Below are 57,671 nucleotides of genomic sequence, written 5' to 3'. Positions count from 1 at the left end.
GGTTTCTCTTAAATAGGGATCATCTCCATTAATGATTTGTGTTTGGGATTGATATAATAATTTAGCTTTAATATCATAATAACGTTCTAGGGTGTAATGACGACTTAAATGATCGGGGGTGAAGGTCGTCCAAATGGCAATTTTAGGGGTTAAAGTTGAGGAGGATTCGATTTGATAACTACTGACTTCTGCAATTACCCAATCTAGGGGTTTTTCTATTCCTTGATATTCTTGTAAGGCTAATTCACAGGCGGCATAACCAATATTTCCACAGGCGGGGGCGTTTAAACCTGCGGCTTGAAAAATTGCGGTGGTGAGGGCGGTGGTTGTGGTTTTTCCGTTAGTTCCAGTAATACAAACCCAGGGCAAATGTCGCAGATTTCGCCAGGCTAATTCTAGTTCTCCGATGGTTTCTATACCTAAATTTCTGGCGGCTTTTAACCCCGGACTATCCCAAGGAACCCCAGGACTAACAACTATTAAATCTAGGGAAGTATCGGGTTGAAAATTATGTCCTAACTCGACTTTAATTCCTTCGGTTTCTAATTGTTGTTTTTGGGTTTCTAGGGTTGAGGAAGAATTGCGATCGCTTAAAATCACATCCCATCTTTGCAATTTTAACAACCGGGCGGCAGCATTTCCCGATCTTCCTAAACCAATAATATGAACTTTCGGCATAGACAATGTAATAATTCCCAGTAGGTTGTTTTTGATTCTACTCGGATATGTTTCAGTCCCGCAAGTGGGATTATTTTAATTGAAAGAAAAGTTTTCGGCGAATATAATTCGCTACTACAGAAACAAAGTCCACCTGCGTGGACTAATAAAAATTAAGGTTTTTGAACCCACGCAGGTGGGTTTTGTCTGTGTAGCTGCGATTTCTAATCGCCAAGAAAAGAAAAGTTAAGAGATCCTTTTCCCCTAGAACAGAGTGATCTGTTTCAGTCCCGCAAGCAGGATTATTTTAATTGAAAGCCCCTTGTATTCGTGAGTGCCGATTTATCCGTAACGGTTTCAGTCCCGCAAGCAGGATTATTTTAATTGAAAGTATGATTTGTTAAAACCTGAGTGTGTAAGTTTTGAGTTTCAGTCCCGCAAGCAGGATTATTTTAATTGAAAGGACAGATGTACCGTTGGGGTTTGATTGGTCTTATCAGGTTTCAGTCCCGCAAGCAGGATTATTTTAATTGAAAGTTTGCTCTTGCTATTCCTGCTGGTGCTAGTAGTCTCCGTTTCAGTCCCGCAAGCAGGATTATTTTAATTGAAAGTTAAGAATAATGAGTTAGTAGACTTAGAAGATAATAGGTTTCAGTCCCGCAAGCAGGATTATTTTAATTGAAAGATCGAAAAAGCAGCGACCGCTAGAGTACCAAGAGCCGTGATTGGTTTCAGTCCCGCAAGCAGGATTATTTTAATTGAAAGAACTTTTAAACTCATCTAAGAGGACTCTCACTTGTTCCGTTTCAGTCCCGCAAGCAGGATTATTTTAATTGAAAGGGCTGGCGCGTGCTACAACTTCAGCCCCCTATAGTAAGTTTCAGTCCCGCAAGCAGGATTATTTTAATTGAAAGTGATAGCATTATTTTTGCCTCATTGTGTGCTTACTTGTTTCAGTCCCGCAAGCAGGATTATTTTAATTGAAAGCAAGGTGTCAACTTGGCAGTATTTCTTTCTCCTTCGTTTCAGTCCCGCAAGCAGGATTATTTTAATTGAAAGGGAACATTATAAAAAGTTAAGTGTAGATAAGGTATCTGCCAAGTTTCAGTCCCGCAAGCAGGATTATTTTAATTGAAAGGCAAGTTTTAATGTACTCAGATGATTTCAGTAGCTGTTTCAGTCCCGCAAGCAGGATTATTTTAATTGAAAGTTAGTGACTCTATAAAGCCTATATCTGGTAATGGTGTTTCAGTCCCGCAAGCAGGATTATTTTAATTGAAAGTCTGCCGTTTGAAACCCTTATGGGGCGGTCATTCTGGAGCCCATTTTCGTGAACCTCAAAAAATACCTCATTTCAGGCTTCGTTATTGCAACAGATTATCAATAACTAACCGGACTCACAAATATAAACTATTGATTTGTCAAGGTTCTAAGGTTTTTCGTGAACCCCCCCAGGTTTTCGCCCCCGCTTAGGTTCACGAAAATAATAATAAACCGAAACCCGCCTCTTGTCAAGGGGAATATTCTATGATATTGCGATCGCCCCTAACCCTTAACTTTTAACAATTGCCCCAAAATCCGCCAAAACCCGGGCATGATTTCTTAATAATCCCAATAAATTCAAACGATTACGTTGAATATTGGGATCATCATCCATCACTAAAACACTTTCTGGGCCATCAAAAAAACTGCTCACCGTTGGGGTAATTTCTGTTAAAGCTTCCACCAATTGACGATAATTTCTGGTGGCTTGAGAAGCTTTTGTTTTCGGAACTAACTGTACTAAAGCCTGATAGAATTGACGTTCTGAAGACTTTTGAAATAACTCAGGATTAACTGTCATTTCCGGTTGCAATTCCAGGGTGTTTAAATCCCCCTGTTTCGCCAAACGAGTCGAACGATTAACCGTTTCATAAATTTGGTTTAAACTGCCATCTTTACGAATAGTTTGTAGGAATAAAGCCCGATCTCGAACATCTAACAAATCCTGTAACGCCCGTTCTTGATATTCCAGATCATTCTCTCCTAAAACCGCATTCACCAAATCATAATCAATAGCTTTTTCATCCTGTAATAAAGTTCTAATCCGTTGCAGGAAAAAATCATATAATTCATGATTTAACCCTAAAATCGCATTCGGAAAACTATTAACAAAATCCACCGCAATTTGTTTCAGAAGTTGATATAAATTCAGGGGTAAATCCGCCGCCCAAATAATATTAACTACCGCATTCGCCGCCCGACGCAAAGCAAAGGGATCGGAGGAACCTGTGGGTAACATTCCCAAGCCAAAAATACTAACTAAAGTATCTAGTTTATCCGCCAAACCTACCACTTGACCGACTAAAGTTTGGGGTAAATTATCCGTAGCATTCCGTGGTAAATAATGTTCAAAAATTGCCGTTGCTACCTCTGCGGGTTCTCCTCCTTCTATTGCATATTTTTCTCCCATGATCCCTTGTAATTCGGGAAATTCATAGACCATTTGGGTAACTAAATCCGCTTTACATAATAATGCAGCCCGTTGAATTAAACTGCGGTCAGATTCAATTATATTAAGTTGTTCACTAATCCAATTAGCAATTTTACCAATCCGATTTACCTTATCCCGAACCGAACCTAAATCCTCTTGAAAAGTCACCGCTTCTAAGGCGGGTAAATAGCTTTCTAAAGGCGTTTTCAAATCGGATTTATAGAAAAATTGTCCATCGGCTAACCTCGCCCGAATTACCCTTTCATTTCCCGCCGCAATTAAATTGGATTTAGCCGGATCTCCATTAGAAATCGTGATAAAATAGGGCTTTAATGGCGATGAATTTTGGGTTTCTATTGTTAATATTGGAAAGTACCGTTGATGCGTCACCATGACGGTTTTAATTACCTCTGCGGGCAAATCCAAAAATTCCTGATCGAAGGTTCCGACAACGGCCGTCGGCCATTCCACTAAATTAACCACTTCTGCTAATAAATCTTCGGGAATTTCAGCCTCGCCTCCCACAATATTAGCCGCGATTTTAACTTCTTTTTGAATAGTCTGAATTCGTTCCTGGGGGTCAACTTGAACAAAGGCTTTTTTCAGAGATTCAGCGTAGGTTTTAGCATGGGAAATAGAGATATTTTCAGGATGTAAAACCCGATGTCCGTGGGAAATGCGATCGCTTTTAACAACTTCTGAACCACTAACTAAGGTAACAGGTAAAACCTGATCATCTAATAAGGTAATTAACCAGCGAATTGGCCGGGGAAATTTTAAATCTCCATCCCCCCAACGCATAAACCGTTTCCCTTCTAATTTTGTAATCCATTCTGATGTTAATTCGGCTAAAATTTCCGCCGTTAACCTCCCCGGAATTTTCTTTAAAACAAATACAAAATCCCCTTTAGAAGTAGGACGAATTTCTAAATCTTCTAAGGTCACGCCCTGTTTTTTAATAAATCCTTCCGCCGCCGGAGTCGGTTTTCCGTCTTTAAAAGCCGTAGACGCCGGAGGGCCTTTTATTTCTTCTTCGCGGTCGGGTTGTTGGCTAGGAAGTCCTTCAATTAATACAGCTAACCGTCGCGGTGTTCCCCAAACTTGAACCGACTCAACGCTTAAAAACTGTTCTTTGAGACTAGCAGGAATTTTCTGTTTCCACTGTTGAATGGCGGTTTCAACAAAGGTTGCTGGTAATTCTTCTGTTCCAACTTCGAGTAAAAAACTAACCATAGGAAATTTTATAAAGGATGTTACTAAGAAAATTAAGGTGACAAACAATTACCATAGCAGGTTAGGGGGTCATCACTCAAGGATTGATGTTTTTTAACCCCCGTAGAGACGTGCCATGGCACGTCTCTACAGGATTTTTGGCAATGTCTTTATTTGGGTTCAATGGCTAAAAATTGAACTGTTAGGCTAAACCTTTAGCCTGATTTTGTGCTGCTAATGCAGCTTCTTCAGGAGTGGGAATAAGATCACCTTCCGTGGTAAAATATCGCAGTTTCTCCTGATAAATTCCCAGGAATAATCCTAACACTTCACTTGCTAATAATCCTTGTTGATTAGGAATAATTCCTTGATATTCATTTCCGACTAATTTAAAACCCGTTAGTTCTAAATCATCGGGAGAAAACCAGAAATATTCCTGGGTTCTAAATTGATTTTGATATACATTCTTTTTAGTAGTTTTATCGATTTCTGCCGTTGATTTGGAAATAAGTTTAATAACTAAATCTGGATATTTCCCATTTTCTTCCCAAACTACCCAGGATTTTCTCGGATGTTTAGATGTGTTTTTTACCAAGAAAAAATCTGGCCCGCGAAAGTCTCGATTTCTCAGTTGTTGACGACTAAAATAGATGGTTAAATTTGCCCCAATAAAATAATCTGTTCTATCTTTCCATAACCAATCTAAACAAGAAACTAACAACGCCAACTGGAGATAGTGTAACGTACTTTCCATTTCTATATATTCACTTTCAACTTGAGTACCATCAGGCATTAATGCCTCTAATTGTTCTGCGGTTATTGACATTTTTTCTCCTCCTCATTTGAGGTTGGGTTAATTTATTATATCAAATTTTCAATGCTCAATCATCTGTTCTAAAGCGTCCTGTAAATCCTGAGTTAAATTAGCAACAGCTTGACGACGGTTTGTTTGATAATCTGACCATTTTTGAGTCACAGAAATGGGTTCACCAATGGTTAATTTAGCGCGTTTTTTCCCTAAATGGGGACGTTTTAATGGGTTTTCTCCCTTTAACCTAGTTACCATTGACCAAACAATTAAAGTGGTTTCGGCAAAACGATCAAAGGTAGGATTTTCTTTAATATAACTGCCCGTTACCCCCACAAAACTTTCCACTAATCTCATATTCCACATTCGCAAACTAGCTTCGGTTGCCACCCGATCTGCTAATCCTAATTCTACCGCAGACCAGGTATCATTAGCCTTGAGATCATAGCGATAAATACAATCCCATCCCGCTTGTTCTAAACGACGACAACGACTACTTAAATCTCCCATGGGTTTGAGATTAAAATATTCTTCAGCCACGGTTAAGGCAATATCTAATAATCGTTTAATTCGATCTGGAAAATCAATAGTTTCATCCCGGGGAATACTGCGATAATAGAATTGGCGATAAAAATTTTCCATGATATCTAATAAATGATTCCCCAATCGAATTAAACGGCTATAGAGGGAAGAAACAGTTAAGTCTTGGCTAGATTGAGGTAAGTTACAATCCCTTTCTAATTGGGCAATTAATTTTTCTAAATCTCCCCAATTATCTTGAATATAAAAATACTGTATACCAATGGGAACCAAATAAACTTCTTCCGATCGTTCAGCTTTTTTTAAGTCTTCAACACACCAAAATCCTAATTGAGAAACTCCAGGTTCTAAGGGACTAATATTTTGATTATGCCCATTAGTTGCCCCTTCCGGTGCGGCGGCTAAAGGAAATTGACCATTAATAAATAAATCCCTGGCTGATCGTAATCCTAAACGATCAACTTTCCCCCTTAAAATCGGTGTTCCTCCTAATTTTGGAAATAACCAAGAAACTATATTTCCTGCCCATAAAGGAATTCCTCGATCATACATAAAATGGGCATGAATTGGATTAGATAAGACAATTTTCTGTTGTTTTGCAGTTTCAGGAACAAATCGCCATAACAATTGACTAATACAATATGGATCATCCGTATTAGGATGACGAAAAGCCAATAAAAATCTGACTTTTCCACTTTGAAATTGTTGATAAAGATTAACTAATCGTTCAATTTGTTCTACCTTAATTTCAACTAAGGGCGTTTTCCATTTCATCCAAAAGGGCATTCCCCATCGGCAGACTTTTAGCACCAAAGGATTAAAGCGGGGCGGAATAAAATCTAGGGTGGGTTGTATATTTTTAATGAGATTGGCCATAAATTAGGGTTGAGTCAATTTAATAAGTATTAAAGCGGATTGAACTCAACCCATTATTATAGCAATTCGTCAGGATTTTGTTGTAATATTTGATTCTGGAGATTTCCGATAAAAGCTCTATTCTATTTTGGGTTAGCAGGGACATCAATCCTACATTTTTTGATAATTACCGACCAGTCCTTGTACAAATCCCTTACTTTTAATCCTTGTTATCCGTTCCCTATTCCCTATTCCATTTTACCCATAATTAGTTACGTTCTCTCTTAGAAGGCAGTTAAAAAGAATGAATCCCACCGACTTGAATCAGGCATTTCAAAATGGTTATTGTTTTCAAACTACCCTTGATCAACATAGCGATCAAGTTACCTATTCCGTCCATACCCTCGGTGAACTCGTTTTAACCTCTGGGAAAATTGCCGTTTGTGATCCTTTAATTGTCCCTAATTCTGATCTCTGTTTGACTCAAACTCTAGCTGCGGGTCGTTATTCGGTGAAACTAAGTATCGCCACATTTGATCACCAAAAAGAACAAAGAGTCGCCTATGCGATGTTAGTAATTCGGGATCAACCTGCGGTGAAATGGGAATTGGCGGTATCTTTTACCGGGGATCAAGAATCGGGTTATCCCGTCACTTCTGGGACAGGATGTTTTACCGATAGGGAAGTGATCAAACGCTTATCTTTCCTTTCCGATACTGAGTTTGAAAATTATTATAATCATTTGGATCAAGCTTTAGATCAGACCTATGTTGATACCTGGGATTGGACAAATTTCTGTTTAGATGAATCAACCGGATTGAATATTATTGCTTTTCATTCCGGTTGGGGGGAGGGTTATTATTCCTCCTATTGGGGTTATGATCTACAAGGAAATCCAGTCTGTTTAGTTACGGATTTTAGGCTTTGGGACTCGTGAGGGGATCGACCACTTCTAAGAGGGTTTTAACACTAGCATTGTAATCAAAAAAAGAAAACAAATGTTTATATTTCAAGATGCCTTTTTTATCTAAGACAAACTGCCCGGGTAAGGGCGCACCTAGGGCTTGTCCTACTTGATATATTTGGAAAATTCCACAGCTTGGATTACTCAGTAATGGCATTTTTAAGCCGAGGTCTTTGACTACAATTTTACTTTGGCGTTCATCGGTACTGGTAATCAGTAAAACTTCTATTCCCCTTTGCACAAATGCTTCATAATTTTCATTCAGCGCTCTAACATGGGGATAACACCAGGGACAATATTGTTTTTCGGTAAAAATGCGTGTAAAGGCTAAAATCACCGGGCGATCGCCTCGAAATTGAGATAACCGCACTAATTGACCATTAGTAATATCGGGTAATTGAAAATCGGGGGTTTTCAACCCTAACTGTAAATTGCTAGTGGCGGGGATCGGAAAAAAGTTATTCCAAAATCGACGATTAATTAAACCAGTAAAATCGTTAGAAGTCAGCATAATAGTTTGTTGTTTGTGATTATTCTTAGTGTAAAACAATCTTACAAAAATCAACGAAACCCGCCCTCACATTGTAAAGACGGGTTCTTAAATCTTGTCTAAAACTTAATCTTAGACCGCCGCAAAGAATTCTTTAGACTTGACGGGATCGGGGATCATGGTCTTGTCACCCGGTTGCCAACCCGCAGGACAAACTTCATCGGGGTGAGCTTGAACATATTGAAGCGCTTGCAGTGTCCGCAGAGTCTCATCTACGTTACGACCAAAGGCGAGGTTATTGATCGTGGCGTGTTGAATCACCCCTTCTTTGTCAATGATGAACAGACCGCGCAAGGCAATTCCGGCTTCAGGATCAAGCACGTTATAAGCGGTGCTGATTTCTTTTTTCAGGTCAGCCACCAGAGGATAGTTCAGGTCGCCCACACCACCGGATTTGCGATCGGATTGAATCCAAGCTAGGTGAGAAAAGGCGCTATCGACGGAAACCCCAAGAATTTGAGTATTGAGTTTGCTGAATTCTTCAGCGCGATCGCTAAAAGCCGTAATTTCAGTCGGGCAAACAAAGGTAAAGTCTAAGGGGTAGAAAAATAGAACCACATACTTACCCCGATAGTCGGATAGTGAGATGTCTTTGAATTCTTGGTCAACAACGGCCGTTGCTTTAAAATCCGGGGCGACTTGGCCAATACGCAGGCTCTCAGCCATGAATAATACTCCTTAAACTGACGATAGTATAGTTTCGTTGCAGAAAATTAGGATAACTTTGATCCCAATTGTTTTGCTATCTTACGATTTGTTACAAATACATCATAGTCGAATTGAGTACAGTTAAACAAGACTTAGAAAAAAACAAGTAATCCCAATCAAAAAGCCAGCCCTTTTCAGACTGACCTAAAACCCAAAAATTAAGAGTTATAGCAACCGCCAAGGCAGTTAGGATAGAGACGGATCTTGGAACCCAGACGGTGAGATGTTTTCCCCCCTGTTCCCTGTTCCCTGTTCCCTGTTCCCTGTTCCCTGGTATAACGGATTTATTTTCAATGGCTCAAGCGGGATTTGAACCTGCGACCTTGGGCTTATGAGTCCCCTGCTCTAACCACTGAGCTACTGAGCCTTAGTTTATTCACGATTAAACAATATAACACAAACCTTTCCCAGATATCAACCCCCTGTTTAATCTTTTTTTCAGGGGGTAGGGGAGGAGGGGAGGAGGAGAGCGGAGAGCAGGGGAGGGAATAAAAAGTACCCTCGCTCTTTCCTCGCTACTATCCAACCTTCAACACCTCAATACCTGATCAATACCCTAATAATTTTGGGATACGGTAGAACTTTCTGGAGGTAGGAGAGCGATCGGGTTAACGGCATCTTGGCCACTAGGATGGACTTCAAAGTGTAAATGAGGCCCGGTACTACGGCCGGTGGTTCCCATTTCCGAGATTTGATCTCCTTGATCCACTTTTTGGCCTTCGCTGACCAGGATGCGATCGTTATGGGCGTAAACCGTTAAACTGCCGTCGGGATGTTCAATTTCGACTAAGTTACCATAGCCACCATCATTCCATCCGGCATAGCTAACAACCCCAGGGGCGGCTGCCACAACCGGGGTTCCGATGGGCCCGGCAATATCAATTCCCCGGTGCATTCGTCCCCAGCGCCAACCGTAACCGGAGGTTAGAATACCCGATGATGGCCAAATATAGCCATTAAAGCGCATAGACCCACTGGGCAAATAAACATCTGGCCCAGAAAGAGGGGGTAACTGCGGGGAAACCATCTGACCCAAAGCCGGATTGCTTAAAGGATCATAAGCCCTAGAACCAACGGGGGCAGTAGCCACTACCGAACGTCTGGATGCGGGCTGGAGTTGGGCAGCCGGAGATGTCACGCCATTGGGAGACAATTGAGCTAACTGTTCCGAAGCCAAGTTCTGTTCGGCTTGACTAGCCTTTTCAGGAGCATAGGCTTGAGGATTAAACTCAGGATTAATCAGTTTTTGACGATGTAAGGAAGCCATTCCCTTAGAGGTCAAAACTTCAGCCTTGGGCTGTTCATTTGGTTCTAGGGATACGCTGGTCAACTGATAGCCACTCTGAACCTTATATTCCTCGCGCAGTCGTTCTACTTCAGATCTCAGGCGATCGCTGTACAATTTATTAACGGCTTCTGATTTGCTAACAGAAACCTCTTGAACCGCCAACTGTTCGGACAAGGAAGAAAATTTTGCATCAACCGGAATCGCTACGGCTGCGGTTGCTATGGGAGTAGAAGCATCGACCCCATCATTCATAGCACGGTTCGCCAGTTGGTTCAGCGAGATTTGATTTAAAGTGCTATGGGTCGGAATCGAACTCAGATCAGCTATATCTTCTCCTGGAAGATCGGCAACGGCTGAATCATCACTTCTATATTCCGAGGGAAGAACTGCCGGAAGCACAGCTTGAGGTAATCTCCCTCTTAAAAGGCGCAAGTCTGTTGCGGCAGAAGCTTGTTGTGGAGAGGGGTCAGCATCTGGACGAATCTGAGGGTCTTGCCATGAATTCGTGGCTAGAGAGGCCGGACTATTAGAAAAACTACTCGCCAGTTGCTTAGGGATTTTTAGACTCTGATTGAGACTCAGAACATTAGGATCAGTTAGCTGATTTGCCTTAATAATGGCATCAACAGAAACATTATGCAGTTTAGCAATTCGAGCTAACGTATCACCCGAACCTACCTGATAAACTTCCGAGATGGTTGGGTCGCGCTCATCATTCGGAATCACAAAAGCTCCAGATAGCCCTTGGGAGATGGTATCTAAAGAATTAAAATGAACCGAGTTAGAAACCCTATTGGTGGACTCCCACTGCTGATTGGAGTGAGCAGGAGATCCCGAATTCCCCACCGATGGACTTAGTATTTCCTGAGTAGCCGAGGTTTCACCCCCAGAAAGAGGAATTTGCTGATTGAATCCGGGGTTGGATTCCGACAACGTAGCTGATTCAGGTAACGATTCCGAGTTAACACTCGGCCGAGACTCTGGTGTAGAAAATGCTTCTACGCTAGTCTTATCTGGTTTGTTTAACCCTAAATCCGTAGATTGACTCCGGTTATTTGTCACTTTCTCATCTGTATTCAGACTGGAAAGGCTCCGCAATATAGATGGTTGCCAATCGGGTTGGGATGCTTGTCCGGTTGAATTTTCCACCGTCGGGGCGGATGCTGCCATCGGTGCAGGAGACTGCATCGCCGGATTGGACTCAGGATTGGATAACTCAGTTGCCATGACTCGATCGTTCGTTTTGGGCATAAGGATGCCCGAAGCGACGGCCAAACCGAGAAATGCGAAAGAGGTATAAACCTTACGACTGCCAGGGTGTGCGACCTGTTGTTTGGTCTGGCCTGTTGCAGTCTGATCTAAATTGAAATCTAAATTAGGCATAACAACAGGTTGATCATGATTTGGAACTGTTCCTTTCAAAGAACGACCTCCTATGGAGAAGCGTGCTGACTGTCCTCGAACCGCTCAAGAAATTCATATCAGTGAAATTAATCACATTAATTATTGACTGAAATCACTGAAGATAATCTTGATTAAGTCAGATTACCTTGATTTTTCAATTTCGGCAACAAAAGCCAAAGTTAGATTGAAATGCGAACCCTGAAAATTAAGGATAGATAAACAATAACCCTTGAGGGCCGAGGATGTTTAAATATGAGTGAATTCTGTCACCAGAGTTCAGATGAGAATTTACACCAGTTCCTACCAAAAATACAACACCTGATCTGGGGCTGTTAATTTCTGGGGATCAGATGACAAGATCGATCAAAATAGACAATTAAGAGCTTTAAATCAAAGCCAGTTAAGGGTTATGGCTTTTTTGTGATAGGAAAAAATACCCCGTTTAGATGAATAAAATCTATCACTGTCGGGGGACAATTGAATCCGGTCACTTATAAAAAAAAGTTATCAGATTGGGGTGGTTTTTGGGATTAACACAATATCAGGGTTTGAGGGATGGAATTCACCCCAAATAACCGAGTTGGCGGCGTACCTCAAATAAACTGATGGCAACACTCACGGAGAGATTCAAACTTCTCACTCCGGCTTCAGCCATGGGAATATATATTGTTGCGGTGCAAGTCTCCAATACATCGGCCGAAAGTCCGGTGGTTTCACTGCCATAGAGCAACCAGTCGGAATCTTGAAACTGGAACTGGATATAGTTAGAAGCCCCTTTGGTACTAAACCCCAGCAAACGGCCGCCCCGTTGTTGCTGATGGGTTTGAAAGCTGGAAAAATCTGGGTGATGGGTGAGTTTAACGTAGGGCCAATAATCTAAACCCGCTCGCTTTAGGTAGCGATCGCTAATTTCAAACCCCAATGGCCCGACTAAATGTAATTCGGTACAGGTTGCTGCACAGGTACGGGCGATATTTCCGGTATTGGGAGGGATTTGTGGCTGAACTAAGACAACGTGAGGCATGAGGTAATTAGACCAGGAAACAAGGGCTTTTGGGTCGGATCAACCCGGTTGACGAGTAATAAATCTATAGTTTTTCTTTATACTTTGTAAAGAAATTTATCTATAAGATATTCTGATCTAATAATCGGCTTTTTTTCAGGCTATCAGGGGTTGAAAAATTTGATCTTCAAACTCTTTTTCCTGGGTTGCCATCTCCTGAATCGCCTGTTGAATAATAAAGCGAGGATCGTGGCCCTGTTCCGACAGTCGTAACCATTGTTGGGCGGTAGACCCTTCTCGCAGTAGCTTTTTCACCGGAGACAGAAAGCAACTAAACCCGTGTTTTTTGGCAATTGGCCAAACTTCTGCATAAATTTGTTCAATCCAATCTCTAGCGGAAATTAGGCTGCCATCTTTCCAATGCCGCAGTTGGGCGTCTAAACTATGGTGCGCCGCGAGAATTTCATTTTGATCTGAAATTTCGACTAAATCCTCAGCCCGACTGGTTTCAGGCAGTTGACTGAGTTGCAATGGATCAAGGTCAGGATTTTCTAACATTTGCCAGATCCGAGCTTCTAATAAGGCTGTGATTGCTAATAAGGCGATGGGGTTGACCATCAAATCACAAATTCTGAGTTCCAGACGGTTTAAATTATAGGGACGGCGATCGCCATTGGGTCGTACCGATGACCACAGGTGACGAACATTCTGCATGGTTTTTTGTTCCAGTTGGGTTTCTGTCCAGTCAATAAAATGGCGATGACTTTCAAATAAGGGGACAAAGGCTGGAGTTTTGGGGAATAAATGCCAACGGGTGGAATGATACCCGGTGACTTTGCCACCCAAAAACGGAGAGGAAGCACTCATCGCTAAATATAAGGGAGCTTCCACCCGCACCAAACGAATTGCTCGCATTAACTGTTCGAGGTCAGCGATACCCACATTAATATGAATACTGGCAGTAACTACATCCGTACCATAGGTTTGTTCAATATAATCATGATAGGGATTTTGGGGATCGGAGCGATAAAATTTCTCCGTACCGCCCAGGGGTAGGGTGCTTCCTGGGATGATGGTATAGTCGCCCAACTGTTGTAAATATTTTCGCAGTTCCCGCCGCGGTCGAACTAGGGCACACAACAACCGCTCATAATTACATAGGGGGGCGGTTGTGTACTCGACATTGCGACTATCTGGTTCTCGGACAAATCCTTCTAAATGGGCTACAATTTTGTCGGATAATCCCACTACGTCACCTTGGGGAGTTCCGGTATACATTTCCACTTCAAAACCTTTGGATAAAAGCATAGTACAGTTATCAGTAATTATTTGTAAGGGCGGGTTCTGTGAGTTCTTTGTTAATCACCTAAATCTCAATGAACCCGCCCGTACAAGTTATCAGGGTAAGAGTTATTAGAAAAGAGTTGATCAACTGTTTGCTAATAATGGGATCTGGGTTATTAGAAAATAATTCCTATTCTCTATCCTATCATGGATTCTGAGCCCCAAGGAAAAATGCTATCGGGTTCATTGGAGTTAAAAATATAGTCATAATCAAAATCGAAGGCTCGACTATGACGGGTAAGGGAGAATCCACAAGCAATAACTTGGCTAGTGGTAAAGGTTGCCATCACTAACTCAATTAACTTTCTTGATCTAATGTCTGGTTTCTGTACATAATAATCCCGTTTAGCAAAAAATACCCGTTCATCTTTAGGAACAATAATTCCGTTCACTTTATGGGCGTGTTGAATCGGTTTGAGATAATTTTTAATAAAATAATCTTGATTAGTTTGTAGGCGAGAGAGTCGTTCATGTTGTACCCAACTCATTTGAAATAGGAGTTTAATCATTTCAAATCCGATAATATAATTAAAAACATTATCTTTGTCTTTTGGGCTTAATGCTAATTTTAAAGCAGATTCTAAATATTGACTAGGTTGACACCGAGCATCCTGGGCTGAATGAATATAAAACTGTCTAATATACCCGCGTAAAACTGATTCGTTTAGGGGGGCTTTTATTTGAAAAGCACTGAGATATTGTTTAACTCTTTGCAAGGTATCAATATCCTCCAACATCTTCGCCATTAAACCATCGGCGGTATATTCATCTAAAAATTCTGCTTGTTTTTCGGGGGAAGATGCACATAGAATATAGCACAGAGAGAGAACATAACGACGTTGATTCCAAGGTAAACTTTCAGCCCACTGTTTTACTTCTAGGGGAAGTTTATCAAACATTACGTTATGTTTCATTAACCCAAAAACATCTAGTTCTGCTTCATCGTTGAATTTAATATTCATGATCTCATCCCATTCGGCACAATGAATAAATTTTACCTAATTTTAAAGGATTTGAGATGTCTGTGACTGAATTTATTGAGATTCTCAAGAGCTTATGCTATTTGACTGTCCTAGCTTGAAGCGTATCTATAATCTTTAAAATATCTAAGATTTACCGTAGGAGTTTGGTCTTCAAGCCCAACCTTAAATACTGTGGGAAAACCTAAACCCTATAATTAAATAGCGTTCATTTGGTTTAATTCTGCTCTAATTTTATCTAAACTGTTATCATAATTAATGTTGTTCTGTTCTTCTTCGTTAGATATTATTTCATCAGGAGCAAATTCTGCTTCTATAATCAGTCTATTACTATAACCTCCCTGACTATATATATGATCTGCATCGGCTTGAAATCTGATTTTACCTGAAATCCACTGTCCAGACTTTAATTGGAGTAACTGACATTCTGTTCCGTTAAGAGGAAATACCAATCTAAATTCAGTTAAGTCTAGCGCTATTGATTTATCTGTTATTTTTAAACTTTGGCATAATGAATTAGGTAAATTTGGAGGGTTAGAGAAAAGTCTAGTCCTCATATTCTCAGTCATCAACTCTTTCAACCTCGATACTGTAAATGTATCCTTACCCAACATTACAATATCGTTATCCTGTTCCAGCTTAATAAACAATTCCGTCATTGATTTAATCCTTGAAATTATTATAGATATCCTACATTTTAATATAAGTTAGGTGTCTATAATCAAAAAAAAATCGTTGTTGGGCTTTAGCCCTTCTTGGTGCGCTGAAGCGCAACAACAGAATAAAAGGTTAGTTGTTGGGCTTTAGCCCTTCTTGATGCGCTGAAGCGCAACAACAGAATAAAAGGTTAGTTGTTGGGCTTTAGCCCTTCTTGATGCGCTGAAGCGCAACAACAGAATAAAAGGTTAGTTGTTGGGCTTTAGCCCTTCTTGGTGCGCTGAAGCGCAACAACGGTTAGTTTCCGCCTGATTGTAATAATTTTAATATTTCCGCTTGAATTTGTTGTCTAAAACGGGGATCATTTTGTTGATGACGGGTGATATCATTGAACTGAGCAATTGTTAATCCCTTAGATTCAATCATGCGTTTCGCTTGGTCACAATAACTAACTGCTAATTGAGGCGCATTTCCAGGTAAGCCATTAAAACTGGTAGGTTGGTCACAAATAATTCGGGGAACATCTCCAACAATTTTTTTAATTTCATTGGCTACTTCATGACGTCGAGATTCTAACGCTAAAGCCGCCTTAGCATAATTTCTAATCGTTTCTTCACTATAGTTAAAACTATCTTGAGCTTGGGCTGGCGAACCCCAACTCAAAACCGGAAATCCTTGGGAGGGGGTTTGACTCCATCCAATAAAACCACCACAACCGGATAGAATAGCAACGGTTAAGGATTTTGATAGAATTTGACCAAATGGTAATGTAGTTTTCATAACAGGTTCATATATAGAGTTAATTTTGAGACAATCTCAGATTAGTTTTGTAGACGCTGGAGTTCCCCTTGAATCTGTTTTTGTAAACTGGGGTCAGCTTGTTGACGTTGGGTAATTTCATTGAAACGAGTGATAGTTAACTCGTTGGTTTCAATAATTGATTTAGCTTGGGTGCAGTAATTCACCGCAATATCTCGAACACCTTTATCCAGGCCATTAATGGTTTTGGTTTCACTACAAACCACATCGGGAATAGATTTTCCCGCCCCGAATATTGCTTGAATTTCGTTATAAGCGGTCTGACGTCTGGGTTCAATTCCTAGGACAGCACGGGCATAATTCCGAATTTCAGCCTCACTAAATTCTGGGGACTGTTGAGCTAGAACAACAGCATTGAACCCAGAAGCATTTGATACGGAAACATCTGGGACAACTCCCAACAAAACCGCGCCCCAAGAGAACAGTCCCACTAGCAGAGCATGGTTAAGGTGGTGTTGACGCATGAATCGTAAGCTACGCAAAGAATCCATCATATTGAAAGGTTTTGATGCCACAGGATAAGGTGAAAGTGCTTAGTTATATTGAATTATTTTACGGGTAAGAAGTTCCTCATCCAAAACTTAAAAATGCTTTAGCTAAGAATTCTATGTCCAGTAACAAGTTTGACTTCCAAAAAACTGAGGGTTTGACTTCTACGCAGAGAAAAACTTGATATTCAAAAGGCGTAATCGCAGGAAGTGAAACTTTTTAGGTCGAAAATATATTGTATCCTGAAACGTTGACCTCGAAAATTTAAAAAAGTATGAAGAAAACCAACGGGGTGATTACCGCAGGACATCCCAAAACCGTTGCAGCCGGGTTGGTGATGTTTGATGCTTTTGATGCGGCGGTGGCTTGTATTTTAGCAGATTGTGTTACGGAACCGGGTTTAACTTCCCTCGCAGGCGGGGGATTTTTATTGGCACATACTCATACAAATCAGAATATTTTATTTGATTTTTTTACTAAAACTCCCCGATATAAATGTCCGATTATCGGAGTTAAATTTTTATAGTGGTGTCAGTTTAAAGAGTTAATCAATATTTTCCCGGTTTTCCTAGTAATTAATTAGTATTTATTTACTAAAATGTATTAAAAAATACAACAATTATCCAAGAAAACTATACTAGAATACCCATAGTGTTTTATTGTTTAATTATAAACTAACTTCTGGTTTGTTTGAATAGTTTATTGGAATCATCAGACGCATGAAACATATTCTCGTTATTATTCACCAACCCACTTCCGAGACGGGACGGTTGGGACAAATTCTAACATCCTATGGTTATCAACTCGATATTCGCCTTCCCAGTCATGGGGATAGTTTACCCGGCCATTTAGACAAACATGATGCGGTGATTGTTTTTGGGGGGTCAATGAGTGCCAATGATGAGAATATTTCACCCCATATTCGCACAGAATTAAACTGGATTCCCTTGGTTTTGGAGTCGAAAAAACCCTATTTAGGGATTTGTTTAGGGGCGCAACTATTAGCTAAAGTTTTAGGGGCAAAAGTATCTGTCCATCCCCAAGATATTCAAGAAATTGGCTATTTTCCCATTACTCCAACTATAGAAGGACAGGATTATTTTCACGATTTGGAATATGTTTATCAGTGGCATCGAGAAGGGTTTGAATTACCCTCTGGAGCCGTATTATTAGCCACGGGAAAAACCTTTACAAATCAAGCATTTTGTTATGAAAAAACTGCCTATGCTCTTCAGTTTCATCCTGAAATAACTGGGGCATTAATGCAGCGTTGGATTGAACGCGACATAGAACAATTAACTTTACCCGGAAGCCAATCTATTATAGAACAATTAAGAAGACATCGTTTGTATGGAATTCAAGGGGAAAAATGGTTGAAAACATTTCTCCCACTTTGGATTAATTCAATTCAATCGGAACAACGCTTACAGCTAGAAAAACGCTCGGCTTAAAATAAACAGGGAATATAGCAATCCGCGCCTTCGAGACGGAGGTTGTAACATTTCAATACTGATATGAAACAACCAGAAATATTACCTCTGTTCCCTATTCCCTATTCCCTGTTCCCTGTTCCCTTAATCTTAAACATAGTGTAAACACCATTGATTTTTGCCGTTATGTTTAGCTTGATAAAGGGCTTTATCAGATTCAGCAATCAATAATTCGGGGGAAGAATTTAACTTGGGAATCTGACTGGAAACTCCTAAACTGACGGTGACATAATCATTAACTAAAGAGTTTAAATGGGGAATCTGAAGCTCTTGCACTTCCTGATTAATTCGAGTCGCGACTTGTGAAGCATCAAATAAGGTGGTATGGGGTAAAATTACGGCAAATTCTTCTCCCCCATAACGAGCAACAATATCACAACTATTTCTAACGGCTTTCTTAATTGCTTGAGCGACCTGTTGTAAACAGTAATCCCCCATTTGATGACCGTAGGTATCATTATAATTTTTAAAATAATCAATATCACATAAAATTAAGGCTAAAGAGGTTTGACTGTGTAGATTTTTATGCCATAGAGATTTGAGACATTCATTAAACCAATATCGATTAGAGAGTTTAGTTAAACTATCGGTAATTGCCATATATTTTAATTCTTTATTGACCTCTTGTAAGGCAATTTCAATCCTTTGGCGTTGTTCAATTTCAAGTTGTAATTTTTGCATTGTTAGTTCTAAATTAAGGCTATTTTGCTCTAATAAACAACTATATTGAATCCCTTGGGATACCTCAGCTAACATATCAATAACTAAATCGGCTTGAGGGAAATTTTTTAATTCTTCTACTCCTAACCAGGGCAAAGGTTTAATTAAATTAGGACTTTTCCAAATAATTTCAAATTGTTTAATTTCGTTGACACGGCCGATATAACAGTGTTTCCATAAATGATGATTCGGTTCAATTTTAACTAATCCCCCTGGAGCATAAAAGGTTTGACAATAAGCAGCCTTTCTGACTTCATTGGTTTTAAAACTTTTTGCAGTTTCTACGGATTTTTTCCATAGATAAACTTGAAAATAAGCGGCTTCAATCGGATCAGAAGTTACCCTTTCTTGACCATATAAGGCTTTAAAATTATTAACAAATTCATGATTATGGGGGGTATTTAAACTTTGAAAATAACTCCAGCAGGCATAGTGACCTATACTGGCTTGACCGATACTTTGAACTTCTGACTCAGAAATACTCATGGCCATAATCGGCAGATCTGATGGTTTAATTCCAGCATCATAATAGGCATTATAAAAATAAAAATTGCTATCTCCATTTAACGTATTAAAAATAATATCTGGCTTGAGATGTTTGATTTCTTCAATAATATCAGTAAAGTTTTTATCTCCACAGGGAAAATATTGTTCTCCCACGACTGTTCCTCCTTCGTGTTTAAGGAGGGATTTAACTAATTTATTAGCCGTGCGGGGAAATACATAATCCGAACCTAATAAATAAAATCGTTTGCCTAAGTTTTCGAGTGACCAACTAATCACCGGTTGAATTTGTTGATTTAAACAAGAACCGGTATAAAAAATATTAGGAGAAGATTCTAAACCTTCATATTGAACCGGATACCAGAGTAAAATATTAAACTGTTCAAATATTGGTTTAACTGCCTTACGAGCCGTCGATGTCCAGCAGCCAAATACCGTGGCTACTTGATCAATTTCTAGTAATTTTCTAGCTTTTTTTTCAAAGATAGAAATATCGGAAGCTCCATCTTCAATTACGGGTTCAATTTGATGTCCTAAAATGCCACCCTGAGCATTAATTTCGGCGATCGCCATCAAGGTTGCTTCTAATAATGGTGTTGCGCTAATTGCCATGGTTCCACTTAATGAATATAAAATCCCAACTTTTATTTTTTCCATAAAATTTAATATCCTTGAGAATTTGGTATGGGTGAGAACCTGAACCTCGACAATTAGAAATATTCAATATTGACAGATAGCCGATAATTTTTCCGTTCGTTTGAATACTCTTATCAATAATGATAAACTCCTTAACGAGTTTCTAGGGTTAACTCATAGTCAAACGGTCGGGAAGATTTAGACACCACAACCACTTGATAATCACCAGAATCGGGTAAACGACCTGACCAACGGTTTTTAGGTGAATCTTCTAGTAAGGATTGAGCTTTTTGTGTATAAATTGAAAGTAAAGTTGAGGATTGTGGAGATTTGAGACGCACCTGTAAAACTTGATTTTTATTCAAGTGAGCAATATAGATTTTTCCTTCACCGGGTTTTAGTCGATATTTCAAGGTTTTTTGAGTTTTTTTAGAAGCAAATTCTACCCGTTCCCAGGCAGTTCCCGCTTCTAAATTGTTAACCACATCATTAGTAATAGCTTGCCAAACTTGTCCCATAGGAAACCCCAAATCAACATTTCTTGATTGTTCTGGAAATAGATCAAAAAATTTGGCATCCGCTAAATCATATAAGGATTGACTACTTAACTGTAACTGATTCACTTGTGCTTTTAAGTGATCTAGATCATTAATACTATAGTTTCCTAATTTTATCCGAGATTGATCACTAAGTTGCGCTAAATGTTGCAAAAATTCATCTGCAATTTTATTCCAATTTTCTCGCCAAATTGAATCCGAGGATTTATCTGTTAAAGTTCTTCCCCGTTGTTCGGGATAGCGATGATAAAATTCTTCATCCACTAACTCTACAAAAAAGTTAGAATTAATTCCTAATAAACGCAGTTGTTCTCGTAATGCTTCTTGTCGTTTTTCCTCCGTTTTTGCGAGTTGGTTTAAGTCTTGATTTGCATAATTATTTAACCCGTAACGTCCTCCCAACCATCCAAAAATCCCTAAAATTAAGATAAAAACAAATACTAATAAAGGCGTTTTTATATGAGAATTTTTTCCGGCTTGAGGGGAAAAAGGTTGGGGGAATAAGCTCTGATTTAGGATGGGTTGAGTGGGATTTATAGAGGTTTGGGGGGGTGGATTTATGGCTGAAAGAGCCACCAGAACATCCTGAACCGATGAAAAGCGATCGCCGTGACGATAGGCTAACATTTTATCTAATATTTCCCCAAACTTTGGATTTAATTGAGTGTATTTTCTCCAATTCCAATTTAAGGTTTGTGGATCAATTAATTGTTGCGGTTCTTTTCGGGTTAATAACACTAACATTGTCGCAGCTAAAGCATACAAATCACTATTAGGATAAACCATACCCAAACGCATTTGTTCATCGGGGGCGTAGCCCACTTTTCCTAACCTTGTAGGTGAGGGATTTTGACCCCCTTGTACTGCCAATTCCGATTCTACTTTGGCTTGAATTAATTTTACCCCGCCAAAATCAATTAACATAGGTAAACCATCGGATTGACGTTGAATCATATTATCAGGAGAAATATCTCGATGAATCACGCCATAACTATGAATATAATCTAATACGGGTAAAATTTGGAATAATAATTGCATCACTTCGGCTTCTGTAAAAGACTGTTGATTCAATAAACTTCGATAGTTAAAACCCTCAACATAATCCTGGACAAAAAACAAATACCCTTTATTATCAATTGTTTCTCTAAATAACTCTCGAAATCGAGGAATTTGGGGATGTTTTAATTTATAGAGAATCTCCGCTTCCCGTTCAAATAATTCCTGGGATTTTTTTAAAGCAAAACTTCCTTGTACCTGGGGAGAAAATTCTTTTAAAACACAAAGTTCATCAAACCGATGTTGATCTTTTGCTAAATAAGTTCGTCCAAAACCCCCATGTCCTAACTCACGGACGATGGCATAATGGTTTCTCAGAACAAGACCCGGATAAATTAATTGACTCATGGGGTGTTAGTGTGAAAAAATGAATACTGAACGGTTCCGATCTGTCTTAATTTAGAGTAGCAATTTATCAGGACTGTAGCATGGGTCAACTCCGAGACGAACAACGCCAACGGGCAATTTCCGCCTTAAACGGCTTTTTATCTACACCCCTATCGAATTTAGTTCAACCCTCTGAAGATAGAGGGGTGAATTCTGTTTTACAACTATTCCAAGATGTTGTCACAAAAGTTCCCGCCTATCAACAGTTTTTAGCCACCCATCATCGGTCTATTGATGATATTCAAACCTGGGAAGATTTCCAAACTTTGCCTTTAATTACGAAAGAAAATTATTTATGTCAATATTCCTTATCCCAATTGTGTCGTCATGGTCAATTGGAAACCTGTGATTTAATTGCAGTTTCTTCAGGTTCCACCGGAAACCCAACATTTTGGCCCCGTTTTATTAGTGATGAATTGCAAATTGCGACTCGCTTTGAACAGATTTTTTATGATAGCTTTCAAGCGGATCAACGTCGAACTTTAGCGGTGATTTGTTTTACTTTGGGAACTTGGGTTGGGGGAATCTATACAACGGCCTGTTGTCGTCATTTAGCCACTAAAGGTTATCCCCTTACAGTGATTACCCCAGGAAATCAAAAACCGGAAATTTTTCGGGTAATTCGAGAATTGGGAGAACAGTTTGAGCAAGTGGTTTTATTAGGCTATCCTCCGTTTATTAAAGATGTTATTGATACGGGAATTACTGAAGGCATAGAATGGGCAAAATATCAAGTTAAATTAGTATTTGCTGGGGAAGTTTTTAGTGAAGAATGGCGGCGTTTAGTCGGGGAAAGGGTGGGATCAACTCAACCAAATTATGATTCGGCAAGCCTTTATGGGACAGCAGATGCGGGAGTTTTAGGGAATGAAACACCTTTGAGTATTTGTATTCGTCAATTTTTATCTGAAAATCCAGAAATTGCCAAACAATTATTTGGAGAATCTCGATTACCAACTTTAGTTCAATATGATCCTAAAAGTCGATTTTTTGAAGTCCAAAAAACAGATAATTCTATCACTGGAACCCTATTGTTTTCGGGAGATAATGGGATTCCGTTAATTCGATATCATATTGCAGATCAAGGCGGAATTATTGAATTTCAAGAAATGTTAAATTTTTTGAAACAATGGGATTTTGATCCGATTTTAGAATTACAAAAAACAGGAGATCGGGGAATTTATCCCTTACCATTTGTTTTTATATTTGGGCGATCGCAATTTATTATTTCCTATTTTGGAGCTAATATTTATCCTGAAAATATAACCGTAGGTTTAGAACAACCCTTAATTAAAGATTGGGTGACGGGTAAATTTGTGATGTCTATTTTGGAGGATTCTGATCAAAATCGGTTTCTATCAGTGGTTGTAGAATTAGCACCTGGGATTGAAGAAACCGAGGATAAAAAACAAGCGATCGCCCATTCTATTTTAACGCAATTAAAGCGCTTAAATAGCGAATTTGCTAATTATGTTCCCCCTGAATATCAAACCCCTCAAATCACCCTCAAATTAACGGCAGATCCCGAATATTTCCCCCTGGGAGTAAAACATCGCTATACCAGAAATTAATCATTTATCCTGGGCTATCAACAATTTATATAATATCGGGGCCAGAAATTTTTTAATTGGCAACTAACTTAAATCAATCCTTATTCAATGTTGTGAGATTTTAAACCTTGAGAAGATGGGCTAAAGCCCAACAACGCCCAACAACGCCCAACAACAAAAACGAAATTAAATTTTAAAAAATAGCACTGTGTAAATCATTGGGGGTGAGATGGGAATGAACAACTTCACCATCTTTAAACCAAACAATTCGACGGGTTTGACGGGCAACATCGGCTTCATGGGTGACCATTACAACGGTCATTCCACCCGCATTTAATTCAGTAAAAATATTCATCACTTCTTGAGTAGTTTGAGAATCTAACGCCCCGGTCGGTTCATCTGCTAATAATAATACCGGACGATTCACAATAGCACGGGCGATCGCTACCCGTTGTTGTTGACCTCCAGAAAGTTGATTCGGTTTATTATTTAAGCGATTTTCTAGCCCGACTCTAATTAATGCTTGCTTTGCCCTTTCTCGACGTTCATTCGAGGGAATTCCAGCATACATCATCGGTAAAATCACATTTTCTAAAGCACTTAATTGGGGTAAAAGATGGAATTGTTGGAATACAAACCCTAATTTAATATTGCGAATGCGGGCTAAATTATTTTCTGACATTTGCGCCACATTTACCCCATCCAAATAATAGGAACCTGCGGAGGGACGATCCAAACAACCGATAATATTCATCGCCGTTGATTTCCCCGAACCCGAAGCACCCATAATCGAACAGTATTCTCCTTGTTCTACCGTTAAGGTGACACCTTTTAAAGCCTGAACTTGAATATCACCCATCCCATAAACTTTGGTGACATTTTCTAAGTGAATAATAACCGGATTGGTTTGAGAATCTTGATTTTCTGGTTTAGTCGAAATTGATGTTTTCATAATTTTAATAGGATAGGGAATAGGGAATAGGGAACAGAGATATAGCAATCCTATAATCAAAACTAAACCAATTAAATACTTCTTAAAGCCACAATTGGGTCAAGTTTGGCAGCTTGTTTAGCAGGAACAACGCCAAAAAATAATCCAATAGCACCAGAAATACTAACGGCTGTTACAATCGCAACACTGGAAACTCCGGCTTGTAAAGGAGTGAAAGCACCGACAACTAAAATGCCACCGACGCCAATTAATGTACCAATCAAACCCCCGGCTGCTGATAGGATAACAGATTCAATTATAAACTGAATTAAAATATCTGATTGGGTCGCTCCGATCGCTTTTCTTAATCCGATTTCTTGAGTTCTTTCGCTGACAGAAACCAACATAATATTCATAATTCCAATACCGCCCACTAATAGAGAAATGGCTGCGGTTGCTGCCAATAAAATAGTTAAAGCTCCGGCAATAGTGCCCAAAATATTCATTAAATCCTTTTGATTTCTAACAGTAAAATCATCTTCATTAGTAATTTTATGACGTAACCGCAATAAATTTTCAACTTGAAATTGAGCCGCCCGCATATTATCTTGACTATCAATAGTAATAGAAATAAATGTAACTTGGGTTCCGTAGGGCGATCGATTTCCCACAATTCGATTTGCCATTGTAGTTAAGGGAACAAAGGCATTCATGTCGTCATTACTGCCAAAACTAGAGCCTTTAGGCTGCATTACCCCAATAACTTGTAAACTCAAATTCCGCAGTCGAACCGACTTACCAATCGGATCTTCAGTTCCAAATAATTGTTGAGCTAATTCTGACCCTAACGCCACAACTTGTTCATTCCGTTTTAAGTCTAAATCCGTAATAAATCGACCTTTAGCAATATCAAAATTACGCACGGATAAATATTCCGGTGTGGTTCCTACGATAGAAGCTGAAGCATTATTACTGCGATAGGTAATTAATTCACTGCCATTTAAAGAAGGAGAAACTTGTTCAACCGAAGGCACTTGTTCGGCGATCGCGATCGCATCTTCTAAGACTAAATTTTGCGGCGGAAATACCGGACGACGTTGAGATTCGGGGCTTCCAGGTAACACAAATAAAATATTTGGCCCCAAGGAATTAACTTGATTATTGACAAATTTCTGAGCACCTTCTCCAATACCAATCATAGCAATAACAGAAGCATTGCCAATAATAATTCCTAACATAGTTAAACTACTTCGCATTTTATTCGCTAATAGCGTTGTAGTTGCCATTTTGATACTTTCTAGGAAATTCATAATTTGGTGTGTTAACGGTTAATGGTTGACTGTTGACTATTAAAGACTATCCTTTTTTCTTAAGGTTGTTTGCTCGTTTCCAATTATATTATAGCTGAATAAATCAAGTCCAACCGCCGGGATGAGACTTGATTCGGATTAGAAATTGGAATCGGGTTTCAGCAATCTAGGATTTATATTAGATGGGAATTTAGGAGAATAGCACAGATAAATAACGAGTTAAAAAACCGTAAATATACTGATTTTTTAAGCCAAAGTAGAGACATATCAACGCACATTCCTACTTTGACTTAACCTTTGATATGATAGTCCAGCTATCGGACTGAATCATATAACTTTTTAATGGAATTTACGTTCGGATTCTTGAATTGGTAAATCGTTAATACTGGCTTCCCGTCGCTGCATTAATCCATTAGGAGCAAATTCCCATTGTTCGTTACCATAGGCGCGATACCATTTACCGGAATCAGTGTGATATTCATACTCAAATGTGACAGAAATTCGGTTATCGGTGAAACTCCATAACTTTTTTTTCAAACGATAATCTAATTCTATATTCCACTTACGAGTCAGAAATTCTCGAATTTTCTCCCGTCCCGTAAAAAATTCAGCCCGATTTCGCCAAACAGAATCCTCTGTATAGGCTAATGCAACTCGTTCGGGATCACAGGTATTCCAAGCATCTTCAGCGGCTTGGACTTTGGCTTTAGAGGTTTCCAGGGTAAAGGGGGGTAAAGGGGGTCTGGTTTCCATTGGAAATTCTCCTTAATTATGATTAGTGAACTGATTAATTAACTATTCCCTATTTTGGTATTCCCTGCTATATAATTAATCTGAACTCAAAAAAGGGATTTTCACCCTTGATTTTATTGTCCTAATGTTCAATAGTTATTATGCTTGCGAAACGAATTTTACCTTGTTTGGATGTAAAAGCAGGTCGAGTGGTAAAGGGGGTTAATTTTGTTGATTTAAAAGATGCTGGTGACCCGGTGGAATTGGCGGCGGCCTATAACGATGCTGGGGCCGATGAATTAGTATTTTTGGATATCACCGCCACCCATGAAGACCGAGATATTATTTTTGATGTCGTTTATCGCACCGCCGAACAGGTATTTATTCCCTTAACGGTGGGGGGTGGAATTCAAAACCTAGACATGATTAAAAATTTATTAAGAGCCGGAGCAGATAAAGTTAGTATTAATTCCGCCGCTGTGCGTGATCCTGACTTAATTAATCGAGCCAGCGATCGCTTTGGAGTACAATGTATTGTAGTTGCTATTGATGCCCGTCGGCGCACTAATCCCGATAATCCCGGCTGGGATGTGTATGTGCGAGGCGGTCGGGAAAATACCGGAATTGATGCTCTTATCTGGGCTAAAGAAGTCACAAAACGGGGCGCGGGGGAACTTCTAATCACCAGTATGGATGCCGATGGAACCCAGGCAGGTTATGATTTAGAATTAACGCGAACCATTGCCGAATCCGTAGAAATTCCAGTGATTGCATCGGGGGGCGCGGGGACTTGTGAGCATATTTATCAAGCCTTAACCCAAGGCAAAGCCGAAGCAGCATTGTTAGCCTCCTTATTGCATTATGGTCAATTAAGCGTGACAGAAATTAAGACCTACTTAGCAGAGCATCAAGTTACCGTGAGGAATCCTGATATTTTGTAGGAGGAAGTCAAAAGGAAACAGATAACTTTTACCCTAGACTAGATACCCCTAAATATCCATGAATAAGAGGGATTTTCAATCGAATTCCCCCTTGCATAATTAGCAGATTTAGATTAATCTGGATCGAATAATTCATCAAATAAACTATTTAGATGTTAGATCAAGCCAACGAGTTATTCCAGCAAGGGATTTTACACTATCAAAATACAGAATATCAAGCCGCTTTAGCATCTTGGCAACAAGCTCTCCACTCCTACCGAAATTTAAAGGATCGCAAACGGGAAGGCGCAGCCTGGGGGAATATAGGGGCTGTACATGAAGCCCTATTAAGTCCAGAACTGGCAATTAATTGCTATCAACAACATTTAGATATCTCCCGTGAAATTCAAGATCCCAAAGGTGAAATGAATGCCTTAATTAATCTGAGCAATATTTACTATAATTTAGGAGACTATGTTAACGCCCTCGAATACCAAAATCAACGGTTAGCCCTCGCCCGTCAATTTTTAGATACCCGCACGGAAGAACAGGCATTATCAGTATTAGGAAAAATCTATCTCGCTCAAGAACAATTTCAATTAGCAATTGAAGCTTATCAACAACAACTAATCCTCGCCCAAGCTCACCACAATTATCCCAGTCAAGGTCAGGCTTTTAACCATTTAAAACTCATCTATGAACAGTTAGAACAATGGGAACAAGTTGAATCTTATTATCAACAACATCAAGCTATTTTTCGAGAATTTTTAATAGAAAATCCAGGTAATATTCTACAACAAGCCGAAAATATTGGCTTAGATCCTTTATTTGATTTTGCAGGCATGGATTTAAGTCATCTTGATTTTAATTACGCCGATTTACACGGGGCAAATTTAGAAAAAACTAACCTCAGTTATGCTAATTTAACCTTAGCAGATTTGAGCGGAGCGATTTTAAAAGAAGCTAATCTCAGTTATGCTATTTTAACTAACGCTAATTTACGCGATGCCGATTTAACAGGTGCTAACCTCAGCGAAGCCGATGTCAGAACTAAAATGCCTAGGGCTAATTTGAGTCATGCTAATTTAACCCATGCTAACTTGATGAGTGCCTATTTACCCTATGCCAACTTGACCCAAGCCAACCTCAGCCAAGCTAATCTCAACTATGCCGACCTAACCGGGGTAAAATTTCAAGGGGTGAACTTAACAATGGCCAGCTTCAGTCAAGCCGAACTCAAAAATGTCTGGGTAGAAAACGTTGATTTTACCGAGGTAGTAGGTATTTCCAAGCGAATTAAATCCGAGTTAGTCCAACGGGGGGCAATTTTTAGAGAGAATGAAGATTAGGTGAATAGACAGAATCCAACCCATTCTATCCATTAACCAATATCCATAAACAAAATCATTAAAACCTATGACTGGTGTAGAAGGACTGTGGCCCCATAATCTTAGCCCAAATCGCTTGGCGGTGTTGGAGCGTAAACTCGTACTTTGGTTACAAAAACAACCTTTACCTGCTGATATTCACGAAATGGCACTGCATTATAAAACCCATGAAGACCTACAATTGTTAACTCAAAAAGCAGCATCTCAAGGTTGTCATTTTTCAGATTTACAAACAACATTACAAGCTATTATATCAGCAAAAACCGATAATTTCTTAGAGTTAGCGGAAATTGCAGGTTTAAATCCCCTAGAAGATTTTGCCGAAGGTAGACTATTAGGAGCTAATTTAAGAGGATTAGATTTAAGTGGGGCAAAATTAACCAATGCCTACTTACGAGGGGCAGATTTAAGCGATATTGACTTAACCAATGCTGACCTAAAAAATGTCAATTTAGGGGGAGCAGATTTAAGCGGAGCCTTATTAAGTGATGCCGACTTAACCGGAGCAGATTTGCACCGGGTTAGTTTAGCTTTAGCAAATTTAAGTGGATCAAATTTAACGAATGCTAATTTAGAAGATGCCAATTTAAGTAACTGTAATTTAAGCAATGCCAATTTAACTGGAGCTTGTCTAAAAAATGCCGACTTATATCAAGCAGGATTAGCTTTAACTAATTTAGCCGGAGTTGATTTTACCGGAGCAAATGTTAAAGAAGCTCGCCTCTGGCATGATGCCGGAATTTCTGAAACTGTGAAAGCAGACTTAATCAAACGAGGAGCGATTTTTGATGAAAAGATAGAAAAGACTAAACTTTAATTTGTTGTTGCGCTTCAGCGCACTCTAAAAATATGGAGCGCTAAAGCGCAACAACTAAATATTATCATAGAGAGTGAAGTTAATCTGCTCAATAAAGAAATTGCTATGTTTGATGCTCTTGCTGAACGCTTTGAATCCACTTGGAAGAAACGAGGAGCGATTTTTGATGAAAATGTCGAAAAAATCAAACGAGATTAAACCTTAATTTGTTGTTGCGCTTCAGCGCACTCTACAAATATGGAGCGCTAAAGCGCAACAACTAAATATTATCATAGAGAGTGAAGTTAATCTGCTCAATAAAGAAATTGCTATGTTTGATGCTCTTGCTGAACGCTTTGAATCCACTTGGAAGAAACTCCGAGGTCAAGATAAAATTAGTGAGTCTAATATTCAAGATGCCCTAAAAGAAGTCCGTCGCGCCCTCCTAGAAGCCGATGTTAACCTGCAAGTCGTCAAGGAATTTGTCGCCGAAGTCGGGGAAAAAGCCCAGGGAGCAGCAGTCGTGTCCGGTGTGCGACCCGGAGAACAGTTCGTCAAAATTGTCCATGATGAATTAGTCAACGTCATGGGGGAAAGTAACGTTCCCCTCGCCCAAGCGGACACCGCCCCAACAATTATTTTAATGGCGGGGTTGCAAGGGACAGGAAAAACCACCGCCACGGCAAAATTAGCCCTGCATTTGAGAAAGGAAAATCGCACTACTTTGTTAGTCGCAACGGACATTTATCGCCCGGCGGCAATTAATCAGTTAATAACATTGGGGAAACAAATTAACGTTCCTGTGTTTGAAATGGGAACCGATACCGACCCCGTAGAAATTGCCCGTCAAGGAGTAGAATATGCCCGCAATCAAGATATTGATACCGTCATTATTGACACCGCCGGACGTCTGCAAATAGACGAAAATATGATGGCGGAATTAGCCCAAATTAAGCAAACTATTGAACCCCATGAAACTTTGTTAGTTGTTGATGCGATGACGGGTCAAGAAGCTGCTAATTTAACCCGCACCTTTAACGACCAAATTGGGATTACCGGGGCTATTTTAACTAAGATGGATGGGGATAGTCGCGGCGGGGCAGCGCTATCAATTCGGAAGGTATCGGGGGCGCCGATTAAATTTGTCGGGGTGGGGGAAAAAGTCGAAGCATTACAACCATTTTATCCTGACCGGGTTGCCTCTCGAATTTTAGGCATGGGGGATATTTTAACCTTAGTTGAAAAAGCCCAAGAGGAATTTGACTTGGCGGATGCTGAGAGAATGCAGGAAAAAATTATTACGGCAAAATTCGATTTTACCGACTTCCTGCGTCAAACTCGAATGATGAAAAATATGGGATCTTTGGGGGGATTAATTAAGTTAATTCCGGGGATGAATAAGATTTCCCAAGACCAATTAGACCAGGGAGAAGCACAATTAAAACGGTCGGAAGCGATGATTAATTCCATGACCGTTAATGAGCGCCAAAACCCCGATTTATTAGCTAGTTCTCCTTCCCGTCGCAAACGTATTGCTAAGGGTTCAGGAATGCTAGAAAAAGATGTGATGAAGTTAGTTAGTGACTTCCAGAAAATGCGGATAATGATGCAACAAATGAGTCAAGGAATGATGCCCGGAATGGGAGGAATGCCCGGTATGGGTATGCCCGGAATGCCCGGTATGCCAGGAATGGGAGGAGGTTATCCCGGGGCGGCAAAAGCCAAGAAAAAGAAAGACAAGAAGAAAAAAGGTTTCGGACAACTCTAACCCTCCCCCTCGTTCCAAGGTTCTACCTTGGAATGCCAACCGGAGGCTCTGCCTCCGATAATTTTATTAAATAATGTATTAGTATAGAAAGTATCTATTAGGATAGCGAGCGAGGACGCTCGCACTACCTCATGTTTTATCGCTCAACCCTAATTCTTGACAAAATTCCAAATAATCATCAATAGAGTTTTTAAATTCTTGCCTGATTTCTTCAACCGTTTTTCCTTTAAAAGTAATCACATCGTTAATGTCTAGCACTTGACCAAACAAAATTCCAGCCTCTACATCAACTTCAATTTGAGCCGTATAACCTTTGTAATTCATTCATTAAAAGAAAACTTTTGATATTGCAATTTTACCTTATTTCTAATTTAGTCGGGACTCCAACTTAATAAACATTCTTCCCCAGGAAATGAAGCACCTTCTTTATCCTTCCAAGTTAAATAAATTTTTACAGAAATATTTAATTTTTTAACCATCTTTAAAATTCCCTTCCAAGCGTGATCAGATGAAACATTTTGAATGGATATATTGAGTTTTTCTATAAACTTATAACCCTTTTCTGTATATTCTCCATCGGTAATATTAAAACTGCTAACTAATATCAACTTATCATAGGATTTTTCACGAGAATTAATTTTATTCATTGCTATAATATGAATTTCTTCGATAATTTCATTCCAACCAGGATTAGTTAAATGTAAATTATTTAAAATTACTTTTGTTACTTTACTATGTGCTAATTTGGGTGGATTTTCGGGATTTAATTCACGAATATTTAAGTTCTGGTGCTGTTCATAAAAATCTAGTAGTTTTTCAATAACGCTGGCTGAAGTATCTGTTAGTGGTTCTGCAATCGCTTGAAGACGGGTAAAAATAGGGTTGGAGATACGAATAACTTTACCTTGAGTCATATTTTTCAATCCATTACTATGCAACATTGTTACATAGTAACATTGTTACAGGAAAATCGTCAAGAGTAAGCTGTTAATTATCTAAATTTTTGAGGAGATCCCAGCCAATAAGGGGTTTCAGCCTTTAAAATATGCAGTCTAAATGCTAAACAGCTTAGTCTTAAGTCTGGAATGCTAATCGGAAGCTCTGCCTCCGTTAACTTCAATACAACCTGTGAGATCGATCGCGCTAAATTCACTATAATATTAAGTAGAGCCAATCTTATATATATTCACTTTATTTAATTAATCACTACCATCTTGGTGAAAATTCATGAATTACTCTATTGATTTAAAAGAACTTGCCTATCGGGAAAGTGAACAGGTGGAATGGAAAGAAAATGTAGCAGATATTAATGATGTTATCCAAACTGCGGTGGCTTTTGCTAATGACTATTCAAATCTGGGGGGTGGATATATTGTTTGTGGTGCGAAAGAAGTAAAAGACGAACACGGCTTTCAAAAAATGCTTCTTCCAGGGATGACTTCTCAAAAGTTAAAAGAAGTTGAGGGCAAAGTATTAAACGCTTGTCGAGACTATGTAGATCCGCCCATTGTTCCCCATACTGTTCAACTTCCCGCAGAAACAGAGGATAAAAGAGTATTAGTTTTAATCATTCCGGCTACTGATCATGCCCACTCTTTCAGACAACAATCTACTACGACTTACTATATTCGGATTGGTAGTAATACTTGTGAAGCTCGTAATGGTTTATTGAGGGAACTGCTAGTAAAAAAAGGCAAATTACCACCTTGGGATAGAAGAATTAATCTTAATGCAACCGTAAACGATCTTGATTTAATCGTTCTACGAGAGTACCTTCAACGGATGTCGTTATGGGATGGAAAGAGAGATATTGATGAATATTTATCACCAGATTTTAAATTAGCGGCATTAGCCCCTTCTTTATGTCAAAAAGAACCTTTAACAAATGTTCTTAGACCTCGCAATTTTGCCTTATTACTGTTTGGACGTGAACCCACAAGATTTTTCCCCGGTGCAGTCTCAATTTTTTCGATATATCCTGGTAAAGACAGAGGCGAAACCCATGCAGAAAGGATCGAACTTGAGGGAACTATTGTAGAACAAGCAAATAAACTGATTGAGCGTTTAAATGCAGAGGCTTATATTGTTTTTGATAAAACTAGCAAGACGATGCCAAACCTGGCAAAATATCCCAATCGAGCATTACAAGAAGCCGTCGTTAATGCACTAGCCCATAGAGATTATGAGTCTGATCAACCCACTAGAATTACTATATTTTCAGATCGTGTAGAAATCAATTCACCGGGTACTTTACCATCTGCGATAGATAGAATCAAATTTGTTGAGGGTCGCGAATCTCCATTTTGGCGGAATCAAGGTCTCGCCTACTTTTTTATTAAACTGCAACTTGCTCAAACAGAAGGTCAGGGAATTCCCACCATCCTACGAACCATGAAAGCAGAGGGGTGTCCGGCTCCGATTTTTGAGATTGGCAATGAAAATTTAGTGTGTATATTAGGAGCCCATCCCAGACATGAGGCAATTCGTGAGTTAAGATCGGCTGAAAATGATACTGTTGTTGGTAATTATAGTGCTGCCCTTGAAAAAGTTGAAAAGCTTTTGAATAATGATCCTTATAATTTTAGAAGTTTAGAGCTTTACTGTGAAATCAATAATTTAATGGGAACGCCTCAACGAGTGGAAGATTTTATTTTTAATTCAAAAATAGACTTATTCCGTCTCAATGCTGCAACCCAATTAGTAATGGCAGAAACCCTGACATTAATTAATAATCCAAATAAATCGACAAGGGATATTATTAATCAACTGCTTGATGCGGTTGGGCGGTGACGATTTTTTTATCCATCCTCCGGGTTGTCCTTGACGACGATTAACCCAAACTGTTTCAAGGACTAACCCATCCTTTTACCTCCGTATCTGTTAACGGTTTTTCCATCTTCATACTTTCACTACGAGCCGCATTTAATAAATGTTTCATCGTCACAGCTTCATTAGAATCCGCCGCCAAAAAAGCAGCATTCATCGCAATATTACGAATATTCCCCCCGGCTACACTCAGTTTAGCTAATTTATTCACATCCACCCCTTCCAATGGCATTTCCTTGGGAAAAATCCGCCGCCAAATTTCAGCCCGTTGGGTCACATCGGGAAACGGAAACTGCACCACAAACCGAATTCTTCGCAAAAATGCACTATCTAACGCCCCCTTTAAATTCGTAGTTAAAATTGCTAAACCTCCATAAGCTTCCATCCGTTGTAATAAATAACTAACCTCAATATTTGCATGGCGGTCATGGGAATCTTTCACATCAGAACGTTTTCCAAATAAAGCATCCGCTTCATCAAAAAGTAAAATCGCTCCACCCGTTTCCGCCGCATCAAAAACCCGTCGCAAATTCTTCTCCGTTTCTCCAATATATTTACTCACAACTGAACTCAGATCAATCCGATATAAATCTAAATTTAACTCCTGAGCCATCACTTCCGCCGCCGTAGTTTTTCCCGTCCCACTAGGGCCAGCAAATAACGCACTAATTCCTAAACCCCGTCCGCCTTTTTTAGCAAACCCCCAACCTTCATAAACTTTAACGCGCTGGCGAACATGGGCAATCACCGCTTTCAGAGTTTGTGACTGCATTTCAGGTAATACCAAATCCTCCCAACTGGCACTCGGTTCAATTCGTTGGGCTAAATCTTCCATCCGAGGACGAGCTTGGGCGCGACAAGCCTCCCATAAAGTATTATTTAGCTGATCATAATCCTCACTTAGCCCCATTTGTCCGAGGGTACTGGCACAAGCCGCAGCAATGGCGGGGGCATTCAGGTTAAATTGTCCGACTAAGTGTTCTATAATCTCCGGCAACTCCTCGCGTTCCATCACCAGCGCCTCCTCCCATAATAGGTATTGTTCTGAGTTGGTAGGTTTGCTAACTTCAAAATTCACTAAGGGGCGCTGTCTCTGACTAATCCGATCTCGTGTAGTTATAATCAGAGGACTGTTAATTTGTTCAATGATATGGGCGACGACATTTCCGTCCCGATCTGAACCGTCTACTTCGTCGCAGTTCAAGACTAAAGCACTATTACACAAAACCGCTTCTCGATCCCACAACCGCAGCAGTTGAGATAGTTCGTTTCTGTTGCTGGGTAAGTGATCAGCACTTAATAAATGGGCATCCAGTCCTAATATTTTGCAGGCGGATAGGGCGATCGCCCGTTTGCTACTGGTATCTTCTCCACAGAGTTGCACTGCTGGTACAATGTCATTTCCGGCACTCTGAGACAGGGTTTCTGCCAACTGTTCGGCTAACTGTTGGTGAGAAGGGACTAACTGATTTTCTCCCTTTAGTGGCTCAATCATTCCCATTAGTCTCTCATCTAAGTGCTGCACTCCTACCAAGTAATGCAAGATGCGCTCGTCAATGCGGAGGGGACTCTGGGTTAGTGCCGATCCACTACCGATCTCAATTAATCGCCAGTGTCGTAGGGGAGCGGTAGGGGTGAGGGCGTTCCAATGGGGGCTATCTAGGCTACTGAGGGCTAAACTGAAGGTAGGATAAAGTTTTTGCGAGTCCCCTTGAGCCAGGGCGCACAAGCTGGCAAAACTGGCGTCTAATTCCATACCTGCACAGATCATCAATAAGTCTCGTTCAAAGGTGGACAAGCCAAAGATGCGACAGACCTGTTGTAGAGATGAATGCTCCGATAGTTCGGAAGTGGCTATTGGCTTTGGAGTCTGACTATCTTGACTGGCTTTCCATTCCAGCACCTGTCGCACTTGGGCCAGTGCCACCATCAGGGATTCTTGGTTTGCTTTTTGCCAGTCTTGCACAGAAACAGCGTTCATTTTCAGTAAAAAATGTAGTGAGTCCTTTAGGACTCTTAACTCGTAGTGAGTCCTTTAGGACTCTTAACTCGTAGTGAGTCCTTTAGGACTCTTAACTCTTAGCTAGATTTGTATATAGGCCCTGAAGAAGCCCTAAAGGGCTTACTACTAGGGGATGGTGATCGTTGGACTAATATACTGATCAAAGGTGGGACTATGGCGATCGCTATCAATTTGACAGAGACTTTCTGCACCATCGACTTGAATCCTCACTAAATAGTTGCTATTTTTAACAGCTTTAAGTAAGAAGATAAGACGGACAGTATTATTATTCCGAGACTGGGCGTTAAAAATGTAAGCGGCAGGCTGTAGGGCGGTCTGTTCATTTAAAATCAGAATCACTCGCTGATCTTGACCGATCCTCACGTCTGTCACTACTTCTACCTCAGCATCACGAGGCTCGTCGTCCGTTCCTGACCCATCCAGCAGATTCACCTCCTTGATACCGGGTCGTAACACAAACGGAGCCACATTGGACTCAACCCGCTCCTGCATGGAGTCATTCGTGCTTCCCCTCTCCAACCTTTGACCGTGAATTACCTGTAACGCCTGAACCCCGGGTCGGAGTGCCTCTGGTGGCACTAAGGTTAAAGCTAAGGTAATTTCCTGATCTTGCACCGTACCCGGCGCCACTTCCACACCCCCAATTCTAATCGAGGCATTGGCATTAGCAAGCATTTTACCTCGAATTAATAAGGTACTATGGCTGAAAATCGGTTGATATCTACCTTCGGTTGACATGACAAAATCAATCGTCGGTTGTTTGCTAAATGTCCAGGCGTTTAGGCTGCGATCGCGGATTGGAAGTGCTACCATTGCAGGTTCCTCACCATCTAACACCACAACTGTAATTTTATAGATCACAGATAAAACATAAGGGGTTTGAAAAAAGACCGACCAAACCTTCGATAATTCATCCGTTGAAACCGGAACAAATTCCGCTCGGATCATCTCAATTTGTTCCGATAAATCAGAATTTGCTAAAAAAGGATAACTAGGATCATTAACAGTTTCTCGAATCATTTGAGAGGATAAAACCGCTCGATCTTCCAGGGTTCGGATTGCACTTCCTAATAAGCGCTGAGGCTCTAATTCGATCTCATTTCCATAACAACTTAACAGATAGTATAAATCTATAGGTAATTGATTCCGCTTTGTTAATTCTCCCTTCCTTTGACGGGGTGGCATATCTGCATTCCCTAAAGAGGTATTGCGCTTCAAATGGTAGAGGTAAATGCTAATTCCTGTTTCTGGAGTTCCCCCGGTATTTTCTGGGCGGCTTGTTGTCACCCTTGCCCCCTCCACATCCATCTGCACAGATTGTTGTAACATCCTCTGCAATGTTGCCGTCACCGTGGCAATACCTAAATAATTACTCATACTTTAATTGGTTTTAAACAAGACCCAGATGTAACGACCGAACAATCGCTCGACTACGACTATCTACATCTAATTTTTCAAATATGGTTGTTAAGTGGGCTTTGACTGTTGCTACGGTAATATAAAGGGAACTAGCTATTTCTTGATTTCGGTATCCCTCCACCAACAATTTCAAGACTTCTCGTTCTCTATGTGTTAAATTATAGGGATTAGAGCTATTTAATTCCCTCGGTTGATTAGATGATTTATTGGGTTGAGTGGCTGTTGATTTACCTTGATTTATCTGAAAAGCTCGAAAGAATTTGGCTGCAACTTCTGGACATAAATAAACTTGATTATTCAGAGCCGAGGTAATAGCAATAGGGAGTTGCGTCGGTAAATTTTCCTTCAACAGATATCCCCAAGCTCCGGCTTGCATCGTCTCAAAGATACTACTTTCTTCTCCTAAAGAAGACAACACTAAAATTTTGCTATCATTCTGATTTTGTTCTGATTTCTGACTTAAACTTCTGATCATTTCAGTACCCTGATCAGGTGTCTTAAATAAATCCCAATCTAGGAAAATTAAACCGGGTTTATATTGGTCAGCCATACTCAGTACAGGTTGAATTGAACTCGTGTTACCAACTAGCTTAATTTGCCATGACGAACTCAAGTTATAAACCTTAAGTAATACCTGCAAACTCTTGCAAAAAGGCAATTCACTGGCTACAAGCATAACTGCAATTGTTTCCGGTAAAATGCTCTTAGGTATCTGCCTAGAAACACTTGCTGGCCTTTGATTGGAAGTGTGATTAAGTTGATTTACCCGCATATCAAGTCCAATTAAAACTAATATAGTTTGATGTCCCAGAAGGCAGCTTGTGTAATTAACGCTATTTTTTAATATAACATCCATCTTCAGATATAAATTTAATTTTTGCGATTCAATCCTCAGTACATTTGTTTAGAAATCTAACAAATTAATAAGAAAAATAAAGTAATGTTAAATATATCTTGACCAATGGCCGACAATACCCAACATCCAGATAACCTTTTCAAAAAGCCCAAAAATTTCGACCAAAGTCTATAACCCCTGGGGTCTATTTCACCTTAATCTAGGCACATTAACGTGCGCGGTGGTATTGCTCCCCATAGTAAATAGTAATCAGGACAAAACCCATCTTGGCTGCACAGCCAATTGTTGAGCAGCACTCCCAAGCTAAATATTGATATAAGGAAAAGAAATATGGCAAGACTTGACTATTTTGCTCCAGGTGTGTATGTAGAAGAAGTTGATAGAGGAAGTCGTCCAATAGCAGGAGTCCCCACCGCGATCGCCGGATTTCTCGGATTTACCGAAGATGTGCGCGGTGGTGCCGAAATGTTCAAACCCATGTTAGTCACCACTTGGAGCCAATACCTCCAGTATTTTGCCCGCCCCAATTCCGACGGCTTCACCGACTTCAACGCCTACCTGCCCTTTTCAGTGTACGGCTGGTTTTTAAACGGTGGCGGCCGTTGTTGGGTCACCAGTATCGGCACCAGATTACCAGGTTCTGCCGCCCCAGCACCAACGGAATTAGGTACAGAGGTGATGAACCGCGCCAAACGTCCCGCCCTGCGGTTTTCCCTAAGCGATCCCGGAATTGCCTCAACCCAGAACATTAACAGTGCTTTGGTATCACCTAGCGAGAGAACCATCCGGGTTAGAATTACCGAAGGACAACCCAAAGCCCCAGCACCCGCCCTACCCCCAACCTCCTCAGCAGAGGCAGGTACAGAGGCAAGTACAGAGGCAAGTACAGGTGCAAGTACAGGTGCAAGGGCAATAACTGCTATGCCCGCGAACACAGGGGAATACTTCACCGTTATCATCACCCAAGGTGGCGAGGAACTGGAACGCTACGAACACCTGACCATGAACGCCCAGGCTGATGTCGCCGTAGCAGATTATGTGTTCAATGCCCTGCAAGAGTCCAGCTATATTCAGATCACAGACATTTCCCTCACAGGTAGCCCCCTAGCAAAACGGCCCAATAATGGCTTCTATGAAGTCAGTCCCCCGCCGCTAGACGTTCAGCCCGAACTATTCAGTCAATATGTCGAAGGTGGACGGGATGATCGCACAGGGGTACGGGGTCTATTTGAAATTGACGACGTGACCATTGTTGCCTGTCCCGACTTAATGCGCGTGTACGAAGCCGGATTGATGAATCTCGATCAGCTTCATGGGATCATGGATATGATGCTCAGTCTCAGTGAAGGTGCGACGGCCGGTGATATCCCCAACCCACCCAACCGGATGGTAATTCTCGATACTCCTCCTGATCGGGTTAAACCCCAAGACGTGGCCCGTTGGCTCACCGAAGATTTTAACCGTCGTTCTCAATTTGCGGCCCTCTACTATCCTTGGATCAGAGTTCCCAACCCCCGGAATGCCGGACGTCCGATTTCCATTCCGCCCTGTGGATATGTTGCAGGCGTCTGGTCACGGGTAGATGAAACCAGAGGCGTCCATAAGGCTCCCGCCAATGAAGTCCCCCGTGGTCTGGTCGGTTTGAGTTATGACTGCAACTTCCGTGAACAGGAATTATTAAACCCCTTGGGAATTAACTGTGTCCGTAGTTTCCCCAACCGTGGTCTACGGATTTGGGGCGCCCGTACCCTGGTGGAAGCGGATAATATTCAATGGCGTTATATTAACGTCCGTCGCTTGATGAGCTACATTGAGAAATCCATTGAACAGGGAACCCAGTGGGTCGTTTTTGAACCCAACGATGAAGACCTCTGGCAACGGGTTAAACGCACTCTCGGTAATTTCCTCGACTCCCTCTGGCGCGAAGGAGCTCTAGTGGGCGGTAGTCCGGCTCAAGCCTACTATGTCAAGTGTGACGAAGAAATTAATACCCCACAAACGATGCTCCTAGGCCGTTTGTATGTTGAAGTTGGAGTAGCTCCCGTCCGTCCTGCTGAATTTGTGATCTTCCGCATGAGTCAGATCACCGGTGATGAAAACGAAGAAGAAGGCGGCGAATCCAGTTAAATACAAGCCCGGTTTGGGGTTTAGGGTTTCAGGTATTAAGGTTAATCAACAGCATTACTGCATAGTAATTATTTTCCCCCATTCCCCATTCCCCATTACCCATTACCCATTCCCCATTCCCCATTCCTAATTTCCCCACTAAAAACTTACAAAAGGAATAAAAACATGGTCGGAGTTGTTACTACTGTTGCCTCTCGATTTTACGTTGAGTTTGACGGAATTACTCAGGCTCAAATCAAAAGTATGGCTCAAATTTCCTATGAAGGTAAAGTTACAGGAAATGCCAAACCCATAGGTTCATCAAAAGGCGGAATTCATGACCGACAAACCACCTCCGGCGGTTATGATTCTAACCCCGCCATGACCGTTGAAGTTTACCTGTGCGATTCCCCCCAAGGTGCCAGCGCTCAAATGTACAAATGGTTTCAAGAATGCTTACCCGTTAGTGAGGGCGGTAACGGTAACTGGTCAAATAACCGTAAAAGTGGCTCAGTTGTTGTTTATGACCCCAACGGTCGGGAAATCCTCCGATGGAATTTAGAACGCGCTTGGCCGAAAAAATACTCCATTGCCGATGCGGACGTCACAGGTCAAGATCTAGCAGTAGAAACCTATGAACTGGTGGCTGAACGAATTAATAAAGTCAAATCCGTCAGTGGTGCCGCCGTTACCTATGGTGGTCGATGACATATAATCAATTACGAATTACGAATTACGAATTACGAGACAATTAGCTAACTCCTAATTTATTAATCCATTAACTCCTAATTCATTAATTCGTAATTGATAATTCGTAATTCGTAATTGACAACATACCCCCCGATAAATCGGCGGACATGAGCGACACTAAGTTAAAACAAAATCAATCTAACTATTGATCAGGAGGAATATTTAAAATGACAGCAGCAACTCAGAGAAGCCTAATGGAATACCTGACAGTTTCTCGCTTTTACTTAGAAATTAATAATAATACAAGGTTACTGATTTCCAAAGCTAGTGGACTTTCAATTACAATTGATCCGGCTTCTGAAGGTAAGCCCATCGGAACCCGTAAGGGCTTGGCTACGGATACACAAACCACCCCGGCTACCGTCAGTTATCAAAATATTACCCTGGAGTTTGTAACAGCAATTGACAACGATATTCTCTTGCAATGGTATGTGGATTCACACCCGCAAGCAATGGGAAAAGGCGGTCGGCAAACCATGGCTCGGCGTTATGAAGCTTCCCTGGTTTTCTACAAACAAGATGGTTCAGAAGGCGCCCGATGGAATATTAAAGATGCCATTCCCGCTAAATACAAAACTACTCAAGTCAAAGCTGACAGTGCCGATATTTTTAAAGAAACCATTGAGGTTGCCCACGCCGGGATGATTCGGGTTCCTGTTGGGGGAAGCAAGCTTTAAGAAGGTGTTGAGGGTTGGCGGGTAATGGGTAATGGGTAATGGGTAAAGATATTCTCTATTGCTATTACCTATTGCCCATTCCCTGTCTTTCTCCCATTGCCCATTGCCTATTCCCTGTCTTTCTCCCATTGCCTATTGCCTATTGCCTATTCCCTATTTGGTATGCAAATTAATCAAGACCAATTAAAACAAAATTTATCAGAGATTCTTACCATTGCTCGCTTTTATGTTGAGTTAAAACTAAATGGAAGTAGCGATCCTGTTGATGCTTATTTTATGGAATGCAAAGGGTTTAAATATACCCAAAGTTTAATAGAATTAGCTGAAGTTTTTCCCCAACCTTGGGGGAAAGCTAAACGGGGACGAGTCCTCAGAACAAAAATGCCGGGAAATGAAAAAGTTAATAATATTAATTTGCGTCGCGGTCTAAGTGCATCAACTACCCTATGGAAGTGGATTGAAAATGTGCAAGCAGGTCAATGGGCAACTCAAAGTTATGATGGTTCCTTAGTCATCTATCGCCAAAGTAGTGAAGAAGGTGCTCGGTTTAATTTTAAAGGTGCTTGGCCTGTTTCCTACACCGTTGCTGATAACATTGTTTCTGGTTCAGATCTCGCTTTTGAGGAACTAGAATTAGCAGTAGAAAGCTTTCAGCGAGTTCCTACCCTTCCTAAATCCTTGTCATGATCCAAACTGAATTTGAGTTTACCCTACCCAAAGGATACCTAGATGAACAAGGCGACTGTCACCGTCAAGGTGTAATGCGACTATCCCGGGCTATTGATGAAATTGTTCCCATGCGTGATCCTAGAGTTAAATCAAATCCAGCCTATGCTACTGTAATTATTCTCTCTCGTGTTATTACTCAGTTAGGCACTTTAGAAGAAATTTCACCCATGGTAATTGAAAATCTATTTGCCTCCGATTTAAGCTATTTACAAAAGTTTTATCGCTACATCAATGACTTAGAGGAAGACCAACCCGACTCTCCCACCCCATCCCCAGTTTATGATCAACCCTGAATTAACGATGTTTGATGGAAAACCAATCTCCAATCACCTTTAGTTTTTCCCTACCCGTCGGGTTACTAGACAACCAAGACAGACGACACCGGGACGGGGAAATGCGTCTAGCCACAGGTAAAGATGAATTGTACCAGACCGACCCCCGCAGCTTGGAAAATCCAGCCTATGGGACTCTGATCCTACTTTCGCGGGTTATTGTCCAGTTAGGGGAATTATCCCCCGTCACCCCAGAAGATTTAGAAGCACTGTTTCTCACGGACTGGCAATATTTACAGGAAGTTTACAACGCCATTAACCCCCCAGAATCAACAATTTCTACCACGGGGGAGTTATAGGCTACCCCCAAGAGGAGTTATATCGGGAGGTAGCCTTTATTGCATTTCACTTTCACTGGTCACGGGAAGAAATTCTGAATTTAGATCATCGAGAACGACAACGTTGGGTTCAGGAAATTGCCTATTTAGTTAATACAGATTAATGTTAACAAAAATCACCATTGATTTTAATCAAACCGTAGGGGCAGGTTCAATTGATACTCCCCTACTAATACTACAGGTTATATTAAGACTCCCTCAAAAGTGCATCATTTCCGGTTCCAAATAAGCCGCATCAATCCATTGTTGCATGGCTGGAAGTGACCAAATCATTTCAACATAAGCTTGTTCAACTTCTCCTAACTTGACATCATAAGTAACAAATCGAGAAATAACCGGGGCAAACATCGCATCTGCAATCGTAAAATTTCCGAATAAAAATTCACCATGAGAGCCATATTTTTCTCGACATTCCCGCCAAATTGCCGTGATCCGATCAATATCATTTTGTACATCCGGTTTCATACCTTCTCTGGGGTAACGAGTCCGACAATTCATCGGCATTTGTTGCCTTAAATTGATAAATCCGGCGTGCATTTCATAACTTATACAACGCGCATAAGTCCGGGCTTCTAAGTTTTGCGGCCATAAATCATGAATAAAATTTTCAGCAATATATTCACAAATGGCTAAGGATTCCCAAACCGTTAAATCTCCATCTAATAATACCGGAACTTTCCCCGATGGAGAATAGCGCCGGATTTGTTTGTAGGTGTTGGGATTGCCTAAATCAATCAAAATTTCAGAAAAATTAATTCCGGCTTGCTTCAGAAGAAACCAAGGACGCAATGACCAAGAAGAATAATTTTTACTGCCAATCACCAGAGTTAACTGTCCCATAATCTGGTAAATAAAAGTTAGGGTAATTATTGTCGTTTCAACAGATACCGAATTTTCGGCGAACTGCACTGATAAATCCTAAATCCTATCATTCCTCATTCCTATGATCACCGTAGCACTGCCTAAAGGCGCTTTATTGATAGATACAATTCGACTTCTGCAAGCCGTTGGACTTGATTTTAGTGCTTTTTTAGATCCCAGCAATCGACAACTACAAATTTATGATCCCACCCAAAAGGCCAAGGCATTATTAGTGCGGGCGCAAGATGTCCCGGTTTATGTCGAATATGGTCAAGCCCAGTTAGGTATTGTTGGTTATGATGTCCTGCGAGAGAAAAAGCCTCAAGTGGCTTCACTGGTTGATCTCAAGTTTGGAAAATGCCGGATGTCGGTTGCGGTTAAACAATCAAGTCCCTATCAAATTCCGGTAGAATTACCACCCCATAGTCGGGTCGCTTCCAAATTTGTCCACTGTGCCAGCGAGTATTTTGAGAGTTTGGATTTACCTGTAGAAATTATACCTCTCTACGGCTCCGTTGAATTGGGGCCAATTACGGGAATGTCTGAAGCTATTGTGGATTTAGTCTCTACGGGTAAAACATTACAGCAAAATGGATTAACGGAAATTGAGGTGTTATTTGAAAGTACGGCCTACTTAATTGCCCATCCCTTAAGTTATCGTTTAAATACGGGCGGACTGAAAGATTTAATTACTCAAATCCAAGCACAATTAATGGTTAAAGCATAATCTTTTTGGATTTAACTATCTAAATGATGATAGGGGTTTAGTCGTTGTTTCTTGAGAATTTGCCCTCAGCATTTGCTCAAAAACCTGGGCTTCTACGGGACGACTAAACCAATATCCCTGTAAACAATTGCAACCATGATCTCGCAAAAATTCTTGTTCGGCTTTAGTTTCTACTCCTTCTACAATCACTCTCATTTTAATTTAAACTTGCTATAGATCCTAATCTCTTTGATTCAAAGAATGATAACTTTCGCCTAAATCTTCATCTTCTAACTCAAAATTAGTATCGGAATAAAGTTCCAAGCGTTGAAGATTTCGTTCCCGTAACTGATGTAAATTTCTGCTATTTCCGGGTAAACGATTGGCTGATCGGCGTTGCGATTCAGAAGTAGCAGGTTTGCGAGTAAAAGTTTTCCAAGCCACTCGAATTCCCGTAAAAATACCGCCCGTGGTAGATTGCAATTTTCTTGCTTGCAGTCTAGCACTATCTAAGCCTTGATCGACTTGTTTGACCACTTGACCCACACTTTGTACCCCCTCGCTGACATCCTCAGTGAGTTCGGTAATTTCCAACCCCGTTAACCGAATTGATTCCAAAGTGGGAGGAAATTCCCGCGCCAGAGTATCTGCCAATTTTTCCACACTCCGAGCCGCCCTTGCAATAGCTTGCAAAGCAGGTAAAGCCGCAATCACAACAGCAGTAAGGCTGACTGCAACAAAAAACAGTGACAGTCCAAGCCAAAATAAAGGTTCAGTCACTGGATTTCCATTAACAACAAAATATTTTCGTCCGTCCCCATTAGTATAGCGATTTTCAGGAAAAATCTCCGATCCCTAGCGTTCTCCTGTGGTTTTTGAGGACTCAGAGATAGGTTTTTGGGCTTCAGGATTATAGAAGGTTTGTTGTTGTTGACTCGCTTCTAATCCAGCCGAAATCGCCTCTTTGAGACGAATCAAGGTTTCATCCCAATTGCGTAATGCAGATTCCGAAAGTCGATTAGCCTGCACTTGAACATTAGTAGATAGATCTTCTGCGAGTTCCGGTAAAGCCTCGGCCGATTTTTTAACTAACTGTCTGGTTTCTTTCCCCGAACGAGGGGCCACCAATAAACCGACTACCGTACCGACCACCGACCCCAAAACCAAACCCCCTAAAAACCGTCCTAACCGTTGATTTGACATATTGAATCGCAGTACCAATTCCATCTATTTTAACAATTTTGTTCCTAGAGATTTGATTTTCTGGGTTTTCCTCCTTTTGGCCAGACCCTAACGGCCAAGGAAATTAACCCCAGAGCTTGTTCGAGTTGTTGTTGTTGTACCTGAAGTTGATGATATTTTTGTCGGAGTTTAGTAGTTCCCTGTTGTCCAGAATTAATAAACTTGGGGGCTTTCTCCAAAACAAAACGGGTGCGTTGTTCCATCAGGATTAACTTTTTTTCTAAACGATTAATTGTTAATGTCAACATCCAGATTTTTCTCGCTAAATATAAACACAGCAGAGAAATTAAAATATTAATGACAATAACGATAATAACCATTTTTCTAGGGATTATTGTTTAATATCCATCCGGCCCGATGGTGGTTTGATCACAGTTTGCATCGGATAAATTTGCCATTTTGGATCGGAATAAATTACATCCAGCTAATTGGGCATTTGTTAACTTGGCATTTTCCAAATTCGCATTACTCAAATCCGTATGTCTGAGGTCGGCTGACATTAGATTAGCACTCGATAAATCCGCCCCTTGTAAATTACAATAGCTTAAATTAGCACCCCTTAAATCAGCATGGCGAAGGTTGCATCGAAATAAGGTACTCCCTTGTAAATTCGATTCGGATAAATCCACTTGATAAAGTTGTGTATCCCCCAGTTGCGCCTCCTGAATTTGGGTTTTCTGTAAATTAGCGTAGCTGAGGTTGGAATAGGGTATATAAATCCGGTTTAAATTACTACCCGCCAAGCCAATTTCCTCCAGGTTGGCTTCAAATAGATCTGAATCACTTAAATCAATAGCGCCAAAATCCCGTTTACCCTGACTGTATAAAGCGAGTAATTCCTCTGAACTAATTTTCTGCATTGTTTATCAAAAATGGGAGCAAAAAGACCCGCACCATAAGGAACTTTGGTGTCGGGAGGATGTCAACTATCAAGCCACGAAACCCAAACTACCTCAAAAATTGAGGCGGTTGGAAAAACAGGGAAAATATTTTTCCCTAACCTCTGTCTACTTTAAAACCTAGTCTGAAATAGCCATGTTGTGTTAACAATTTTTTTTGTTTGTCGCAGGTCATGGCTTTAATAGATGCAGCGATTCGGGGGAAGGGGGGTAAAATTGAATCATGGGAACACCAAGCCCGAAAAATCGTACACTAGAAAATTGTGTTCTCAAGCGATGGAGATCACGAAGGTTATCAGAAAAATGGGTTTAAAACCACGTCGTTTTACGACGGCTTTAATTGTAAACCTTTGTTGCAATATCAGCCAATCTTGTGCTGAAATATATAGCATAAGAAGTAAGGCGAGAGGTAAGGCAATGTTAGTATTTGAGTTCAAATCTTACGGAAAAGCAAGTCAGATTGAAGCAGTAAATGAAGCGATTCGTACAGCACAATTTGTCCGCAATAGTTGTTTGCGCTATTGGATGGATAACAAAAAAATAGATAAGTATGATCTAAACAAATATTGCGCCGTGCTTGCTAAGAATTTTCCGTTTGCTAATGAACTCAACTCTCAAGCTAGACAATCTAGCGCCGAACGAGCCTGGTCTGCTATTTCCCGTTTTTACGAGAACTGCAAAAAGTCAATTCCTGGTAAAAAAGGATATCCAAAATTCCAGAAAAACTGTCGTTCTGTTGAATATAAATCAACGGGTTGGAAACTTGCAGATGATCGAAAATCAATAAAGTTTACCGATAAAAAAAATATTGGTGAACTCAAGTTAAAAGGCACGCGCGACTTACACTTTTACCAAATTAGCCAAATAAAACGGGTGAGATTAGTAAAACGTGCAGACGGCGTGTATGTTCAATTCTGTGTCGATGTTGACCGTAAAGAAAATACAAAGCCTTCTGGAAATACGATAGGATTAGATGTGGGTTTGAAGGAATACTACACCGACTCTAATGGTGTGATGGTTGAGAATCCTAAATTTCTCCGTCAAGGGGAAAAGGTTCTTAAACGTTCACAACGTCGGATTTCCAGAAAAGTAAAAGGTTCAAAAAATCGAGGCAAAGCTAGACAGATTTTAGGGAAACGCCATCTCAAAATAAGTAGGCAACCCATTCGACTACGCTCAGGGTAAACTCCAAGACCATGCTATGAAATTAGCACGGTGCGTAGTTCAGTCTAACGACTTGATAGCCTACGAAGATTTGAGAGTTAAAAATCTGGTAAAAAATCATTGTTTAGCTAAGTCTATTAATGACGCATCTTGGTATCAGTTTCGTGTCTGGCTTGAATATTTTGGTAAAGTATTTGAAAGAGTCACTGTGGCGGTAAATCCGCAATATACCAGCCAAGAATGCTCTAGCTGTGGTGAAATTGTTAAGAAAACGCTATCTACTAGAACCCATGTTTGTAGGTGTGGTTGTGTCGTGGATAGAGATGAAAACGCAGCTAGAAATATCCTTAGTCGAGGATTGAGTACCGTAGGGCTTATGGGAACTTTCATGCTAGACATGAGCAACGCTTTGGGAGAATCGACCTCTACTCGGGCTGGAGAAATCCTGTTTGAGCAAGTTGGCTCTATGAACAAAGAATCCCCACGCCTTTAGGCACCGGGAGTGTCAATATGGCATTGTTGTGTCTTCCCTAACTATTCCGATAACCATTAATGTGTTGACATTAATATTGCTGTGAGTGTAATGCAGTTAGAACAGTCTCAAAGTCAGTCAATTCCAATTATATTGGACAGTTTACCCGATCTACCGTTTGGTGAAAAAGGCCAGGTCGTGAGCCTGTCGAACGGATGTCCACGTCGCGCCCGTTTAGAAATTGATTTAATGTTACTGGCGATTGAAGCCTTGTATCTGGGGGGGGCAGAATATATGCTGGTCGTGATCTCAGAACTGGATTTACAAACGGTCATCCCCAATCGGGTAGAATTGTGGCGAATCCGCAGTACCAATCCGTTACGCCGATTTAGCCAGCGTCGGGCGCTGAGTCTGTTAGAAGCCAAAGCCTTAGTCGTGATTATCTCTAACCTGGGAAGACGGTTAACGGTCAGAATTCGGCAGTTACTCATGGATTATGAAGCCCTAACCCAAAAACAAATTCCGATTGAACGACATTTACAATTGTCCAACTACTTAACCCAATTTCGGGCGCATTTCCGCAGTCGGATGAATCCTCGGCGGGCGTTGGTGATGGCCTATAGTTCCGATGAAAAGTTAAACGAGTTAGGGATACGTTTGTTAGAGAAACTGCTTTTTTGTACAGGGACGGCTGGAATGCAGCGATTTTGGATTAGTTTGTTTGATGGAGAATTCTCATGACGATTGAACGTCAATACAGTTTACCGAACTGCAAACTAATTTTGCAGGGTTATAACACCGGAAGCGATGGTAAATCCGATGGACGGGCTAGTTTAAATGTTCTGATGAATGCAGAATGTCATTTTGTCGGCTATCCCCAGCCCATCACCGGAGGACGGGAGTTTTTTGAAAGTTTAGTTCGACAGGTTAGTCGCTATGTTCAAGGGTTCCTCAGTGGACTAACAGCCCCGGAATCCTTCCGTCAGCAACCGGAGTTAGTCGAATTACACCCGATTGCGGGAGAGTTACATCAATTAACCGTTCATGAACCTCCCCAGGAAAAGTCTTCGGATGAAGTTTCCTTAGCTGCTGCGCCGCCAGTTCAGGTCAATTTGACCACGGTACAATTATTTGATTTGGTGGAAGCGGTTGATCAATTTTTGGCCGATAGCCAGACTTTACCCGAACTGTCTATCCAGTTACAACCCCTGTCTAAACGTTATCTCAAACCGGAACAGCCTATTGCTCAAAGGGCTGTTCCAGCAGCAATTGGGATATCGAGTCTGGCCTTAACCGCTTTGGCTTTGTTTGCTTTACCGATTCCCGATATTAAACGACCCGAAGACCCGAAACTGCAACCGCAAACCCAAAGCTCAACGGTTCCTACACCAACAGCCATTCCCCCCCAAGGGTCTTCTCCCCAAACAACCGTACCGCAATCTTTACCCCCTAATCTTTCCAGTCCTCCCCCGATTACCAATCCCCAAGAACTTAAGGATTTAAAAGCTCAATTAATTGAAAAGCTCACTCAAGCCTGGATACCGACAGCATCGGTAAAAACTCCCTTAATCTATCGGGTGAGCGTGGCCAAAGATGGGGCAATTGTGGGTTATAAGTCTTTGAACCCGGAACTAGGAACGGAAACGAAACAAACACCACTGCCGGATTTATTGTATAAACCTGTAGGAAGTCGTCAAACCAATGAGCCTTTGGCCGATTTCAAGGTGACGTTTAATCCTGATGGGAATTTAGAGGTGAGTAATTTAGCGAGTAACACCGAGGCGAATCCCCAAACTTCCCCCAAAACCCCCGCCTCCAATTAAGGAGACCGATTTATGACCCAATCTGCAAAGCCCCGCCCCAAACCTTCCCAGCCCTCCCCTCGCCGATTTCGAGGCTTCTTATTCTTTGGGACGATGGTGTTTAATCTCCTACTTTTGGGGGTGGGTTCCTCTATTGCTTGGTTGGTGGGAATGGCCGTGGCTCAGGTCTATCCGAATTCGAGTTCTGAGGTTCCGTTGACGCAGCAATTGCTCAATCAATTTCAGCATCAGGGTTCCCAGGGAATAGTCCCGCCGCCAATGGTTAGTCCTCCGGCTCCGCAACCGATTCCCGCACCCAGTCAACGGTTAACTGACCCCCAACGTCAACAACTGCGGATACAGTTACAGCAGTTACAGGGACAGTTAAATACCTTGATTGGACGGACGGCGGCCGTGGAAAGTCAATTGGGAGCCAGTCGTCCCACGGAACCCCTAGAGGAGCGTTTACAAATTCTGGAACAGCAATTGGCTTCTGCACCCCCGATTTCGGGTTCAGGAAGTAATAAACCTGCTCCGCCACCTATTTCAGCCACGCCTGAACGTCGTCAAAGTTCTAATACCCTGGTGGTGACTTTTCCTAGTGATGTGTTGTTTGATGTGGGTAGTACAATTTTACGTCCCGGGGCTAACGTGATTTTAGATACGATTATTGCTGATATTAAAAACTATAAGGGTTCTGCTGTTAGGGTTATGGGTCATACGGATAATCAAGGCAGTTCTCAACAAAATTTAGATTTATCCTTTAGTCGCGCAGAAGCGGTGATGAAATATTTATCCGAGGCGATTGGTACAGAATACCACTGGGCCGCAATTGGATACGGGGCAAATCGTCCCGCAGTTAATAATAATTCTGCAAATAATCGACAACTAAACCGTCGAATTGAAGTAGCCATTACCCCATAAATCAGTCATCAGTCATCAGTTATCAGTTATCAGTCATCAGTCATCAGTTTAAGAGTTAATTAATTGACGAATAAATCCCCCATAAATCAGTTCATTACCCATTACCCATTACCCATTACCCATTACCCATTACCCATTACCCATTCCCTATTCCCTATTCCCTATTCCCTCAAATGAAAATCATTTTTTTTGGTACGCCTGAATTTGCCGTTCCGAGTTTAGAAAGATTATTGGCCGACCCTGAATTTGAAGTTTTGGCGGTGGTGACTCAACCGGATAAACGCCGAGGTCGGGGCAGTCAATTAACCCCTTCTCCGGTGAAAATGTTGGCTCAAACCCATGAATTATCGGTTTGGCAACCCAAGCGGGTGAAAAAAGATCAAAACACCTTAAAACTGTTGCGAGAGGCTCAGGCGGATGTTTTTGTGGTGGTGGCCTATGGACAAATTTTGTCCCCGGAAATTCTGGAGATGCCTCGGTTGGGATGTGTGAATGGTCATGGCTCCATCCTCCCCAAATATCGGGGTGCGGCTCCGATTCAATGGTGTTTATATCACGGGGAAACCGAAACAGGAATGACCTCGATGTTGATGGATGCGGGGATGGATACCGGGCCGATGTTGTTAAAAGTAGTGACACCCATTGGACTATTAGAAAATGCCACGGATTTAGGACAAAGGTTAGGCCAATTGGGGGCGGATTTATTAGTAGAAACTTTAATTAAATTAGACCGAGGAGAAATTGCAGCTATTCCTCAAGATAATACTTTGGCGACCTATGCTCCCTTAATTAAAGATGACGATTATGATTTAGACTGGAGTAAATCTGCGATCGCTTTACATAACCAAATTCGAGCTTTTCACCCCAACTGTATAACATCATTTCAAGAAAAACCCTTAAAAGTTTGTGCTACGGTTCCTTTAGCACCGGAATATCACCCTCAATTTCCCCCGGAATACCAAAATTTGTTACAACAATGGCCGAATTTATCTCAACTTTCAGGACAACCCGGAGAGGTAGTTGCCCTGATTAAGCGTTTTGGGCTAGTAATACAAACAGGTGAGGGATTATTATTACTCACCCAAGTCCAATTGGCAGGTAAACGAATACAGTCCGCTTGGGATTTTGTAAATGGAACCCGTCTGGCGGTAGGGGAAATTTTAGGGTAGAATTAGTTTTGGAGATTAAAATAATAGGAATTTGGGATGCTATTGTCATAACAGAAAAGGATTAGTCCGACTTTTCGCACTTAACCAACGCCTTTTCTTATTTTCTTTTGAGTATGATTAAAACAGAGCAGCAAAATTAACAACAACTACTCAGCAAATTATGGAGATGGTTGGTCAGGTTCCAGAAGAAAAATTTCAAATTATCCTAACAGGAGATATCGCCTCTGTTCGTTTACCCGAACGCTTGAGTATTTTAGAAGCGGTTTCTTTTAAAACCACTTTTCAGAATGTTATTTCTCTTAGTCCTCCGCCTAAAAAAATTATTCTTGATTTTAGCCAAACTATATTTATTGATAGTAGTGGCATTGGGGCTCTGATTAGTAACCTGAAAACCACAAAAGCTAAGGGAATTGAGTTGGTTTTAAAATCCGTTGGTTCTCAGGTAATGGCGGTTTTTTCCCTGACGTCTCTTGACCAGGTATTAACCATTGAACCTCCTAGTGCGGACGATAAACTCAAGGATAAAACCAGAGGGGAACATCGTCTTCCCGTGACCCATCCTTCTGTGCGGTCTTGGCTGAAGCGATTAATTGATATAACGGGTGCTATTGTTGGTTTAAGTATTTCATCGGTATTAGCGGTTCCAATTATTATTGCGATTCGTTTAGATAGTCCAGGGCCAATTTTCTTTGGTCAGGTGCGTTGTGGTTGGATGGGAAAACGATTCCGTATTTGGAAGTTCCGGTCTATGTGTACCAATGCTGAAGCCTTAAAAGATAAAATTCCTAATCAAGCAAAAGGAGCGATTTTTAAGAATGATAATGACCCTAGAATTACAAAAGTAGGTCAGATTTTGCGGCGAACAAGTTTAGATGAGTTACCACAATTTTGGAATGTTTTAACCGGGGAAATGAGTTTAGTTGGAACCCGCCCACCGACACCTGATGAGGTAGAACGTTATGAAGTTCCTCAATGGCAACGATTAGATGTTAAACCAGGGATGACGGGGGAATGGCAGGTTAATGGTCGTTCTCAGGTTAAAAATTTTGAGGATATTATTCGTTTAGATTTAAAATATCAAGAAAATTGGAGTTTGATGTACGATATGAAGTTGATTGTTAAAACTATCATGGTTGTATTCAATAGAAATAGCGGTGCTATGTAGGGAACTGATGAGTAATGCAGCACTACTAGCACAATCAAATCTTCAGGTAAAAACCGCTTTAACCGCCTTAGAGGAGGTGTTATTTTGGTTTGACAAAATTGCCGCTGATTTTCTACCTGATGGTATTTTGCATCAGTGTCAAATTGCTTTGACGGAGGGATTTACTAACGCTGTCCGTCATGCTCATTGCGCTTTACCTGAAACAACACCCATTGAGTTAGAAATTAGGATATTTTCCCCCTGGATTGAAATAAAAATTTGGGACAGGGGGGAACCCTTTAACTTAGAAAAAGCCTTGGAGTCTGTACTTGAAATGCACACTGACCCCTTAGAGCATGAAGGAGGTAGAGGACTGATTTTTATGTCTAAATTAATGGATGAATTATATTATATACGATTAGAAGATCATCGCAATTGTTTAGTGATGAGAAAACAGATTTAATTACGAATTACGAATTACGAATGGGATAAGATTTGTTTGGGTTATTGATTGTGCCCGTAGCCTCCGCCACTGGGAGTTTCAATTACAAAAATATCGTTGATATTCATTTCTACTGTTGCGGTACTTTCTAAGTTTTCTACAGTGCCATTATCACGAATAATATAATTTTTACCCACTAACCCAGGTTGTCCACCATTTAATCCAAAGGGGGGAATAATGCGGTGTTCTGATAAAATTCCGGCGGTCATGGTTGCTAAGAATCTAACTTTTCTGATTATACCATTTCCGCCTTTGAATTTTCCTAAACCCCCACTATTTTCTCGGATACTAAATTCTTCTAATAATACTGGATAACGCCATTCTAATACTTCCGGGTCAGTTAAACGGGAGTTAGTCATGTGAGTATGTACCGCATCGGTTCCATGATAATTAATTCCCGCACCCGACCCGCCACAAATGGTTTCATAATATTGATAATTTTGATTTCCAAAGGTAAAGTTATTCATCGTTCCTTGGGATGCCGACATCACGTTTAAAGCCCCATATAAGGCATCAACAATAACTTGAGAGGTTTCCACATTTCCCGCAACTACAGCCGCCGGATAACCGGGGTTTAAAAAACAACCGTCAGGAATAATAATTTCTAAGGGTTTCAAACATCCCGCATTTAAGGGAATATTATCATCAACTAAGGTTCTAAATACATATAAAACCGCAGCTTTACAAATAGATTTTGGAGCATTAAAATTAGTAGGGAGTTGGGGAGAAGTTCCGGTAAAATCAATTTTAGCACTACGGTTATTTTTATTAATTTTAATATTAACTTTAATTATTCCCCCATTATCCATTTCATAACTAAATTCACCATCTGTTAATACATTAATGGCTCTACGCACCGATATTTCCGCATTATCCTGAACAAACTGCATATAGGTTTTAACAGTATTTAACCCATAATATTCAACCATTCTCAAAAGTTCTTGAACACCTTTTTCATTGGCTGCAATTTGAGCTTGTAAATCGGCAATATTGGTGGCTGGATTTCGGGCGGGATAGTTTCCAGATGTTAATAAATTCAAGAGTTCTGTTTCTAAAAAATTACCTTCTTTAACTAATTGAACATTATCAATTAAAATCCCTTCTTGTTCAATATTTGTACTATTCGGTGGCATTGAACCCGGTGTTATTCCCCCAATATCCGCTTGATGTCCCCGGGAAGCAACATAAAATAAAATAGTAGGATTTTCCTGATTATTTCCCCCCTTTACTAAGGAGTTCTCCTGTCTATTTCCCCCCTTTACTAAGAAGTTCTCCTGATTATTTCCCCCCTTTACTAAGAAGTTCTCCTGTCTATTTCCCCCCATTACTAAGGGGGGGCTAGGGGGGGTAAAAACCGGAGTAATTACAGTAACATCTGGTAAATGGGTTCCCCCATTATAGGGATTATTTAATAAATAAACATCCCCAGGTTTAAGGGTTTCACCTTTTGCAGCAATTAAACTTTCAATACTGTCACCCATTGACCCCAAATGGACGGGAATATGGGGCGCATTTGCTACTAATTGACCGTTTTGATCAAAAATGGCACAGGAGAAATCAAGCCGTTCTTTAATATTAACAGAACTGGCGGTATTTTGCAAGGTAATTCCCATTTGTTCGGCAATAAATTGAAATAGATTTTTAAATATTTCTAATTTTACAGGGTCAGCTTTTAACCCCCCCTGTCCCGCCCTTAGCAATGGGGGGTGAGATGTTTTTTCTGCACTTCCTTTTCTGGGTAAAGGAGGGTGAGACGTTTGTTGATTTTCCTGGAAAGATAAAGACAAATTAGAAATTTCTTCCTCACCTTCCCCTCTTAACAAGGGGGGGTTTAACTTCAAGATTAAATAATTTTTTGCTGTTAATTCTGCTTGCCAACCGGGTTCAATAATATTCGTACCAATAGATTCTATAATCATAGCGGGGCCGTTAATAATATCTTCAGGTTGTAAATCATTTCTTGGGAAAATGGGGGTATTTTGCCATTGATTATTGGTATATATAGAAACCGTTGCGATAGGTTTTGGAGGTGTGGTTCGAGTTCGGGTTAATATGGGTTCTTCAGGAGTATCCATTTGTTGAATAATTTCAATATTAATTGATTCAACGATTAAGTTTTTTTTCAGTTTAATAAATCCGTAGCGGGTTTGATGTTGTTGTTCAAATTGTTGGGTTAAAGTCATTAACACGGAATTGTAATAATTAACCTCTCTTTCTCCCCCCTTACTAAGGGGGGTAGGGGGGTCAAATTAACCGACAATATAGAATCTGTACCCTCATATTTAAGATTGAGTTTCAGAATTATTGCTATTTTTGATTCTGGATTTTCTAATTCTGCTTTTGCTTCTGTTTCTAACTCTAAAAAGCTGGCTTCTAAATCAGAAATTAAATTTCCAGTTAATAGTTTTTCTATGGCTTTTTCTCGTAATATTCTCACATCGGCTAACCCCATCCCATAAGCCGATAAAACTCCAGCGTAGGGATGAATAAATATCTGTTTAATTCCTAATGTATTGGCTATTAAACAAGCGTGTTGACCGCCTGCACCGCCAAAACAACAAAGGGTATAATTAGAAATATCATAACCCCGTTGTAGGGATATTTTTTTAATGGCATTTGCCATATTTTCAACCGCAATAGTAATAAATCCCGTAGCAACTTCTTCCGGGGTGCGATTATCTCCCGTTTGGGTTTGAATTTCTATTGCTAATTCCCTAAATTTTTGGCGAACAATTTCAGCATCTAAGGGCAAATCGCCGTTTTTTCCAAATACTTTCGGAAAGAATTGGGGCTGAATTTTCCCTAACATGACATTAGCATCCGTAACCGTTAACGGCCCGCTATTGCGATAACAAGCTGGCCCAGGATTTGCGCCTGCTGACTCTGGCCCAACCCGATATCTTGACCCGTCAAACCTTAAAATTGAACCTCCTCCCGCCGCGACGGTATGAATAGCCATCATCGGAGTTCGCATTCTCACCCCGGCGATTTCGGTTTCAAATTGTCGTTCATATTCGCCGTTAAAATGGGCGACGTCGGTGGATGTTCCGCCCATATCGAAAGTAATAATATTCTGAAATCCGGCTTTTAAACTGGTTTGAACTGCGCCAACAATTCCTCCGGCTGGCCCTGATAATATACTATCTTTTCCTTGGAATTTTTGGGCATTGGTTAAGCCACCATTAGATTGCATAAACATTAATTTTATGGGGTTTAACCCCCTCGCCCCCTTCG

At 40.7% G+C, this 57,671-nt stretch carries 54 protein-coding genes, 1 tRNA gene, 1 pseudogene and 1 CRISPR repeat array (1 of these 57 running past the window's edge); of the genes and pseudogenes, 24 read left to right on the top strand and 32 right to left on the bottom strand.

Translation table 11 applies throughout. The features are described 5' to 3' along the window. From murD to AC559H_RS22580, 4 genes are all read right to left on the bottom strand, one after another. Positions 1–678 carry the beginning of a UDP-N-acetylmuramoyl-L-alanine--D-glutamate ligase gene (gene murD / locus AC559H_RS22595; RefSeq protein ID WP_026794866.1) on the bottom strand. The gene continues 696 nt to the left of window position 1, outside the view, so the window shows 678 of its 1,374 coding nt (coding positions 1–678); the start codon lies at positions 676–678; its stop codon lies off the left edge, out of view. 260 nt (positions 679–938) lie between these two features. Next, positions 939–1,939: a CRISPR direct-repeat array (repeat unit 37 nt; unit sequence GTTTCAGTCCCGCAAGCAGGATTATTTTAATTGAAAG). A 270-nt stretch (positions 1,940–2,209) separates the two neighbouring features. Further along, a complete protein-coding gene (glyS, locus tag AC559H_RS22590; RefSeq protein ID WP_026794867.1) occupies positions 2,210–4,363 on the bottom strand; it encodes a glycine--tRNA ligase subunit beta in 2,154 nt (717 codons plus the stop codon). 181 nt (positions 4,364–4,544) lie between these two features. Next, positions 4,545–5,168 carry a Uma2 family endonuclease gene (locus tag AC559H_RS22585; RefSeq protein WP_026794868.1) on the bottom strand — a complete coding sequence of 208 codons (624 nt, stop codon included), beginning with the start codon at positions 5,166–5,168 and terminating at the stop codon, positions 4,545–4,547. A gap of 48 nt (positions 5,169–5,216) precedes the next feature. Further along, complete coding sequence (locus AC559H_RS22580) at positions 5,217–6,566, bottom strand: glycerol acyltransferase (RefSeq protein WP_026794869.1); 1,350 nt, start codon at positions 6,564–6,566, stop codon at positions 5,217–5,219. Positions 6,567–6,849: 283 nt separating this feature from the next. On the opposite strand from AC559H_RS22580, the gene AC559H_RS22575 reads away from it, so the two are divergent. Further along, on the top strand, positions 6,850–7,482 hold the full coding sequence (locus AC559H_RS22575; protein WP_026788570.1) for a DUF4241 domain-containing protein: 633 nt from the start codon (positions 6,850–6,852) through the stop codon (positions 7,480–7,482). Here AC559H_RS22575 and AC559H_RS22570 read toward each other — a convergent pair. The 10 genes from AC559H_RS22570 to AC559H_RS22525 all read right to left on the bottom strand — a co-directional run bounded on the left by AC559H_RS22570 (position 7,463) and on the right by AC559H_RS22525 (position 16,756). Beyond that, positions 7,463–8,020, bottom strand: coding sequence for a peroxiredoxin family protein (locus AC559H_RS22570; protein ID WP_026788569.1), 558 nt, complete (start codon positions 8,018–8,020; stop codon positions 7,463–7,465). The genes AC559H_RS22575 and AC559H_RS22570 overlap by 20 nt on opposite strands. A 111-nt stretch (positions 8,021–8,131) precedes the next feature. Continuing rightward, positions 8,132–8,725 (bottom strand): peroxiredoxin, encoded by a 594-nt coding sequence (locus AC559H_RS22565; RefSeq protein WP_026788568.1) that lies wholly within the window; start codon positions 8,723–8,725, stop codon positions 8,132–8,134. Between the two features lie 336 nt (positions 8,726–9,061). Further along, positions 9,062–9,134: transfer RNA gene (locus AC559H_RS22560), tRNA-Met, on the bottom strand. 189 nt (positions 9,135–9,323) lie between these two features. Next, positions 9,324–11,477, bottom strand: coding sequence for a LysM peptidoglycan-binding domain-containing M23 family metallopeptidase (locus tag AC559H_RS22555; protein ID WP_051319553.1), 2,154 nt, complete (start codon positions 11,475–11,477; stop codon positions 9,324–9,326). A 544-nt stretch (positions 11,478–12,021) separates the two neighbouring features. Beyond that, positions 12,022–12,483, bottom strand: coding sequence for a tRNA (cytidine(34)-2'-O)-methyltransferase (locus AC559H_RS22550; RefSeq protein WP_026794870.1), 462 nt, complete (start codon positions 12,481–12,483; stop codon positions 12,022–12,024). A gap of 135 nt (positions 12,484–12,618) precedes the next feature. Continuing rightward, positions 12,619–13,770, bottom strand: coding sequence for a glutamate--cysteine ligase (gshA, locus tag AC559H_RS22545; protein ID WP_026794871.1), 1,152 nt, complete (start codon positions 13,768–13,770; stop codon positions 12,619–12,621). A gap of 173 nt (positions 13,771–13,943) precedes the next feature. Continuing rightward, the gene (locus AC559H_RS22540) at positions 13,944–14,768 is read right to left on the bottom strand and encodes a hypothetical protein (RefSeq protein WP_036832045.1); all 825 of its coding nucleotides are present in this window, start codon (positions 14,766–14,768) and stop codon (positions 13,944–13,946) included. A gap of 215 nt (positions 14,769–14,983) precedes the next feature. Further along, the gene (locus tag AC559H_RS22535) at positions 14,984–15,445 is read right to left on the bottom strand and encodes a KGK domain-containing protein (protein WP_026794873.1); all 462 of its coding nucleotides are present in this window, start codon (positions 15,443–15,445) and stop codon (positions 14,984–14,986) included. A gap of 295 nt (positions 15,446–15,740) precedes the next feature. Beyond that, positions 15,741–16,223, bottom strand: a complete 483-nt coding sequence (locus AC559H_RS22530; RefSeq protein ID WP_026794874.1) for a DUF4168 domain-containing protein — start codon at positions 16,221–16,223, stop codon at positions 15,741–15,743. Between the two features lie 41 nt (positions 16,224–16,264). After that, positions 16,265–16,756: a DUF4168 domain-containing protein gene (locus AC559H_RS22525; RefSeq protein WP_051319554.1), complete on the bottom strand. Its 492-nt coding sequence runs from the start codon at positions 16,754–16,756 to the stop codon at positions 16,265–16,267. A gap of 269 nt (positions 16,757–17,025) precedes the next feature. Between AC559H_RS22525 and AC559H_RS22520 the strand changes: the two genes are divergently transcribed. Beyond that, positions 17,026–17,277, top strand: a complete 252-nt coding sequence (locus AC559H_RS22520) for a gamma-glutamyltransferase (protein WP_026788561.1) — start codon at positions 17,026–17,028, stop codon at positions 17,275–17,277. Between the two features lie 193 nt (positions 17,278–17,470). After that, positions 17,471–18,202 carry a glutamine amidotransferase-related protein gene (locus AC559H_RS22515; RefSeq protein ID WP_026788560.1) on the top strand — a complete coding sequence of 244 codons (732 nt, stop codon included), beginning with the start codon at positions 17,471–17,473 and terminating at the stop codon, positions 18,200–18,202. A gap of 129 nt (positions 18,203–18,331) precedes the next feature. On the opposite strand, the gene AC559H_RS22510 is transcribed toward AC559H_RS22515, so the two are convergent. Next, positions 18,332–20,122 carry a transporter substrate-binding protein gene (locus tag AC559H_RS22510; RefSeq protein WP_051319555.1) on the bottom strand — a complete coding sequence of 597 codons (1,791 nt, stop codon included), beginning with the start codon at positions 20,120–20,122 and terminating at the stop codon, positions 18,332–18,334. 131 nt (positions 20,123–20,253) lie between these two features. Next, positions 20,254–22,062, bottom strand: coding sequence for a serine/threonine-protein kinase (locus AC559H_RS22505; protein ID WP_026794876.1), 1,809 nt, complete (start codon positions 22,060–22,062; stop codon positions 20,254–20,256). 80 nt (positions 22,063–22,142) lie between these two features. Between AC559H_RS22505 and AC559H_RS22500 the strand changes: the two genes are divergently transcribed. After that, positions 22,143–23,672, top strand: coding sequence for a phenylacetate--CoA ligase family protein (locus AC559H_RS22500; protein ID WP_036832049.1), 1,530 nt, complete (start codon positions 22,143–22,145; stop codon positions 23,670–23,672). A 172-nt stretch (positions 23,673–23,844) separates the two neighbouring features. On the opposite strand, the gene AC559H_RS22495 is transcribed toward AC559H_RS22500, so the two are convergent. The 3 genes from AC559H_RS22495 to AC559H_RS22485 all read right to left on the bottom strand — a co-directional run bounded on the left by AC559H_RS22495 (position 23,845) and on the right by AC559H_RS22485 (position 26,645). Beyond that, the gene (locus AC559H_RS22495) at positions 23,845–24,603 is read right to left on the bottom strand and encodes an ABC transporter ATP-binding protein (RefSeq protein ID WP_026788557.1); all 759 of its coding nucleotides are present in this window, start codon (positions 24,601–24,603) and stop codon (positions 23,845–23,847) included. Positions 24,604–24,674: 71 nt separating this feature from the next. After that, a complete protein-coding gene (locus AC559H_RS22490) occupies positions 24,675–25,892 on the bottom strand; it encodes an ABC transporter permease (RefSeq protein ID WP_026794877.1) in 1,218 nt (405 codons plus the stop codon). A 339-nt stretch (positions 25,893–26,231) separates the two neighbouring features. After that, positions 26,232–26,645, bottom strand: a complete 414-nt coding sequence (locus tag AC559H_RS22485) for a nuclear transport factor 2 family protein (RefSeq protein WP_026794878.1) — start codon at positions 26,643–26,645, stop codon at positions 26,232–26,234. A 140-nt stretch (positions 26,646–26,785) separates the two neighbouring features. Between AC559H_RS22485 and hisF the strand changes: the two genes are divergently transcribed. From hisF to ffh, 4 genes are all read left to right on the top strand, one after another. After that, positions 26,786–27,565, top strand: coding sequence for an imidazole glycerol phosphate synthase subunit HisF (gene hisF / locus AC559H_RS22480; protein ID WP_026788555.1), 780 nt, complete (start codon positions 26,786–26,788; stop codon positions 27,563–27,565). A gap of 152 nt (positions 27,566–27,717) precedes the next feature. Next, on the top strand, positions 27,718–28,893 hold the full coding sequence (locus AC559H_RS22475) for a pentapeptide repeat-containing protein (protein WP_026794879.1): 1,176 nt from the start codon (positions 27,718–27,720) through the stop codon (positions 28,891–28,893). Positions 28,894–28,960: 67 nt separating this feature from the next. Continuing rightward, on the top strand, positions 28,961–29,749 hold the full coding sequence (locus AC559H_RS22470; protein ID WP_026798597.1) for a pentapeptide repeat-containing protein: 789 nt from the start codon (positions 28,961–28,963) through the stop codon (positions 29,747–29,749). A 310-nt stretch (positions 29,750–30,059) separates the two neighbouring features. Next, positions 30,060–31,496, top strand: a complete 1,437-nt coding sequence (gene ffh / locus AC559H_RS22465; protein ID WP_026798596.1) for a signal recognition particle protein — start codon at positions 30,060–30,062, stop codon at positions 31,494–31,496. A 129-nt stretch (positions 31,497–31,625) separates the two neighbouring features. Here ffh and AC559H_RS22460 read toward each other — a convergent pair whose 3' ends face one another. Further along, entirely contained in the window at positions 31,626–31,820 is a 195-nt protein-coding gene (locus AC559H_RS22460) for a type II toxin-antitoxin system HicB family antitoxin (protein WP_026794880.1), read from the bottom strand. Between the two features lie 47 nt (positions 31,821–31,867). Further along, complete coding sequence (locus tag AC559H_RS22455) at positions 31,868–32,410, bottom strand: T4SS efffector SepA family protein (RefSeq protein ID WP_026794881.1); 543 nt, start codon at positions 32,408–32,410, stop codon at positions 31,868–31,870. 313 nt (positions 32,411–32,723) lie between these two features. Here AC559H_RS22455 and AC559H_RS22450 point away from each other — a divergent pair, with 313 nt between their 5' ends. Further along, on the top strand, positions 32,724–34,286 hold the full coding sequence (locus AC559H_RS22450) for an RNA/DNA-binding domain-containing protein (protein ID WP_026794882.1): 1,563 nt from the start codon (positions 32,724–32,726) through the stop codon (positions 34,284–34,286). Positions 34,287–34,341: 55 nt separating this feature from the next. On the opposite strand, the gene AC559H_RS22445 is transcribed toward AC559H_RS22450, so the two are convergent. From AC559H_RS22445 to AC559H_RS22435, 3 genes are all read right to left on the bottom strand, one after another. After that, complete coding sequence (locus AC559H_RS22445) at positions 34,342–36,303, bottom strand: ATP-binding protein (RefSeq protein ID WP_026794883.1); 1,962 nt, start codon at positions 36,301–36,303, stop codon at positions 34,342–34,344. A gap of 147 nt (positions 36,304–36,450) precedes the next feature. Beyond that, entirely contained in the window at positions 36,451–37,722 is a 1,272-nt protein-coding gene (locus AC559H_RS22440; RefSeq protein ID WP_026794884.1) for a Pvc16 family protein, read from the bottom strand. A gap of 13 nt (positions 37,723–37,735) precedes the next feature. Then, on the bottom strand, positions 37,736–38,440 hold the full coding sequence (locus AC559H_RS22435; RefSeq protein WP_036832068.1) for a LuxR C-terminal-related transcriptional regulator: 705 nt from the start codon (positions 38,438–38,440) through the stop codon (positions 37,736–37,738). 510 nt (positions 38,441–38,950) lie between these two features. Between AC559H_RS22435 and AC559H_RS22430 the strand changes: the two genes are divergently transcribed. From AC559H_RS22430 to AC559H_RS22400, 7 genes are all read left to right on the top strand, one after another. Next, positions 38,951–40,747 (top strand): phage tail sheath family protein, encoded by a 1,797-nt coding sequence (locus tag AC559H_RS22430; RefSeq protein WP_026794886.1) that lies wholly within the window; start codon positions 38,951–38,953, stop codon positions 40,745–40,747. A 165-nt stretch (positions 40,748–40,912) separates the two neighbouring features. Then, positions 40,913–41,434 (top strand): phage tail protein, encoded by a 522-nt coding sequence (locus AC559H_RS22425; RefSeq protein ID WP_026794887.1) that lies wholly within the window; start codon positions 40,913–40,915, stop codon positions 41,432–41,434. A 209-nt stretch (positions 41,435–41,643) separates the two neighbouring features. Further along, positions 41,644–42,153 (top strand): phage tail protein, encoded by a 510-nt coding sequence (locus AC559H_RS22420; RefSeq protein WP_026794888.1) that lies wholly within the window; start codon positions 41,644–41,646, stop codon positions 42,151–42,153. A 162-nt stretch (positions 42,154–42,315) separates the two neighbouring features. Further along, on the top strand, positions 42,316–42,840 hold the full coding sequence (locus AC559H_RS22415; protein ID WP_042155423.1) for a phage tail protein: 525 nt from the start codon (positions 42,316–42,318) through the stop codon (positions 42,838–42,840). Beyond that, a complete protein-coding gene (locus AC559H_RS22410) occupies positions 42,837–43,175 on the top strand; it encodes a hypothetical protein (RefSeq protein ID WP_026788542.1) in 339 nt (112 codons plus the stop codon). The genes AC559H_RS22415 and AC559H_RS22410 overlap by 4 nt, the downstream gene beginning before the upstream one ends. A gap of 14 nt (positions 43,176–43,189) precedes the next feature. Then, positions 43,190–43,513, top strand: a complete 324-nt coding sequence (locus AC559H_RS22405; RefSeq protein WP_026788541.1) for a hypothetical protein — start codon at positions 43,190–43,192, stop codon at positions 43,511–43,513. Then, entirely contained in the window at positions 43,483–43,656 is a 174-nt protein-coding gene (locus tag AC559H_RS22400; protein WP_306439077.1) for a DUF6760 family protein, read from the top strand. Before AC559H_RS22405 ends, AC559H_RS22400 begins: the two co-directional genes overlap by 31 nt. A 94-nt stretch (positions 43,657–43,750) precedes the next feature. Here the strand turns inward: AC559H_RS22400 and AC559H_RS22395 are convergent, their stop codons facing one another. Next, positions 43,751–44,461 carry a glutathione S-transferase family protein gene (locus tag AC559H_RS22395; RefSeq protein ID WP_227350976.1) on the bottom strand — a complete coding sequence of 237 codons (711 nt, stop codon included), beginning with the start codon at positions 44,459–44,461 and terminating at the stop codon, positions 43,751–43,753. 34 nt (positions 44,462–44,495) lie between these two features. Here AC559H_RS22395 and hisG point away from each other — a divergent pair, with 34 nt between their 5' ends. Next, positions 44,496–45,140 carry an ATP phosphoribosyltransferase gene (gene hisG, locus AC559H_RS22390; protein WP_026788539.1) on the top strand — a complete coding sequence of 215 codons (645 nt, stop codon included), beginning with the start codon at positions 44,496–44,498 and terminating at the stop codon, positions 45,138–45,140. A 15-nt stretch (positions 45,141–45,155) separates the two neighbouring features. On the opposite strand, the gene AC559H_RS22385 is transcribed toward hisG, so the two are convergent. The 5 genes from AC559H_RS22385 to AC559H_RS22365 form a co-directional block, all read right to left on the bottom strand. Continuing rightward, positions 45,156–45,335, bottom strand: coding sequence for an EAL domain-containing protein (locus AC559H_RS22385; RefSeq protein ID WP_026788538.1), 180 nt, complete (start codon positions 45,333–45,335; stop codon positions 45,156–45,158). A gap of 24 nt (positions 45,336–45,359) precedes the next feature. Next, positions 45,360–45,899 carry a DUF948 domain-containing protein gene (locus AC559H_RS22380; protein WP_043938888.1) on the bottom strand — a complete coding sequence of 180 codons (540 nt, stop codon included), beginning with the start codon at positions 45,897–45,899 and terminating at the stop codon, positions 45,360–45,362. Positions 45,900–45,974: 75 nt separating this feature from the next. Next, positions 45,975–46,322: a YtxH domain-containing protein gene (locus tag AC559H_RS22375; RefSeq protein WP_026794890.1), complete on the bottom strand. Its 348-nt coding sequence runs from the start codon at positions 46,320–46,322 to the stop codon at positions 45,975–45,977. 44 nt (positions 46,323–46,366) lie between these two features. Continuing rightward, positions 46,367–46,681, bottom strand: coding sequence for a hypothetical protein (locus tag AC559H_RS22370; RefSeq protein WP_026788536.1), 315 nt, complete (start codon positions 46,679–46,681; stop codon positions 46,367–46,369). A gap of 18 nt (positions 46,682–46,699) precedes the next feature. Next, the gene (locus AC559H_RS22365; protein WP_026794891.1) at positions 46,700–47,221 is read right to left on the bottom strand and encodes a pentapeptide repeat-containing protein; all 522 of its coding nucleotides are present in this window, start codon (positions 47,219–47,221) and stop codon (positions 46,700–46,702) included. A gap of 456 nt (positions 47,222–47,677) precedes the next feature. Here AC559H_RS22365 and AC559H_RS22360 point away from each other — a divergent pair. The 7 genes and pseudogenes from AC559H_RS22360 (at position 47,678) to AC559H_RS22330 (ending at position 54,398) form a co-directional block, all read left to right on the top strand. Further along, positions 47,678–48,917, top strand: a pseudogene (locus tag AC559H_RS22360) (RNA-guided endonuclease InsQ/TnpB family protein). 90 nt (positions 48,918–49,007) lie between these two features. Next, positions 49,008–49,637, top strand: a complete 630-nt coding sequence (locus AC559H_RS22355) for a DUF3038 domain-containing protein (RefSeq protein WP_026794892.1) — start codon at positions 49,008–49,010, stop codon at positions 49,635–49,637. Next, positions 49,634–50,719 carry a DUF4335 domain-containing protein gene (locus AC559H_RS22350; protein ID WP_026788533.1) on the top strand — a complete coding sequence of 362 codons (1,086 nt, stop codon included), beginning with the start codon at positions 49,634–49,636 and terminating at the stop codon, positions 50,717–50,719. The genes AC559H_RS22355 and AC559H_RS22350 overlap by 4 nt, the downstream gene beginning before the upstream one ends. 12 nt (positions 50,720–50,731) lie before the next feature. Then, on the top strand, positions 50,732–51,622 hold the full coding sequence (locus tag AC559H_RS22345; RefSeq protein ID WP_026794893.1) for an OmpA family protein: 891 nt from the start codon (positions 50,732–50,734) through the stop codon (positions 51,620–51,622). 173 nt (positions 51,623–51,795) lie between these two features. Then, positions 51,796–52,791: a methionyl-tRNA formyltransferase gene (gene fmt / locus AC559H_RS22340; protein ID WP_026794894.1), complete on the top strand. Its 996-nt coding sequence runs from the start codon at positions 51,796–51,798 to the stop codon at positions 52,789–52,791. A 166-nt stretch (positions 52,792–52,957) separates the two neighbouring features. Further along, positions 52,958–53,956, top strand: coding sequence for a sugar transferase (locus tag AC559H_RS22335; RefSeq protein ID WP_026788530.1), 999 nt, complete (start codon positions 52,958–52,960; stop codon positions 53,954–53,956). Positions 53,957–53,963: 7 nt separating this feature from the next. Then, the gene (locus AC559H_RS22330; protein WP_026788529.1) at positions 53,964–54,398 is read left to right on the top strand and encodes an ATP-binding protein; all 435 of its coding nucleotides are present in this window, start codon (positions 53,964–53,966) and stop codon (positions 54,396–54,398) included. Positions 54,399–54,439: 41 nt separating this feature from the next. Here AC559H_RS22330 and AC559H_RS22325 read toward each other — a convergent pair whose 3' ends face one another. Both AC559H_RS22325 and AC559H_RS22320 read right to left on the bottom strand, forming a co-directional pair. Continuing rightward, a complete protein-coding gene (locus AC559H_RS22325) occupies positions 54,440–56,512 on the bottom strand; it encodes a hydantoinase B/oxoprolinase family protein (RefSeq protein WP_237745563.1) in 2,073 nt (690 codons plus the stop codon). A gap of 107 nt (positions 56,513–56,619) precedes the next feature. Further along, on the bottom strand, positions 56,620–57,671 hold a 1,052-nt coding region (locus AC559H_RS22320), incomplete at its 5' end, for a hydantoinase/oxoprolinase family protein (RefSeq protein WP_272944315.1).

The sequence above is a fragment of the Planktothrix prolifica NIVA-CYA 540 genome, from assembly GCF_963864145.1.
Taxonomy (GTDB): Bacteria; Cyanobacteriota; Cyanobacteriia; order Cyanobacteriales; family Microcoleaceae; genus Planktothrix; species Planktothrix agardhii.
Note: the sequence above shows the minus strand (reverse complement) of the source record. Positions and strands in the feature narration are given on the sequence as shown.

Excerpts from the sequence above, each read along its gene's own strand:
- AC559H_RS22425 (WP_026794887.1), top strand. The coding sequence starts at position 40,913 with ATGGTCGGAGTTGTTACTACTGTTGCCTCTCGATTTTACGTTGAGTTT.
- AC559H_RS22495 (WP_026788557.1), bottom strand. The coding sequence starts at position 24,603 with ATGAAAACATCAATTTCGACTAAACCAGAAAATCAAGATTCTCAAACC.
- AC559H_RS22535 (WP_026794873.1), bottom strand. The coding sequence starts at position 15,445 with ATGACGGAATTGTTTATTAAGCTGGAACAGGATAACGATATTGTAATG.
- AC559H_RS22445 (WP_026794883.1), bottom strand. The coding sequence starts at position 36,303 with ATGAACGCTGTTTCTGTGCAAGACTGGCAAAAAGCAAACCAAGAATCC.
- AC559H_RS22475 (WP_026794879.1), top strand. The coding sequence starts at position 27,718 with ATGTTAGATCAAGCCAACGAGTTATTCCAGCAAGGGATTTTACACTAT.
- AC559H_RS22490 (WP_026794877.1), bottom strand. The coding sequence starts at position 25,892 with ATGAATTTCCTAGAAAGTATCAAAATGGCAACTACAACGCTATTAGCG.
- AC559H_RS22405 (WP_026788541.1), top strand. The coding sequence starts at position 43,190 with ATGGAAAACCAATCTCCAATCACCTTTAGTTTTTCCCTACCCGTCGGG.
- AC559H_RS22345 (WP_026794893.1), top strand. The coding sequence starts at position 50,732 with ATGACCCAATCTGCAAAGCCCCGCCCCAAACCTTCCCAGCCCTCCCCT.
- AC559H_RS22335 (WP_026788530.1), top strand. The coding sequence starts at position 52,958 with ATGGTTGGTCAGGTTCCAGAAGAAAAATTTCAAATTATCCTAACAGGA.
- AC559H_RS22355 (WP_026794892.1), top strand. The coding sequence starts at position 49,008 with ATGCAGTTAGAACAGTCTCAAAGTCAGTCAATTCCAATTATATTGGAC.
- gshA (WP_026794871.1), bottom strand. The coding sequence starts at position 13,770 with ATGCTTTTATCCAAAGGTTTTGAAGTGGAAATGTATACCGGAACTCCC.
- glyS (WP_026794867.1), bottom strand. The coding sequence starts at position 4,363 with ATGGTTAGTTTTTTACTCGAAGTTGGAACAGAAGAATTACCAGCAACC.
- AC559H_RS22505 (WP_026794876.1), bottom strand. The coding sequence starts at position 22,062 with ATGAGTCAATTAATTTATCCGGGTCTTGTTCTGAGAAACCATTATGCC.
- AC559H_RS22440 (WP_026794884.1), bottom strand. The coding sequence starts at position 37,722 with ATGAGTAATTATTTAGGTATTGCCACGGTGACGGCAACATTGCAGAGG.
- AC559H_RS22370 (WP_026788536.1), bottom strand. The coding sequence starts at position 46,681 with ATGGTTATTATCGTTATTGTCATTAATATTTTAATTTCTCTGCTGTGT.
- AC559H_RS22540 (WP_036832045.1), bottom strand. The coding sequence starts at position 14,768 with ATGAATATTAAATTCAACGATGAAGCAGAACTAGATGTTTTTGGGTTA.
- AC559H_RS22455 (WP_026794881.1), bottom strand. The coding sequence starts at position 32,410 with ATGACTCAAGGTAAAGTTATTCGTATCTCCAACCCTATTTTTACCCGT.
- AC559H_RS22430 (WP_026794886.1), top strand. The coding sequence starts at position 38,951 with ATGGCAAGACTTGACTATTTTGCTCCAGGTGTGTATGTAGAAGAAGTT.
- AC559H_RS22580 (WP_026794869.1), bottom strand. The coding sequence starts at position 6,566 with ATGGCCAATCTCATTAAAAATATACAACCCACCCTAGATTTTATTCCG.
- AC559H_RS22485 (WP_026794878.1), bottom strand. The coding sequence starts at position 26,645 with ATGGAAACCAGACCCCCTTTACCCCCCTTTACCCTGGAAACCTCTAAA.
- AC559H_RS22450 (WP_026794882.1), top strand. The coding sequence starts at position 32,724 with ATGAATTACTCTATTGATTTAAAAGAACTTGCCTATCGGGAAAGTGAA.
- AC559H_RS22520 (WP_026788561.1), top strand. The coding sequence starts at position 17,026 with ATGAAGAAAACCAACGGGGTGATTACCGCAGGACATCCCAAAACCGTT.
- AC559H_RS22510 (WP_051319555.1), bottom strand. The coding sequence starts at position 20,122 with ATGGAAAAAATAAAAGTTGGGATTTTATATTCATTAAGTGGAACCATG.
- AC559H_RS22500 (WP_036832049.1), top strand. The coding sequence starts at position 22,143 with ATGGGTCAACTCCGAGACGAACAACGCCAACGGGCAATTTCCGCCTTA.
- AC559H_RS22565 (WP_026788568.1), bottom strand. The coding sequence starts at position 8,725 with ATGGCTGAGAGCCTGCGTATTGGCCAAGTCGCCCCGGATTTTAAAGCA.
- AC559H_RS22410 (WP_026788542.1), top strand. The coding sequence starts at position 42,837 with ATGATCCAAACTGAATTTGAGTTTACCCTACCCAAAGGATACCTAGAT.
- fmt (WP_026794894.1), top strand. The coding sequence starts at position 51,796 with ATGAAAATCATTTTTTTTGGTACGCCTGAATTTGCCGTTCCGAGTTTA.
- AC559H_RS22525 (WP_051319554.1), bottom strand. The coding sequence starts at position 16,756 with ATGATGGATTCTTTGCGTAGCTTACGATTCATGCGTCAACACCACCTT.
- AC559H_RS22385 (WP_026788538.1), bottom strand. The coding sequence starts at position 45,335 with ATGAGAGTGATTGTAGAAGGAGTAGAAACTAAAGCCGAACAAGAATTT.
- AC559H_RS22550 (WP_026794870.1), bottom strand. The coding sequence starts at position 12,483 with ATGCCTCACGTTGTCTTAGTTCAGCCACAAATCCCTCCCAATACCGGA.
- AC559H_RS22330 (WP_026788529.1), top strand. The coding sequence starts at position 53,964 with ATGAGTAATGCAGCACTACTAGCACAATCAAATCTTCAGGTAAAAACC.
- AC559H_RS22375 (WP_026794890.1), bottom strand. The coding sequence starts at position 46,322 with ATGTCAAATCAACGGTTAGGACGGTTTTTAGGGGGTTTGGTTTTGGGG.
- AC559H_RS22470 (WP_026798597.1), top strand. The coding sequence starts at position 28,961 with ATGACTGGTGTAGAAGGACTGTGGCCCCATAATCTTAGCCCAAATCGC.
- AC559H_RS22460 (WP_026794880.1), bottom strand. The coding sequence starts at position 31,820 with ATGAATTACAAAGGTTATACGGCTCAAATTGAAGTTGATGTAGAGGCT.
- AC559H_RS22585 (WP_026794868.1), bottom strand. The coding sequence starts at position 5,168 with ATGTCAATAACCGCAGAACAATTAGAGGCATTAATGCCTGATGGTACT.
- AC559H_RS22365 (WP_026794891.1), bottom strand. The coding sequence starts at position 47,221 with ATGCAGAAAATTAGTTCAGAGGAATTACTCGCTTTATACAGTCAGGGT.
- AC559H_RS22575 (WP_026788570.1), top strand. The coding sequence starts at position 6,850 with ATGAATCCCACCGACTTGAATCAGGCATTTCAAAATGGTTATTGTTTT.
- AC559H_RS22515 (WP_026788560.1), top strand. The coding sequence starts at position 17,471 with ATGAAACATATTCTCGTTATTATTCACCAACCCACTTCCGAGACGGGA.
- AC559H_RS22435 (WP_036832068.1), bottom strand. The coding sequence starts at position 38,440 with ATGCTTGTAGCCAGTGAATTGCCTTTTTGCAAGAGTTTGCAGGTATTA.
- hisF (WP_026788555.1), top strand. The coding sequence starts at position 26,786 with ATGCTTGCGAAACGAATTTTACCTTGTTTGGATGTAAAAGCAGGTCGA.
- AC559H_RS22530 (WP_026794874.1), bottom strand. The coding sequence starts at position 16,223 with ATGAAAACTACATTACCATTTGGTCAAATTCTATCAAAATCCTTAACC.
- AC559H_RS22325 (WP_237745563.1), bottom strand. The coding sequence starts at position 56,512 with ATGGATACTCCTGAAGAACCCATATTAACCCGAACTCGAACCACACCT.
- AC559H_RS22415 (WP_042155423.1), top strand. The coding sequence starts at position 42,316 with ATGCAAATTAATCAAGACCAATTAAAACAAAATTTATCAGAGATTCTT.
- hisG (WP_026788539.1), top strand. The coding sequence starts at position 44,496 with ATGATCACCGTAGCACTGCCTAAAGGCGCTTTATTGATAGATACAATT.
- AC559H_RS22350 (WP_026788533.1), top strand. The coding sequence starts at position 49,634 with ATGACGATTGAACGTCAATACAGTTTACCGAACTGCAAACTAATTTTG.
- AC559H_RS22420 (WP_026794888.1), top strand. The coding sequence starts at position 41,644 with ATGACAGCAGCAACTCAGAGAAGCCTAATGGAATACCTGACAGTTTCT.
- ffh (WP_026798596.1), top strand. The coding sequence starts at position 30,060 with ATGTTTGATGCTCTTGCTGAACGCTTTGAATCCACTTGGAAGAAACTC.
- AC559H_RS22570 (WP_026788569.1), bottom strand. The coding sequence starts at position 8,020 with ATGCTGACTTCTAACGATTTTACTGGTTTAATTAATCGTCGATTTTGG.